The organism is Streptomyces sp. NPDC012935, assembly GCF_042900345.1.
Lineage (GTDB): Bacteria > Actinomycetota > Actinomycetes > Streptomycetales > Streptomycetaceae > Streptomyces.
In genome coordinates this window covers 342,819-400,489 of the sequence record NZ_JBIBBC010000007.1, presented here as the reverse complement: position 1 = coordinate 400,489, position 57,671 = coordinate 342,819, and the positions used below count along the sequence as shown (strand labels likewise).

Genomic DNA, 57,671 nt, shown 5'->3' with positions numbered 1-57,671 from the left:
CGCGTTCTCACGGACGTCGGCCTGCCCGCCTTCGAAGGCGCCGCTATCCGGCTCGAGGCTCTCGACGAAGTGGGTCTGTCTCGGCTCGCTCCTGATGACCTGCCAGCAGATGCCGCTCCAGGTACGTACTACAAGATCGGTACGTGGGGTGCCGGTGATCTGGCCCTGCACGGCGGAACGGGGCAGGTCGTCCTGTTCGGTGCGGACGACTGGAGCAGCTCAGAAGACGACTTCGATTCCTACTTCGACGACGAGCCGGAGGAGCCAGCCGACGGCGAAGAGCAGGAATCCGGCCCCGTGCTGATCGCCGGCAGCCTGGCCGCGTTCATCGACCTGCTCCAGCACTACCTTGTGGGCCGCTGCATGCTGGCCAGTAGCGGGAGCCGTACCGAGCGCGTCGCGATCAGAGACGATCTGGAGGACACACTGCCCGACCTCGACAACGCAGACACGGACGCCGCTTTCTGGATTGCTGCACTGCGAGGCATCGGGTGACCAATCCCCCCTGACCGACCGATGACCCTGTGACGGCTGCACACCGCATCCCAACTAGACGGCTGCTGCACTTGCAATGCTTCCCTCCTTCGCCGCCTAGCGAATGGTGTGGGCGGGAGCCCCACGCATCATCATGCTCACTGGCAGGCCGGAGGCGGCGTTTGCCGGCTGCTACCAGCCGTCGGCGATCTACGGAGAACGAAGAAAGCCCTGTGGAGACAAGACCTGAGCGTGCAAAGCCCTGACGCGTGAATGTCACCCCGAACCCGGAAGAAGTCACGGCAGAACTCGCACCGAACCGTGCGCTGCGGTGGATCGACCGACGTCGCGACACAAGCGCCTGGCTATGGATCGGCGGGCGCGCGGGCAGCGGCAGAACGGCGCTGCTGCGCGGGGTTGTTGCCCGCCACCCGGCCGCGGCCCACGTCGACTGCGCCGGCAGGTCCGCGGAGGAGGTGGCCCGGGACGTGGCAGCGGCCCTTGGCATCGCCGCCACGGACTCCTTCAAGGGCAACTTCGCCGCCGTGGCCGGCCGGATCAGCGGCGACCCGGTGGTCGTACTCACGAACACGCAGTGGGCGGGCCGGTTGCGCACCTCGCGCGAACCGGAGCGTGTGCTCGATCAGGTGGCGCGGGCGCTGATCAAATTCCATCGGCGCGGGCTGCGGATGCGTCTGCTGGTCGAAGTCGACGATGCCCCGGGCAGGGCAGACGAGTTGGGCGGGCGGCATCTGACCCTGCTGGGGGGCTTTCAGGGCATGCCCGCCTTCGCGGAGCCGGACGGGGATGCGGCCCTGTCGTCCGCCCTTGCCGCGCTGGCGTTGGCCGAGCACCGTTTCGTTCCCCTGCCCGTGTGGTCCCTGCTCTGCTCCGCCCTTGGCCAAGACATCCCCGAGTCCCGGCTGGCGTCGCTGCTCGGCGACCCGGCGGCAGGGGACTGGATCCACCGGGCGGACGATGGGACAGGCACTCCCCTCATCTCCTTCAATCAGGAGGCAGCGGCCCGGGATCTGCGAACGCGGATGCCCGCCGAGGAAGCCATGTCCTGTCACGCACGCGTAGTCACAGCACTGTCGGCCGCGGCCGCCCCAGAGGCGACACGCTGGTACGCCGAGCGCGCCCTGGCCGGTCACGCAGCAGCGGCCGACCGGTTCAATGCGTTCCTCGAAGACACCGCGGCCGTCGCCAGGGTCGGCCACGAGTCGCTCTTCGAGGCATTCGAAGCCGCGTTCCATGCACGACCCATCCCGCAGGGAAGTGCCGGGGCCCGCCTCCACTACCTGGCGCGCCGTGGCGTGCAGCCGTCATCCAAGGGTGAGTGGCTGGCGCTGCTGCACCTGACCCTGATGCAGGCCGGGCCGACGGAGGAAACAGCCGCCGATCGGCTCCTGTCGGAGGCCGGCCCCGTGGCCCTCCCCTGGCGGACGCTCTGGGCCGAAGGCGTCGGCGCCGGCGTGTTCAGCACAGACGCAGTGGTCAGGCGCCCGGTCGTCCGGAGGCTCCGGATCGTGCCCACACCGACCGGCGACCTGGTCACAGCGCGCACCCGCCGCGACCACATCGGCACCTGGGACCTGGCCTCGGGCGCCCCTCGGCCCGAGCCCGGAGAGGCCTCGGACGCGTCCGACACGACGCAGGCTGATCAGGGGCCTCATGGGTGGCGCCCTGCCGGAGCCGCCGGAGGCGAAGTGGATCTGCCCCGCATGCCCGAGTACATCCGACGAGGCGTGCGCGCGGGCCATCTCCTCGCGCTGGCGTCCACCGACGGGGTGTGCGTGGTCGAGATCAATCAGAGCGCCGAGCAGGAGACCGGTCTCCTCAAGTGCCTGGTGGGCACCGGCACGAAGCTGGCTCCGGCGGACTTGCCGGCCATGGCCCTGGCCCCCACAACCGATTGGCTTACGGATGTCTTGGGCTCTGCGGCGGTCAAACGGTTCCCGCAGGAGACCCTGCCGGCCGCCCTCTCCGACATCGAGGCACGGGCCTTCCTCTCCGAGGTGGGCTTCCCCTGTGTCACAGGCTTCCTGGAACTAGACACAACCGGCCTTGCGGACACGGGCCTGCACCCCGTCGCCGAGCCGCTCGGCAAGCCGGCCGACGCGGAGTCCACGTACTTCTACCTCGGCACCTGGCAAGGTGCACGACTCCTCCTCAACGGCAGCGACGGGAGCGTGCTGCCGGACCGTTCATCGGGGCTCGATGACGCGCTGACCGGAAGCAGCCTCGGCCAGTTCGTCGCGATGGTCCGCCTCTATTACTGGTGGTGGGCCTCCGACTGGTCGATCGAGGACACGGAGTCGGACCTACGCCACTGGCTGAACCTCATCGACCCCCAGGCCTACCGGACACAGGGCTGGCAAAGGGTCTTCGAGGACTACAACTTCGACGACCGGGCCTGACGGGCCGGGCCCGGTTACTCGGCGACGCACGCTTCCCGCGACTGGGCGAATGCCGGCCGCTACGAAGCGCCTGCGGAGTGCGAGGTCGCACACGACGTCTTCGACGACGAGCTGCCCCTCCGAGACCGAGCCTGGGCTCGGGCCAAGCTCAGGGCCGACCAGGAGTGATTTCCCTCGCGGGAGCGCTGAGAAGTCTGATGCTCACCGAAGCGTGATGGCCTGGGCGAGGAGATCTGCCCCGCAGCCGCGGCCTCGTCCAACTGGCAAGCAGCACTGAGCGGATACCGGGACGCCCCCTGAAGGCGGACTGCCCACCCGGCGATCTGGCACTGCTCCAGTCCCGACTGCTGCTCGCCCTATCCCGGCGCTCCCCTCAACGCCCTTCACTCCCCCCGCCCCAGCTCCGACGCCCCCCTCCTGATCTCACTGATAACTTGCTGTTCCTACCTCTTCACTCAGTGGGATTTCAATGAGCCAGCCACCATTCCAGCCGCCACCACAGCCTCCGCAACCCCCTCAGGGCCCCAACAACCCCTACACCCAGCCCGCCCCGCAGCAGCAGCCCCAGGGGTTCGGACCGGCGCCCGCCCCCGGCCAGCCTCCGATGTATCCCGGAGCGCCGCCTGCCCCGGGTCAGCCGCCGATGCAACCCATGTACCCCGCACCGCCGTTCCAGGCGGTGCCCCCCTTCGGGCAACGGCCGGGCACAAGCGGTCATCCGGTGGGCGCGGTCTTCCTCGGGTTCTTTGTCTCGGTCATCGTCTCGCTGCTCTACAGCGGTCTCATTCTGGCCACATACGAGGACCAGTCGGTCACGATGGCCAACACCATCTACCTGGGCCACGCGCTGCTCAACGGAGCTATCGTCGGCTCGTTGGTCGGCCTGGTGGGTCACCGGAACACTGGCGCCCACATCAGTGGGGCCGTCATAGCCGCGCTCGGCGCGTTCTTCGGCTACACCAACGCCATCGTGCTCGTCCTCGCCGAGAACGACGGGGGCGGAGCCCTCTGGGACCTGCTGAGGTACGAGCCGTTCTTCCCGGCCAAGGCATGGTGGAGCGACAACGCCTCCGGCGGAGTCGACGTCTTCTCCTTGCTCGGCCTCGTGCTCGCCGCAGCCGCCGCCTGGGGCCTCGCCTACCTGCTCGGCAGCAGGCGCCCCCAGACGTGACGTCGTCTCAGGCATGACGACGTCGTCTTCAGATGCCGGTCCGGGCGGCCACCGCCTGGTCCCCGGTCGGTAGCTGAGCCGAAGCTCCGGCTTTCAGTCAGCGACTCCCAGCCCGCCCGCCTCAGCGGAAGGCGGGGCTGTCACCGACAGCCGCCAACGCTCCCCCGATACACGTCACCATCATCGCCCACCGCGTATGACCGGTCCGGGCGAGCACAAAACCCCAGCCACCGAGGGCCACACCCACGCCGTAGGTGGCAACCCAGACGCCGAGCGCATCGCCTTGGCCGAGGCGTACGACCATCAGCCCCAGGCAGACCACGGCGACCAACCCGGCGATCGCCGCGTACGTCCCCCGAGCCTGCCGCGCGTCACGCCGCCGCTCCTCCACGAGCCCGGTTCGGCCCTGGGCATGGAACTGCGCCCGCAGTTCATCCGCGCTCGCCCCGGAGGGCAGCGGCCGCCCGCCCGTCCTGTCCGGCCCATTCGCCGCGTTGCCGCCATCCGTTGTCATGGCAACCGAGCCTAGCGGTCTACGTGCTTCCGCAGGCGGCCAGCGCGTCACGTCAAGAACCCTCGAGGTACGCCAGTCCAAGCATCAACGGCACTGAGGCAAAAGCGAGTCCGAACGCCGTAGCCGACATCCCCGTAATGATTTCCCGCTTGGCACGGATCCCAAGAAAAGCGGCAATGAGCGGAAGGACGGCGGTCACCAGAAAGGTGAATCGCCAGCCACCGTCTCCGATGAGGAAGACCATGAGGCCCCAGCAGGCTGGGACGGACGCGACGCTCAGGTAGCACGACCGTGTGAGGAAACGCTCCAGGTCGTCGACCCCGCCAAAGAAACCCATCGATTCTGACCTCGTTCTCCGCTACACAGCCCGGTGGTCGTAACCACTGGTGCCCACCTCGGGAAATCCGTCCGCCGCCGAGAACCCGTTGATGGCCGCCGACGCGGCCAGGGCGATCCCGCTGAGCGCCATCGCAAACCTGTCGAACGTCATAGCCGCCTCCGACCACATTTGCATGAGACGAAGGGCCTGCGCGGCGGCCAACGCGAACATGCCCGCCGAGGCGACCTGTCCACCTACAGGGATCGCGTTGACGGCCCACGCCGCAGCAAGGTTGACCATCCAGATGACGAGCATGTCGCAGAACGCCACCAGGAACGACTTGAGGAATTCAGCAAGCTGAAACGCCAACTGCGCAGCCTGCGCGTAGCAGGTCCGCAGGGATTCGAAGGTCTCCTTGATCTCGTCCAGTTTCTTGGTGAACTCCTCGAAGTACACGGTGGCGGCGTCCGCGGCATTTCCGTCCCAACTGAGACCGACGGTCTGATTGCCCCTGCGCACATTGCCGGCCACCGCATCGCAGAATGATGCGAGGTTGGCCCACACGTCTGCGCAGTCGTTGTACTTGTTCCAGTCCCCGAACACCCAGTTCGTGCAGACGGCGAAAGGGTCGAAGTCGAAGAGGAGCTTGGACGCTTCCACAGCCATGGCGGAAGGGCTACCGATGTCGAGCGCGCTGCCGAGGGTCTTTTGCACCGGACTCATCTTGTACTCGTCCACATGGCCTGACGCGTACTTGACGATGGGGTTGTTGCTGTCCCCGTCCGGCGGCTTCAGTGTGTCCGCTGCATCGCGGGCGTCCGAGAAGTCGTTGGGGTCTCCTCCGGACGCACCGGCAGAGGCCTTGGAACCAGGATAGGTGGCATCGAGCTTGGCTGCCTCGTCCCGGTCCGTGGACCGGTAGTACGTGGCCGAGCCCGCCAACTCCTTCATGGAGGAGTCCAGAACGCCCCGGACCTTGCCCAAAGCCTTCTTGGCCTCGCTCACATACTGGTCGTGCTCTCCGGTGACGAGGTCATAGAGATCCCCGCCTCCCTTCTCGATCTGGGCGTGAGTGCCGACGTATGCAACGGCCTTCTCACCGCCCTCGGCAGCACGCCCGACCAGCTTCGAGAAGCCGTCGATCGCGTCAGGATCCACGTTGAAGTCCACAGTTCCCCATCACCTGCTTCAGCTGACCCATCGGTCGTCCAGCCGCCGAGCACCACCCCTGCGCCATCAGTACAAGGACCAGCCGCGCCCATCGTGACGCGACTTCGTGTCGGATCGGTTCTCGGACTCCGCACGCCGCTCTTCCTCGACCTGCCGCCTCCGCTCCTCGAGCCGGTGCTCCCCTTCCGCGGCGAGCTCTTCCCGCTCACGGTCGGACATGGAGGCCCACTTCTCGGCCAGCGGCGCCGACTGCTGCACCGCCTCCTCGGCGTACGCCGACACATCGGCCGCCTCGCGCAGCCCCATTCGTCCGGAGAGAACCTCCTGGGCCATCTCCTTCAGCGCAGCCCCTCCCAGCCCCGAGGCGAGATGCTCCAGGGACTGCCGCAGGATCTTGGCCTGGGCAGCGTCCTGCTGGGTCATCTCCAGAAACTCGGAGTCATCTAGGGGCTTGTCGGAATTGTTCGCGGCGCTGTCCAAGGAGTACCTCATCGGGAGGGTCGGGGTGTCTCGACCGGCGTGAACCTACCAACGCCTCTGCGAACGCTTCAATACACGGACAGCGCAGGCGCCCCGTGAGACACGTCAACTCAACGCCGGCTGCCAATTGTTGACCGTTACAAATCGGTTCGTTTCGCGAACTTGATCGTTTACAAAGGCGGCCGGCAATCAAGTCGGCAGGAGCGGTGATAGGCACCGCGGCAGCGTCATCCGAACTCATGCCGAGCCCAGTCGTCCGCCCTCCCCGCCTGCGAGTCGGAAGAACTGGAGTTCGCCGCAGAGTCGGTGGCTACAGCTCCGTCGGCGGCGTGTCTTGTGCCGGTGCTCACGCCATGCCCGACCAACGCGTCGACACCCTGCTGTGCACGATCTCCGACCGCCCCGCTCACGGTCTCCTTCGCGTTGTCGACGTACGTGTTCGGGTCCGCGTAGTCGGCCACTGCCGACCCTTCGCCCCCGCTGACCTCGTTGTTGAGACCGTTCACATAGTCGCCGACGGCCGTTTTCGCGACATCAGCCGTCTCACCGACGTCGATACCTGAGCGCGCGTCGAAGTAAGCCTCGACACTCTGCCGGCCCAGATTCTGCGCCATTCCGACGGCAGCCTCGCGCGCCTTGTCCTTGGCGGCGTCTACCACCCGCTCCTGGACGAGCTGTTTGACCTGCTCCTTGACGATCTTCTTGGCCAATGCCTTGAGGGCGTCCATGGTGGCGTGTTCCAAGGCCTTGGTGATCGCCTCCATGACCTCCTTCTTAAGGCGGTCCAGCAGCTCCCGGACGATCAACCGCGTGGCCTGCGTCGCGCCAAGTGCACCGATTTCGGACAGCCCGAACGTGAACGGGGCCGCCGCCTGCGCCGCGATGATCTCGATGGCCAGGGCGACGAGCTGCACGATCACGGCCAGCTTCGCCGTGAGAACCGCCACCGCGGCCGCGTCGAAGGCGAAGGCGATCACTTCGCACGCGGTCCTCGCGTCCGGGATGTATCTGTCCTCGCCGTTCGCCCCCGTATAGGCGCCCCAGTCCTTGGTGAAGCCCTCGATGGCCGAGCCGAAGCTGCCGGCGAGGACGATGCGGGCGAATCCCTCACCGTCCGCCTGGATCTCTTCGAGTTCCTTACCGAAAGCCCGCCAGGTCTCGGCGACCTGGTGCAGCGCTTCTTCGTCGGCCTCGGGCCAGCTGTACCCGAGGAGGTCGAGTACCCAGACGAGCTCGCCCGGCAGTGTGAGCGACATACTGATAGCCCCGACTTCGCTTAGATTTGGCCGGAGATCTTGTCCAGCAGGCTGCTGTTCGACGCGTCCGAGGCTTCGTAGTTGCGGGCGTTGTCCTGCAGGTTGTGCCCGATCTGCTGAAGCCGCTCCGCGAGGCTGTCCATCGATGTGAAGAGGCCGTCACGAATCGGCGCGTAGACCTGACCGAAGATCTCTCCGAATTCCGCGTCCGCCCACGGTTCTCCGATCCCCTCAAGGACACCCTGTAACCGCTTGGAAGCACTCGCTAAATCACCCCCGAGGGCTGTGAATCGCTGCCCCTGCTGTCGGAGTGAAGCAGTGTCCACGTTGAAGGTGTCGAACGTCATCGTTCCCCCGAACTCCCCTTGCTGTACGTCATATTGCACGACAGGCGGATAGCTTAGACTCCTCCCGCACAATCAAGAAAGCCCATCGGTCAAGAGATCGTCAAGCGATTCAAAGGGACCCGCAAAGCGGTGACGGCGCTGCCGCGTTACATCAGTACGGGGAGTCTGCGGGCGAGAAAGGCTCCTCGGATCAGGGCTGCTTCTTGCAGCCGTGGCCGTCGCCCTGTACCCCTTCCAGAACTGCACGGAGAACTCTCCGGTGAGGGCACCATTGGAACCCTCACCGTGTCTTCATGCGAAAACACACGCGAAGACCCACTGCGGCACACATAAACGTTCGACAGAACTTCAGTTCAGTTGCTCCGGAAGCTGGACAGCGCAAAAGGATGCCGACCACTACCCAAACGCGGAAGTGGACACTTCATCGTGTTTCGAATCCGGGGCGAAAATCCCCGTGGCACAAGTGGACGACACGTTCGAACAACCACAGGACCGGGACGCTGGAGACGACGCGTCTCTCGCGCTCTGGCTAAGTACAGGGGAACGCCGCACCGAACACCGCCGTGCCAGGAGAACCTGAGGGGCTCGGCCGTCTCATCGGCGTCGGCCTCATCCTCGTAGGCGTGATATTTCTGGCGCTCGGCGGCTACCTCGGCCCCTACTCCTATGCCTCGTCCACGCCGGGCAAGCTCACCGTCGAGACCTGCACGGTGGACTACAAGTACCGCTCGAGCACGTCGAGTAGTTCGCGTAAGCGGACCAAAACCAAGTGGTGCTACGGCACCTTCACCGCCAACGACGGCACCGCCAAGGACGTCAACGCCGAACTCAAAAGCGACGCCCTGTACCAGCGCGGCGACGTCATCGAGGTCCTCAAGACCGGTGACACGTCCTATCAGCAAGACCAGGGCTGGGTCGGTGCGATCGCAGTCGGCTGCATCTGGTGGTTCGGCGCCCTGTTCCCCCTCACCATCGGCTACTTCGGCATGGTCACCGGCTTCTCCTCGAGCCGAGCGCCGAGCAGGCAGCTCCTGCGCACCTGCGTCGTACTGGTAGGGGTAAGCAGCATCGGTCTCATCGTCAGCCTGCTGGTGGTTTTCATCGCGTGACGAAGGCCCCGGCGTGCCCCCTGGAAAGGGGGCACGCCGGGGCCTTCGTGCTCGCCCACCCCGGGTCTCGCACCGATGTCTCAGACAGCGGCTCGCTGTCGCTTGCTCTTGCGGAACAGCAGGCCACCACAGAGCACAAGCAGGAGGCCCCCACCGGCAGCGCTCAGGCCGATCGTCACCAGTTCCGTCTCCATCGGCGGATGGGAGACCTTGTCCGTGCCGGTCGGCGACGCGAAGTGCTGGACGTCTCCCTTGTAAGGCTTCGGCGTGGTGTCGATCTTCGGCGGGTTGGCTGCCGCTCGCACAGCAGCGGCGGCGTTGATCTGGCCGGCGCCGACGAGCGGGTTGTGCCCGCCTTCCGGGTGGTCGGCCGTACGCATCAAGATCGCGCGCGTCTGGGCCGGGGTCAGATCCGGATTCTCGGCGAGCATCAGCGCCGTGACGCCCGCGGCGAGAGCCGTCGCCGGGGAAGTGCCGTTGACCGGCCGGTAGCCCCCGTCCTTGTCGGCGCTGATGATGCCGACGCCCGGTGCAGCGATGGTGTTGTGGGTGCGCACCGTCGAGAATTCGGCGCGCTGCCCTCCCTGCTTGGTCGCGGCGACGGAGATCACGTTCGCGTAGCCGGCGGGGAAGTTGGCTTCGTTCCCCTCGTCACCGCTGTTGCCCGCGCCGGCCAGCAAGGTGACGCCCTTTTGGACAGCGCGCGCCGCGGCGGCCAGCTCATCGTTCCTCAGCTCGTTGATGACGCCTCCGCCGAGAGACAACGAGATCACATCAGCATCGTTCTCGACCGCGAAATCGATGCCCTCGGCGACAGGACTGACGCCGTCTTCCAGTCGCTCCGCCTTCACATCATGGCCGTCTCTGATCACCCGGGCTGTGATGATCTTGGCCTTCGGCGCGACCTTCAGGACGTCCGACACCATGGCGGTGCCATGTATGCCGTATCCGTAGTCGCCAGGCTTGAGTCCGGCCAAGTCGTAGAAGTCAGGGCCGACCTTGGCCACCCGGCCCTTGAGTGCCGGATGATCAGGGTTGATACCGGTGTCCAATACCGCGACGGTCACGCCCTCACCCTGTGTGGTCGCGTGCGCCTTCGGCAGGCCAAGAGCAGCCGACTCCCAGCTGACCGGAGCATTCTCGGCAGCTGATGCGGGGGCTACCGCCCAGGAGAGAGCCGCACCCGTCAGAACCGTCAACGCAGCCCCCGTCACTGCCGCGTCGCACATGTGTCGGATGTTCATCAGGAGTCCCCCGTCTGCAGGTGTTCCATGTGGGCGCGGAAGAGCGTGACGAGGTTTCCGGCGTTGGCCTGCCAGGACCCGCGATCGACGTTGTTGCCGTCGCTGTCGCCCCACTCCCCGGGCAGATCGCCGGCGACGTGGCCGTCGACGGAGCCGACACTGGCCGCCACGACATACGGCATGTGCTCACCACCCACCGGTGCGAGTTCGGCGCCATTGCGGTACTTCCACTTGGCGGCCACAGTGCCGGGCACGGCGTAGGGAGCGACCACTCCGTCGTCTTGGAGGTGGTCCAGGTAAGCCTCGTAGATACTCGTCCTCGGCCCGCTCTCCGGGGATCCCTTGGGCAACACCACGACAGCGACCGTCGCCACCATGTTCGCGGTGGAGTCGACATACGTGGCGCGCAGCACCGCCTGGCAGCCGTTCTCCTTGGCAGCCTTCAAGGTATGGCTGGTGAGGCCCTTGTCGCAGTCGGTGTCCGGAGAGATCCCTACTCGGTTCCAGATCGCTTGCTCACGGTCGTACAGGCCACCGTTGTAGCCACCGCGACCGCCGATGGTGGTCGGGAAGAACGAGTCGACCGGTTCATCCCGCCACATCACGTTGCTGTATTCGGAGTTCGCCAGTTCCTGCTGAGCGTTGCTGTACGCGTGCGCGGTGAGCGCGCCCCCAGCGACGAGCAGCAGAGCTCCGAAGGCCACGAGCAGAGAACCCACTGCCTTTCGGCCGGAACCGCCGCCGGGGGCTCCGCTCTGCGGGCCCTGCGGCGGCCAAGGCGCCTGCACGTAGGACGAGGCGGCTGTACCGGGGGTTGGCGCCGCCGGCATCGGCGGCTGCTGCTGCGCGTACGGATTGCCATTGCCCTGCGGGCTCTGTACCGGCCAAGGTGCGTGCCCGGGAGGCGGAACCGCCCCACCCGGCGATGGCCCGCTCGTGCCCGACGGCTGCTGCGCATACGGATTCGCGCTGCCCGGGTCGCCGGGCGGCGGATACGACATCGGTACTCCCCCACAGAAGTTTGCTTCTGACCGGGGGTCACCTTCAGCTTTCAGTGCTGCAAAGGTCGTCGGATCGGCCGCCTCACCCCCGGGGGAGGATACGGTAGCCCGTAGCGACCGGGAACGTTGCACCTCCCCCCGTTGTCACTCTCCCCCCGCACAACACTCCTTGCGCCAGCAGGAGTTGTTGGGTTCCTCGGCAGCGGCTCCAGTGCATGACTCATGTGAGGTCGTGAAGGTTCTGCGAACGGGCAAACCCCCGGCCTGCTCTCACAGACGCGTTGGATAGCGTGTGGCAGCAGCAAGTTGACCTGCGCCTTTGCAAGACAGGGGGAACGCCGGCGCCATGGGAGCGGGCTTCAAGGTAGACATATCCGAGCTGGACACGTTGGTCAGGGAACTCCACCGAAGTCAGGACGAGATGCGTTCGGCGCTGAATGCTCTTCGTGACACCGGGCCGAAGACCACGGGGAGCAAGGAACTCGACAACGCCTGCGACGAGTTCCACGACAGCTGGGACGACGCGATCACGAAGATCGCCGAGGGTACGCAGGCCCTCGAGGACGGGCTGAAGAAGACACGCGACACCTACCGGGACGTCGAGACGGCCCTGCGTGACGGCTTCGCCGGGAAGGGCGGCACGCAGTGAGCAGCGACTCGTACCCCGCGCTCGGCTTCGACCCGGCACCGGGGAGCCCCGGCAACGTAGATTCCCTGGCTGCCCGGACCAAAAAGGCGGCAGCCGCACTCGACAACGCGCAGAACAGCATCAAGCGCCTGACGGGGAACGTCACTTGGGCTGGAGACGCCGCCTCCGCGTTCTCGAAGAAGGTCGGGGAGCTGCCCCGCTATCTGAAGGACAGCCAAGAGGCGATGAGTACGGCGTCGTCGGAGCTGACGAAATGGCGCGCGGCGTTGGCCGATTACCAGAACACAGCCCGTACCTACGAGTCGCAGGCCTCAGAGGCCAAGGGCCAGGTCGCCACCGCGGAAAAAGCCAAGGACGCCGCGACGAACCGCTACAACCAGGCAGCCTCCGATCCCGCGTTCCGCCTCAGCGGCCAGTACTTCACCGGCCCCGCTCTGCAGGACGCCCAGGCAAGGGTCGACGCGGCGAGCGCCCGGCTGCAGCAGGCCGACGGTGAACTGTCGACGGCGTCCGTACGACTTGACCAGGCCGAGCGCGAGCTCGAGGAGATCATCAAAAGGGCTGAGCGGCTGCTCGAGGAGCACCAGTCGCAGGCCCGGGGCGTCGCGGGTCAGCTACGCAAGGCGACCGAGAACGCGCCCGATCCGGGGTTGTGGGAGCGACTGGGTGACGGGCTCCAGAAGCTCGGGCACGCCATCCAGGAGTGGTGTGCCCGGCACAAGGACCTGCTGAAGTCAATCGGCGACTGGCTGAGCAACATCTCCGCAGTCCTCGGCATCCTGGCGTTGCTGACCCTGTGGTGCCCCCCGCTGTCCGGGGCGCTCGCACTGGCGAGTGCGGGCTTTTCTGCCGGCGCGCTGCTGGCCCATGGTGCAGCCAAGATCGGTGGAGCCGATATCGGGCTGATGGACCTGGCGGGCGACGCCCTCGGCGTCGTTCCGGGCGTGGGTTTCGCCACGACAGCCATCACCGGCACGGCGAAGGTCGTGGTGCGCGCGGAGAAGGCAGGAGAGCTGGTGACATCCGTCGACGGCGCTGCAAGGGCCGCTCGGCTGGGAAAGCTCGTGGATGACGGAGTCGCAACAGCGGAAGACTTCGGCCGAGCGGGAAACCGCATCCTCCGCGGCGCCGAGGGCCAGGTCTTCGAGGCTCAAGGCGCCGCTAACAAGGTGAAGCTCGCCTGGGAGAATTCGGTGGCCAAGAACATGGGTGCCTCGATGGGCGAGACCGGGCTGAACACCATTGTCGCCAACACCCCAGGGCTCAGGAACCTTGATTCCCTGCAAGCAGCGATACGTGCCGACGGAACCTTGGACCCGACGTCGTGGTGGTCGAAGGGCCCACAGCTTGCGATGCAGGTGCCAGGCGCTGTCAGCGGCATTTACGACAGCGTGACGGGAGAATAGCCATGGCAGCCACGCCGCACTCCGGCTCGATCGCGGACCCGGTGCTTCCGTTCCCTTCGAGACTGGGGCTTCTGCTGTGGTTCGTGCTGCAGTGGGTCCTCATCCCGGTGGAATTCCTCGCCAAGCTTGTCTGGCTGCTCATGGTCATCTTCGGAGATGGCCACCAGGACGATCTCATGCGACTCCTCAACGCGCCGGCCCGGTTCGTCTCGCCCGGCAAGCTGGTGCTCCGCCTCTCTCGCAACCCGGCCAAGCACGAGGCCTCCCTGGACCGGGAGTTCGCCCGGCTCGCCGTGGAGATCGAGCGACAGCAATTCGGCTGGCGCACGACTATCTACCACTTCGTCACACTGACCCCCATGCCGGACGGCGGACGCCTCAAAGGTGTCGCACTGCATCCTCGTGAATTTCGGGGGACCCCGGTCAGTGTGCTGACCCGCCTGGCAGAAAAGCACCACCTCGCCCTGGACGTACCTACGGATCTGCTTCGCGGTGTGAGTCTGCGGCCAACCCACAGGAAGACGCTTTGATGCCCGGCCCGAGCAGCGAGCTGCACTTGGACGTTCCCGGTGGGTTTCACTCACTGGGACTCGACTTGGACGACGAGGAGCGCCAGGAGCAACTCTGGTCCATCGCCGAGGAGGTCTGGCCGCACGGCACCGACTTTCAGCGCGAAGTCACCTTCCACTCCTACCGCGAGATGGCCGACCACGCCCTCGCCCAGAACTCCTTCTACGCCGGCTTCTGCCTGGACGAGGCACCCGACGGCCGCCTGACCACGGCCTCGTTGCTGGCCCGCCTCGACCCGCTGGACGAACCGGACGCGGAACTCTCGGCGCGCGGCCTCTTCGAGGCGCTCTCCGCGAACGAGAACAACGCGGTCGAGGAGATCCGGGTCCCGGCTGGGCCAGGTGTTCTCGTCCTGTGCGGTCTGGAGTGGCATTCGGACCCCTCCGATGCAACAGCCCCCTCCCTGCCACTGGCCAGGGCGGACGTCTACCTCCCGCTCCCCCGGATGCAACGGCTCCTCGTGCTGAGCCTCACCACGCCTTCCCTGCCCGATCTCCCCTTCTACGTCTCGTTGTTGTCAAAGACCTCACACGATCTGATGGTGTCCAGTGGAGCCGGGGTCGCCCCATCCCCGGGCAGTGGCGACGAGCAGAAAAACCGCGCCGCAGATCAGGTGAGGGCCGACTTCGGATAGCAATCCGGTTCTGGCTGACCATCGGGCGCTCCCTCACGCGCCGAAAGACAGCAACGCCCGGGACCGATCATGCCGGTCCCGGGCGGGGTCACTTGACGTCGCTGCTCACAACGGCCCGCTCATCTTTGATTCGGCAGCGGGTCGAGGTGGCTCAGCCGGAGCGGGAACGCGTCCGACATCCGGCTCCAGCCCTTGCCGCCGAAGTGGATTGTGCACCACGAACCGTCGACGAAGCCGATCTCGTGGTCGCCGCCCACCACATCGCTGCGGTCACGGATGCAGATCACGTTGTGAAGATCCGTGGCCCATCCCACTTCGGCCGGACCGGGATTGCCGGTGAAGGAACGGGCCTGGGACGCGTACACAAGCTGTAGGCGGCGGTCAGTGACCTGCAACATCACAGCCCTGTTGTTCTTTGTCCTAGGCACCACGGCTCGCGCCAGATGGCCGGCCATGCTGTTCCAACCACCGTGAAACGGTTTCCCCGGCTTCTTCGGCTGACGCTCCGTGAACGCTTCGACGACCGCCTCGATCGGGTTCCAGGTGATCTCGTAGAGTCGTGCGACCCAGAACACGGGGAGCATCGCCCAGCTCCCGAGCGTGCGGCGCTCGGATCGCAGAGCGCGCGGGCGGCGGAAATAGCCGGGCATCGGTGCTCTCTCAGCCAATGAGACCCCGTGATCAGCACGTAGCACCTCACCCGCCGGCACCAACGCCCTTGCCCGCTCGACCGTCTCCCGGCCGCGCTCGGTCCTGCTCACCCGAAATCGTCCCTTACTGTCCTTGTGGCACTCGAAGGAGTCACGTCCGTACGCTCACGGAGACTCTGCGGATCGGGGCGCTGATGGTACTCGTAGCGCTCCTCGGCCACCCCCGGTCCGTCCTCCAGGAGACTCTCCTGGACCGCTCCGGCCGGATCCGCTCCGATGGCGTCCTTGACGACGCCCTTCACGCCCTTCTTGACGACCTTGTAGCCCACATACATGGCAAGGTCGTTGGGGTTGCGCACGGTGACTTCGTTGCCCAACTCATCGCGCCTCTTCGTACCGCGAACGAAACGTCCGAGGCCGCCCTTGAAGTGCTTGGGGCCCTTACGCAGCGCATTCCGGAGCTTCATCATTTTACGCAGCAGTTGCATGCGCTTGGCGATGTCTGCCAGGGCGTCCGCCAGTTTGGCGGTGATCCTCACGGCCTTCGCGGCCCTGTGGGCGATGCCCGCAGCCGCGATGAGCGGGCCGATGGCGGCTGCGGCGCCTGCCGTCAGAAGCGAGAGGATGGCCGTGGTGGCGGCGGCCGCGAGCGCGACCTCAACGATTTCCACGATGAGGTCGAGCATCAGCTGTTCGGCGGCAGCGCACTCCTGAGCCGCCATCTCGAGGAGTTCGGCCATGGTGTCCATGTCCGCGGCCTCGCCCACGAGGGCTTCCTCGAACTCGGTCATCATGCCGTCGAACTTGCCGAACGCCTCGCCCTGCCACTGGGTGGCCAGCGTCCGGCGGTCAGCGACCAGGTCCTCGACCACACCGCGTAGGTCATTGGCGGACTTGCGCCACTGGATCGCGGTCTCGGCGAGCAGCTCGTTATCTCCGCTGACCTGCTCGAGGAGTTCGTCCAGGTTGAACTGCTCGAGAATGCCCCGGATGATCTCGTCGAGAACACCGGCGAGCGGATTGCTCCAGTCCAGGACGAAGTTGATCCGGCTCAGGGCATCCCCGGCGACCTGTCCGGCGCCCATCAGTTGCCCCCGCCCATCATGCCCCGGTTATACGCCTCCGTGCCGTCGTAGGCCGCTGCGGAGTCCTTGAGCGCGTCGGCTATCGCGTACAGCGTGTCGACCGCGTCGGTGAGGTCGTTGCCGGACTCCTTGCGCTGCGTGTCGTAGTCGGCCTTCAGCTCGTCCGACTGGGGCAGTTTCCCGAACGTCTCCTGGGTGAGTTCCAGTTGCTGAGTACGGCTCCGGATACTGTCGACCCGGCCGGCTGCGGCCTCGACAGCCTTCGCGTACTTACGCAAGGCGTCGCCCTCGACATCGAATCCCCCGCTCATAAGTCCCCTCGTTTGTCCCGTACTTGGATGGTGGTGGCTATCCACCGACCACGATTGGCTTTATTTGATCACGGCACCCCCGATCGTCGCTCTGGCGACTCGAACCTCGGATGCCGCTCAATGACTCACTGCCGTACGGAAATCCGGACCTAACCGACCACTTCATCCCGAAGCCCATTGCGCACTTTGGAACAAAGGGGAGAGGAACACCGGCTAGACGTCCCTGATGACGGCAATACCAAGTGGGAGCAGAGCGGTCGGGAGCGGGTGGTGACCTTGGCGGCCGAATGCCTCATATCTGTACCGCAGCTGCCGGTGCAGATCGGGGCGAATGTCCCCGCGGCGGGCGCGGTGCACCGCGATCCGACGTTCGTCAGCGTCATGATCGCTGCGGGAGAAGGGCGGCCGCTGCGCGCATCCTGTGGGCTCAGCGAAAGACGACCCGATACGCGCCCAGGCCCGCGCACAGCGCCCGGATGATGGCGAACAGGCAGAGACTGTTGGGCTCTTGGGAAACGAACCGAACCTCATAGTGCGCACGGAAAAACTACTCGGCTGAGTACGAGGGAGTCCTCGAGCCGTCCACGGCTGAGCTGGTGCGTCAGCCCGGGTGCAGCCCTACTGGAATCAGGATGGGCTGCTGCCTACTGACCGTGATGCGGGGGCTGTTGCGTGTAGGGGTTGGGGTACTGAGGTGCCTGCCCAGGAGGAGTGGGCTGCCCCTGCTGGGGAGCCGAGGGGTAAGGCGGCTGGGCAGGTGGGTAGACCGGCTGCTGGGGCGGGTATCCCATGTGCTGGGGGGAAGCTCCGGAACCGTAATTCACCTGGCCGGGACCCGAGTTGCGGCGGCTGCGTACCACTACGAAGACGACTACGGCGCCGACTACGGCACCAAGGCCGAGAACGCCAACTACGGCGACGATGGCACCCATCGATGGGAACCCCTTTCTTTTTTGACATCCGGGTCACTGCGGAATCGACGTGCCTGCGAGACTTTGCACCAGGGTTGGGGCATGCGTAACCGCGCCCAACCATTTCAAAGCACGGCTGCCGTCACGGTACCCCAGCAAGTTAACCCGAATGCCCACGTGGGTGCCTATGAGAATTGGCATCATGAGCCCTGGGGACCAATCCGGACACCTTCGCCCTCGTCGACGCCATCTCGTCGCAGCGAACCAAGAATTCGGATCTGGCAACGCCGAATTCACACTCTGTCCGGGCTGGAGAGACCGAGGCCAGATCGTTGGTTCCACCTCTGTGGTAAGGCGCACCCTTCGTGCAAACCGGATGCGCCTCTGGACTGTCACAGACGAGACCGGCTTGCCTCTCAGTGCCCCTGCTGCGGGGGCTGCTGTGTGTAGGGGCCGGGATGCTGCGGGGCCTGCCCCGGAGAGGCAGGGTATCCCTGGTTCGAAGCAGGACCCGGGTACGGCTGCTGGGCTGACGGGTAACCGGGATACTGCGACCCGCCGCTGCCGGCACCCGGACCACCGCTGCCTCCGTTGCGACGGTTGCGGAGTACCACGAAGGCGATGGCGCCGATGACCACGACAACTGCGACGCCACCGGCGACAAGGAGGAGGCTGCTGGAGGAGGACTTCTTCTTCTTTTTGGCCTGCGTCGACTTGTCAGTCCCGTTGGCCGCCTCGCTGGAGGTCGAGGTGGAGGACGTGAGTTGGCCGAGAGGGTTCTTCTTGGGGCCGGCGGGGATGTCCATCGTGAGCGCCGAGTAGGGGCGGACGATCCCGTAGCCGTACTCCTCGTCGGGTGCCTTCAACCCCTTGTGGTGTGCGAATGTGGCCGTCTTGATCAGGCGGTTGATTACTTGGCCGGCCGTCAGGTCGGGGTACTTGGATCGGACAAGAGCGGCTGCGGCAGATACATAGGCGGTGGCATCCGAAGTACCGTTTGACAAATTGTACTGCTGCGATCGAGTCGGATCTGCCGCGAGAACCTCAACACCGGGGGCCATGAGGGCCAGCCCCTTTCCAGTGTTCGAGCCGTCCCAGCGATTAGCGTCCTTATCGATAGCGCCAACGGCGACAACGCCAGGTAGCGCGGCTGGCTCGTCAACGGCGATGGAGCCATCATTGCCTGCGCCCGCAACAACAACAACGTCGTGAGCTTGCGCATAAGCGATTGCTGCCCGACCGTCGCTCAGTGTCTTGCCGCCATCATTGGCGAAGGAGAGGTTAATGACCTTTGCACCCTGGTCCACTGCATATCGAACCGCTGCAGCCCAGGTCTCGTCATGAAGTGAGTCCTTCTCCGTCTGGAGAGCGCGCAGTGGTAGGATCTTCGCCTTTGGCGCGAGTCCTACCATGCCGGAGGAGTTTCCCGAACCATGGCCGTGGCCAGCAATAATGCTAGCCATACCCGTCCCGTGTCCGAGCTTGTCCTCCTGAGCGTTATCGCCGCCAGTGAAGTCTTTCCCTTCGAGGACCTGGCCCGTCAGGTCAGGGTGGCTGGCGTCCACTCCGGAGTCGACAACCGCAACGGTAACGCCCTGCCCCTGGGATTCAGCCCAAACGTCTTCCACCGCGAACGCGTTCAAGACCCACTGTTGGTCTCTGACGTAGTCAGCCGACGCGGTTGGTGCGGTAGTGAGGAGCAAAGCTCCTGTCAGCGCTACGACTCCCGCCGCAGACCGGACTCGCTTGAAACTCACTGCTTTGCTCCTCACTCAACCACGACTGGTTACGCCAGTCTTCAGACAAGCGAGCCGCACGCTTTCCGTGCGGCTCGCCTCGTGTGCCTACTCGATGGTCCGCGGTACGTTGCGGTTGCGATCCTCTTCCGAGATCCAGGTTTCCTCGTCCTCGACCAGGTAGTCGGGACGGTCACCCCTGCTGTTCTCGTCCTCGGGCCGACGTCCATTGCGACCGCCCATGCCGCCCATGCCGCCGGCCATGCCGCCGCGCTGAGTTCCACCGCGGCTGCCGTGCAGGCCCGCGCCGCCGCCAGCACCCTTACCGGCAATTCCCTTGGCCGCGCCGACAACGCCGCCGCGGGCCTTCGCCAGGGCACCACGACCGCCAGCACCAGCACCGCCCCGGCCTGCCGCACCGGCTCCACCGCCACCCATACCGCCCATACCGGCTCGGCCACCGGCGCCACGACCTGCTGCCGCGCCGCCTCCAGTCATACCACCGCGACCGCCCATGGCTCCGATGCCCCCACGCCCGGCCGCGGCTCCACGGCCGAAGCCAGCGCCTCCGCCAGGTGCCATGACGCCCGGACTCTGTGCGCCGCCGGTGCCAAGACCGCCGCCGCCTCCTACGCCAGTGCTCGTGGAAGGACCAGGCCCTGTCAGGCCGGGAGTGATGCTGTCCACCTTGGTCTTGGCTGTGGGGAGCTGCGTACCGCCCGTAATGCCTTGGTCGCGGGGTACCGAGGGAGCGGGCTTCACATTAGCGGTCGGACCTGCGCTCCATGGCTTGGGAGCGGAGCCGGACGCCCCTGGCCGCGATGCCCCGCCGGTAGGGGGCGTCACAGGCGGCGGGTACTCCACATCGCGGTTAGGGTCCTTAATGTTGCCCTTGTCGTCGGTAACCACTCGATTTCGATCCAGGTTTCCCTTAACCCGGATGTACTGAGCCGCAAGGTTCTCCATGACGGCAACACCGTTGAGTTGAGCCTCCCGACTCGCTCCGATCTTGCCCTCGTTGATCTCCGCAACTTCCTTGGCGGTCAGCTTGCGGTCCTGGAGATCGCCAGCTACTGCTTCCCCGTTGTCCCACTTCCAGTCACTGAGAGCGTCACCGACCTTGGCCCAGCCACTGGGCTCTTCAATCTCGTCCAGCTGCGCCTTGAACCTCCGCAGCTGCGACCCGGCGTCAGCCATCTGACCGCTGTTTAGATCAGCGTGCCAGGCGGCATTCCTGATGCTCTGGGAGATTTCACGAGCCTTCTTCTCAAAGCTCCGAGCAGCATCCCCCTCCCAGTGCTCCAGAACGTTGTCGACTGCCTTGTCGAGCAGCGCCGCGATGCCACCGCCTTCGCCACCGGAGAGAATTTCGTTGACCTTGCCCCAGTGACGGCCAACCTCCTCGATAGCCCCGGGGTTAGTTCCCTCAAGCATCTGCTTGAGTTCTTTCAACGAGTAGTCGATGAACTGAGTCTTGGTCTGAGGTCGCTCAGGGTCCGCAACGCAGGTGTCATTCACGATCTCGGGCTTGGGCAGGTCTTTTTCACCGGCCATTTTGAACTCCTCCCTCTAACAGGTGATTCTCGATCGGACTACCTTGCAAACGAGCCGCTCGAGCTCCCCGTGTCACCACCCATTTGGTTCTTGTTCGCGTACTCCTGCTCGGTGTACTTGTCCTTGACCTTGGAGGTGCTCGTGCCGAACTTGTCGATCAGCCCATGCAGGCTCTTGATCGCAGTTTCAAGATCGGTCTTCATGGTCCCGTGGGCCGCGTGCAGATCACCGGCCTCCCTGAAGAGGCACGTGTTCCCGAAAGCGTCCATCGGGATCTCCGTGTTATACCGCGACGTCTGCCCGGCCTTATCCATATCGTCCAGCAACGTCCAGAGCTTCCGGATGACCTCATCCATCGCGCTCAGGTCAACCCGCATCCCGTTACTCATACCCCGTTGTCCTCTCCCCTGTTCCTCAAGTTGTCAGCACCCACTCGGTGCCCGGTCATCGCCCAAGTCGGCCGGTGGACGCACCGGCCCGGCCGACCCTCCGACTACGCCAGTCCCGCACAGCAACCCCGCTCCCCGCAACCACCAGCGCAAGAGCCAGACCCGTGCCCAACACGTAGATGGCCACCCGGCGTTCACGCTCCGCCTCGGTCTCGCCCATCGTCACGGCCATCGGGATGACTCCGTCGGCGCCGGCCGCGACGGGCGGGTCCGGCTCCGGGGAGCTACCCGGGGTGGACTCCTCCGACAGCGCGGCGACCGGGTCGACGACGCCCCAGCCGATGTAGGCGTTGGGTCCGCGGCTCGGGCGTTGGGCGGTTTCCTGGATTCGGGTGGCGATCTGTGCCGCATCCCACTCCGGGTACTTCTGCTTCAGGAGGGCCGCGACCCCCGCGACGTACGGCGCCGCGAAGCTCGTACCGTCGGCCGTGCACTGGCCACCTGCCGGGACCGTGGAGACCATGCCGACGCCCGGTGCCGCGATGTCGACGAAGTCGCCGGCCTGTGAGAAGAAGGCGCGTTCGTCGTTGCGGTCGGAGGCTGCCACCGCCAGGACGCCCGGGTATGCGGCCGGGTACGTGTCGGCGAACTTGCCGTCGGCTCCGTCGTTGCCGGCCGCTGCCACGATCAGCGCACCCTTACGCACCGCGTCCGCCACGGCGGCGGCGAGGGTCGGGTCGTCCTTCTTGTTCTGGGTGTCCGAGGAGATGTTGATGATCTCCGCGCCCGCGGCGACCGCGGCCTTGATCGCATCGGACATCGTCCCCGCGTCGCCCTGCTTCTCCTCCCCGCCCGTGTAGCGGTAGGAGAGGATCGTCGCCTCCCGCGCGATGCCCACGAAGCCGGTGCCCTTGAGCGGCCGGGCGGCGATGATGCCCGCCACCCGCGTGCCGTGACCCTCGATGTCCTTGGTGGCGGAGCCGTCCACGAAGGTCTTGCCGCCTGACACGGCACTGGTCAGCTGCTTGTTGGAGCTGTCGACGCCCGTATCGATCACCGCGACCTTGACGCCCTTGCCCGTCGCCTTTTCCCACAACTGGTTCAGGAGGACCCGCTGGAGGGACCAGGGGGTGGACTTGATGACGTCACCACCGAAGACGCATTCCGAGCTGGCCGACAGACCGAACTCCGGGTCGTCGGAAGCCGCAAGGCGGGTGGGTGTGGTCGTGTCCGGCGATGCCGGTGCCGCCGGCGTCGGCGGTGCCGACGCAAGGCAGACCCCGGTCACCGCGAGCACGCCAAAAACCCGCTGGAGTACGCGGGTTCCACGGGTGCGGCTACGCGAGCGGGCTGTGCGGCCCGTCACGTTCAGGCCGTTCATCTTCAGGCCCCCAGGGCTTCCTTGCTTCCTTCGAAGCTGGGTCATGTGTGTGTCGCGATTGGTACGGCGAGTGTGAATGTTTGCGGGATTTGCTGTGCACAGGTCCGCACAAGGTGCGTACGGTCCCGCAGGAGCTGTGTACGACCCCGGAGCAGAGGTCGGCCCAGCGGACGCGGTGGCGTCGGCTGGGCCGGTCCTCTTCATCTCATGCCCCTCGGGTCGCCTCTGGGCTCAGCCCCAGGTGTTGGCGTTGCTCTTCTCAGTGGCCTGGTAGCTCTCGGCGGCGCTCTGCAGGGCCGTCGAGATCTTCAGCAGGGTCGCGTGCAGGTCCTGAGCGGTCTTGTCCCACTCGCGCTGCTTGCGCTGGTAGCCCTCCTGCGCCTCACCTTCCCAGGTGCTGGCGACACGCTTGACCGCGGCCTCGAGGTCGTCGAGCTGCTGCTTGATACGGCCGGCCGTGGACTTCACGTCCGTGGACGCGTTAGTGATGGTTGCGTAATTGACGAGAATCGACATCGTCATTCCCTTTCAGGAAGAATCGAAGGAAAGCGAAGGAATTGGTGAAATCCGGCAGAACGCAGGGCTACGCCGGAGCGTCGAGCCCGTGACCGGAACGGCTTGATCAGCCGAAGTCCGACATGATCTTGCTGATCTCGGCGTTCTGCTGCTCTTCCGAGGCGGAGTAGTTGCTCCGCGTGGAGTCCACGGCTTCCTTGATGTCGTTGAGGATGTCGCTCATCCTCTTCGCGTCCGAGTTCCAACGATCCTGCAGCTGGCGGTACGACTGGGCCGCCTGGCCCTTCCAGCCGCCGGCGATCTGGTCGATCACTCCGTTGAGACGGCGGATCTCGCCCTGCAGCTGACCGTTCGCGGTGCTGATGTCACCGGAGAGCTTGGTGAGTTCGTCCTCTGTTACCCGGAACTGGCCGGCCATGATGAACCTTCCCCCATGTCGTCGTTTATCCGGGAACCAGCACGGGTACCCGGAGGAGCTTCGCACGCTTGAGCGCTGCAAACACTCTATCGTCAGCCTGTCACTCAACCACAGGCAAGACCAATCAGTTACACGGCTCACACACTTGGGCGATCATCTCGTGACCGTCACGCCGTCTTACTGTCAAGTCCTGTTGGCCGTAAGTCCGTTGGCCCTACGGCCGTCGGCCGGCCCGCTGCGGCGAGCGGGGCGGCCGGGCGTCAGCGGTCGGTCACTGGCTCTGTGGCTGCGCCGCGCTGCCGGTGTCCAGCATCGGTCCCTTCGGGATGAACGTCGCCCAGGTCTGCGGCACGATCGAGATGTCGGAGACGTCCTCGTAGCCCAGTCGCGTGCGCGCCTTGTCCGTCTCGCTCGCGTCGCCCTCCGACGCGCCCGCGGAAGACGCACCGCTTCCCTGCGCCGCACTGTCGTTGCTCTTCGGCAGGGAGTACCGCAGGCCCGTGTCCGTCAGCAGATACGTCGCGCCACCGCCCGCGGCCGTGCCGGCGACCTCCTGGAAGAGGAGGCCCGAGCCGGAGGAGACGTAGGCTCCCAGCGAGTCGGTGATGACCGTCTTCGGGTAGTTGGTTCCGGACCATGCGGCAAGCTGCGGCTTCCTGTCCGCGCCGATGCCGCCCTTGTAGACGCTGCACGACGTGGTACGGGCCTCGCCGGACTGCGGGGCCGCCGGATTGGCCTGCCGCGGAACGGTGAGGGGCCAACCCTTGTCCGCGTAGAAGCGCTCCGCCGAACCGCCGTTGGCCTCGATGATCGCCGGGGTGCTGGACTTCACGGGACTGGCTCCGTCGCGGGCCACCAACAGGTTGGCGACGAAGGGCGAGATGACGGCGACCTCGTTCTTGAGGACCACGTAGAACTGCTCGCTCTGTGCGTCCCGCGCCCGCAGCACCTGACCCACCGTGGTCACTCCGGGGAGCCCCTGGACGGAGGTCGGTTCATCGGCGTTCGGGACCGTCGGAAAGGTGATGTCCGTGCCCTTGTTGAGGGTGTTCAGCCACTCCGAGCTCACCTGCTGCGGCTGGGCCGAAGCGCTGCTCCCGATGACCGCGGTGCGCAGCTTCTCCATGGAGGTGTCGTCGAGGCCCGCCTCGCCGCCCAGCAGGAAGCGATTCCCCTGACCGTCGACCAGGTACTGCAGCTTGGTCTTGGTGTCCTGGACGTACAGAGCCTCTCGGGGGTCGACCTTCCCCGCGCCCGCCAGCGACTTGGCGTCGGCTGCGTCGAAGACGAACACGGCGCGGTCGATGGCGGCGGCGCCGTCCGAGCCGCCCGGCGCCGGGCGCTCACACACGGCCCAGGTCTTCTTCTCCTGCGCGTCGTCCTTGGCGGGCAGCCGGTCAGGAGCGTACGGAATGCCGATCGTCGCGCCGTGCCGGATGCCGCTCTTGTCGATCTCCTTGCCGGGGACCTCCAGGACGGTGCCCTTGCCCTTGTCCAGGAGCAGCTTCGCGGAGGCGTAGTTGAGGACGGGGTGGAGCACCTTTTCCACCTTGTTGTCCTTCGGGTCCGGGTCGAGCACCACGTACCGCGTCGTCGAGTCACTGTCGACGATGATGTACTCGCCAGGCGTGTCCCAGCCCTTCGGCGCCGTGGGCTTGATCACGCCCCACGCGATGAAGCCGATGACCAGCACGACGCCCACCGCGAGACTGGGCATCACGGTACGGACGGGACGCGGTGCGCCCTCCTCGGAGCCGCCCGGGGACGGCGCCAGGAACGCCGCGACGGTGCGCTTGCGAGCGAACGTGTAGGCGGCGAGCTCATCCCGACGCTGCTTTGCCATGGTCCCCGTATCTCCCGTTTGTGATGCTCGATCGTGATGTGAGATTCGATCGCGGTTGTGTGCTCGAGCGCGTGCGTGATGACTCGATCGCGCTCGAAAGGCCGGTCTCACAAGGCCGGTTGGCCGCCTCACAACGCCGGACAACGCCGGTTCGGCCGCCTCGCAAGGCCCGTTCAGCCGCGCCGGCACTCGCGCCGGCACCTACTATGCCTTGCGCCACGCACCCGCGATCCATCAGGTGTACGGCCGCCCCCGCATCTTCACAGAGCTTCACCACAGCGCTCCACCATGCGGGGCCGGTCCATGACAGGCTGACCACCTGGGGTTTGGGTGTCCCCTGTGTCGCCTGTGGTTGTGCAGCGGGTACCGTGAGCCACCCGCATGGATGTTGTGGGCCATCGGTGCCCCTGGCCCGTCGCGGGGATCCCGGACAGCGGATCCCGCCCGACCGACGGCCACTACTTCGCGAAAGGGATGTCCCGGGGGATGACCAGCGCTACGAGCACTCGGCGCGGACGCCGCGCACCGCAGCAACAGGGAGGTCCGGGCGGCAGACGTACGTCCGCTGCTCCGGCCGCGCCCGTCGCCGCGTCGCCGCGCACGCTGCCACGCCCCGGCGGCCTCGGCCCGGTACGGCTGCAGCAGCTCATCCTCGTGGAGCTCGCGGCGGCCGTCATGGTGGCCGCCTGGGCCGCCGACACGTCCTGGCTGCTGGCCCCGGCCGGTGCCCTGGCGGCGCTGCTGGTGCTCTTGGCCGTGCTGCGCCGGGGCCGCCGTCCGCTGCCCGAGTGGTACGAGACGACACGCGCGCTCAGGCAGCGCCGACGCGACGCCAAGCAGCCCGTTCCGCCCGGGACGGACGCGATGCTGGCACCGGTCGTGGAATGCGACCCCGCCCTGCGGACGTACTCCTTCGTGTCCCGTGACGACCGCTCCATCGGCATGATCGGTGACGGGACCTTCCTCACCGCCGTCCTCTTCGTGCAGCCGGCCGACGAGCCGCTGCGCCCCGCCGCCGCCGGACGGCAGCTGCCGCTGCGGCTGATCCAGGACGCCCTGGAGGTCGACGGGATCCGGCTCGCCTCCGCGCAGGTCGTGCAGCACACCCAGCCGGCGCCCGCCCCGCACCTGCCGCAGCAGTCGCTCGCGGCGCGCTCGTACGGCCCGTTGCAGGCGCAGGCCGGTTCCCCCGCGCTCCGGCTCACCTGGGTCGCCCTCAAGCTCGACCCGGAGCTGTGCCCGGAGGCCGTTCAGGCCCGCGGTGACGGCGTTCCCGGTGCGCAGCGCGCGCTGCTGCGCGTGGCGGACCAGCTGGCGAGCCGGCTGGCCGGCGCCGGTTTCAAGGCGACGATCCTGGACGAGACCGAGCTGGTGCAGGCGCTCGCGACGTCCAGCTGCCTCAATCCGCGCGCCAACGCGCAGCACGGGCAGGACGGGCGGGCCTCCCAGCGCCGTACGGTCGAGGCCGTCCGCACCTGGCGCGTCGACGACCGGTGGCACACCACGTACTGGGTGTCCCGCTGGCCGCAGTTGGGGAACGGTGGTGTGGCGCTGCCCGAGCTGGTCACGCGGCTCACCTCGCTGCCCCTGCTCGCCACGACGTTCAGCATGACCCTGAGCAAGGCCGGCAACCGGGGCGTCTCCCTCGCCGGGCACGTCCGTGTCACCGCCCGCGGAGACAGTGAACTCGGCCAGGTGGGGCGGGAGTTGGAGCGGGCCGCGAGTACCGCGAAGGTCGGTCTGGTCCGTCTCGACCGGGAGCAGGTCCCCGGAGCCCTCGCCACTTTGCCGCTCGGAGGTACGTACTGATGTCCCACCCCGCGACCATGCCCCCCGGGCAGCAGGGCCGGGCCCCCGGACGCACTCCGGCACACGTGGCCTCCCCCACCGACACCGGCATGATCCCGATCATCCGGCAGCCTGATGCACAGCAGCAGCAACGGCGCATCTTCAGCCCGGGCTTCGGGCTGCGCGGGCCGCGCCGCAACCGTCATGTCGTCAGCGCCGACGAGCTCGCCGCGATCAGCATGCCGCTCGGCGACGACGGCGTGATCATCGGCACCGACCCGGAGTCTCAGCCGGCCGTGCTCGGGCTGTCCCGTCCCACCCCCTTCGACGTCGTGCTCGTGGGCGGCCTGTGGCTCGCCCAGGTGCTGGCGCTGCGCGCCGCCGCGACGGGTGCGCGGGTGGGCGTCGAGACCGGACGTCCGCAGGCCTGGCAGCAGTTGGCCCAGGCGGCGGGCGGCGGCCAGCAGTGCGTGACGGTGTACCCGGTGGGCCGGGTGCCCGCGCAGGGTCCGTCCGTGTCCAGTCCGGTCGTGTTGTTCCGGGACTGCGGTATCCGCCCGCCGCGCGGTCGGGTGACGTCCGTGCCGTGGCAGGCCGTGGTGACGGTGCTGCCCTTCGTCAGCGAGCACGCGCCGCGCTGGCTGTCCCAGGCCCATCTGGTCGGGATCCAGCGCATCTCGCCGTACGAGACCGAGGCCGTGCGGGACACACTGGGGATCCCTGAGGACCAGCTCCAGCACCTGCCGACCCTGCACGACGGCGTCGCTCTGTGGTGCACTCGTAAGCACCAGAAGTTCGTCATGACCGACCCCACCGACGCGGAGACGGGCCTGCTCGGCGTTGCTCGCCGTATGGACTGACAGGTCGTCGTTCCCTGGGCGGGGCCCAACAAGGCCAAGCCCAGGGGGGTTTCCGTCCGCACCCATGAGGCTCTTCCGCCCACGCACCCGGAGCTATAGCGTCCGCGCCCATGGGGGCTTTTCCGTCCCGCCATGCGAGTGATTAGGCTTCTGGTGGTGCGGTGACGATCGCAGTCGAGTGGGACTCGCCACTCGGTCCGCCCGGCCGCGACGACGACCAGCTCAGCAGCAGTGGCTGACCAGGAGGCAAGCAGTGAACAGGGATCGGTCCGAGTACAACGGCGGGAGCCCTTCCTCGGACGGGGACGATCACGAGGTGGATCTCACCGGCGAGTTCGAAATCGTCTACACACCTCCCGCCTGGTACGCCCAAAGTACGCAAAGCGGTTCCTCGGCCGGTGGGCAGCAGGATTCTGGTCCGCCATCTCCACCACCGCCGACGGGTGCGCCCGTCGGATCGCCCACCGGTCCGCCCGGTGGTCCCGCTCCCTACGCCCCCGGACCGGCGCAGCCACCGGCCCAGGGCATCCCGCAGCCGCCCGCGCAGCCGGCCCCGCCCTCCCAGCAGACTCCGGCTCAGGGCACGCCCGACGCGCACCAGCAGGGCGGCCCGGCCACGGGCGGCTACGGCTTTCCGCAGCAGCAGTCCGCGCCGGGTGGCCCCGCGGCCGGCGGGTACGGCTACCCCCAGCAGACGGGCGCCGGCGCGCCCCCGCAGGGTCAAGGCCAGGACACCTCCGGCGGGTTCGGCGTACCCCAGCAGGGCCAGGGCCAGGACACCTCCGGCGGGTACGGCTACCCCCAGCAGACGGGCGCCGGCACGCCCCCGCAGGGTCAAGGCCAGGACACCTCCGGCGGATTCGGCGTACCCCAGCAGGGCCAGGGCCAGGACACCTCCGGCGGATTCGGCGTGCCCCAACAGCACTCGCCTGCCCAGGCCCCCGCCGCACCGCAGCCCCAGACGCCTGCCCAGCCTCCCACCGCGCCCCAACAGCACACGCCGGCCCCGCCCCCCGGCGCCCCCGGCTTCCCCGTGCTGCGCCCGGTCAACACCGACGCCCAGGGCGGACCGTCCTCGACGGCCACCCCGGCGGCCGGCGTCCCGGCGGCGCCCGCACCCGAGCAGCCCGCCCCCGCACAGCCGGTGGCGGAGCCCGTGGCGGAGCCGGAGGCCGAGCTCAACCATGCCGCCGCCGACGCCGAGGCCGCGCGTCTGTTCGGCGACGCCGACGACGACGTGGAGGCGGACGAGGCGCGGAGCGACGAGGCGGAGTCGGCCGGCTCCACCGGATCCGCGCCCGCCGCTGAGGGCGACGAGCCGGAGCACGTCCAGGCGGACGCCGACTCCCCCACCCAGGCCGCGCCCCAGAACGAGTCCCCGGCCGCCCCGGCGGCGCCGGAAGCGGAGCCGGAGGAAGTGGCCGAGGCCGAGGCACAGCCCGCCGCCCCCGCGCCCACGGCTCCCGCCCAGCCCCCCGCGGTTCAGGTACAGCAGCCCCAGGCGCAGCCGACCGGTCAGACCCCGATGCCGCCGCATGCCCAGCCCACCGGCCAGGCGCCGGAGCAGCCGCAGGTCCAGCCCCACCCCAACCAGGCGCTCCCGCCCCTGCCTCAGGGCTTCACGCCCGCGCAACCCGGCCAGGGAATGCCGCCGCAGGCCGGTCAGCCGGACCGGCAGGCCGCCGCCGCTGCGCAGGCCTCCGGCTACGGCTACCCCCAGGCCCCCGCCGCCCAGCCGCTCCCGGACCAGGCCGGCCAGCCCGGCCACCCCGGTCACCCCGGTCAGCCCGGCCACCCCGGTCAGCCTCCGCACCAGCCCCCCGCCCAGGGCGCGTTCGGCCCGGCCCAGCCGCAGGCCCAGCCCGGATACCCGGCGCAGGGCGGACAGCCCGCCCCCGCCGACCCGCGACAGGCGCACCAGCCCGGACAGCCGCAGCCCGGACCGCAGCCCGCCGGTTACGGCTACCCGCAGCAGGCCCCGCACGCCGGCCAGCCACAGCCGGTCCAGCCGCAGCCCGGGCAGCCGGCGCAGCCGCAGCCCCAGGCCGAGGGATACGGCTACCCGCAGCAGCCGCAGCACCCGGCGCAGCCCGGCTACGGCTACCCGCCCCAGCAGGGCGGCTACGGCTACCCGCAGGCGGCGCAGCCCCAACAGCCCGCACCACAGCAGCCCGCACCGCAGCAGCAGCCCCCGGCCCAGCCTCAGCAACAGGCCCCGCAGCAGCCGCAGCCGCAGCAGAACCCCGCCGCCTACGGACAGCAGGGCAACCAGGGCAACCAGGGCTGGACCGCCCCGCCCGGCCCCCAGGCCGGCCCCGGCGCTCCCCAGCAGCAGCAAGCCGCGCCCGGAACCCCGCTCGGCTACAACGCCGCCGTGGAGCTGTCCTCCGACCGGCTGCTGCGCAACCAGCCCAAGGCGCGCAAGAACAACCAGGGCCCGTCCCGTTTCAAGCTCGGCGCCAAGAAGGAGCAGGCGGAGCGGGAGCGGAAGCTGGGTCTGATCCGGACGCCGGTGATGTCCTGCTACCGGATCGCGGTGATCAGCCTCAAGGGCGGCGTCGGCAAGACCACGACGACCATGTCGCTGGGCGCCACCCTCGCCACCGAGCGGCAGGACAAGATCCTGGCGATCGACGCCAACCCGGACGCCGGCACCCTCGGCCGACGCGTGCGGCGCGAGACGGGCGCGACGATCCGTGACCTGGTGCAGGCGATCCCGCAGCTCAACAGCTACATGGACATCCGCCGTTTCACCTCGCAGGCACCCTCGGGCCTCGAGATCATCGCCAACGACGTGGACCCGGCGGTCTCCACCACCTTCAACGACCAGGACTACCGCAGCGCGCTCGACGTGCTGGGGCGGCAGTACCCGATCATCCTGACGGACTCGGGTACCGGTCTGCTCTACAGCGCGATGCGCGGAGTGCTGGACCTGGCGGACCAGTTGATCATCATCTCCACGCCCTCGGTGGACGGTGCGAGCAGCGCCTCGACCACGCTCGACTGGCTGTCGGCGAACGGCTTCGCCGACCTCGTCCAGCGTTCGGTCACCGTGATCTCCGGTGTCCGCGAGACGGGCAAGATGATCAAGGTGGAGGACATCGTCGCGCACTTCGAGACCCGCTGCCGCGGTGTCGTCGTGATCCCCTTCGACGAGCACCTCTCGGCGGGCGCCGAGGTGGATCTCGACATGATGCGCCCCAAGACCCGCGAGGCCTACTTCGACCTCGCCGCGCTCATCGCCGAGGACATCGCGCGCACGCAGCAGGGCTTCGGCAACCCGAACGTGCAGTACCAGCAGCACCCGCAGCAGGGCGGCTACGCGCCCCCGCAGCAGCAGCCCCAGCAGCCGTACCCCCAGCAGGGCGGCGCCCCGCAGCCGGGCCAGGGCTGGGGGCAGCCCCCGCAGCAGCCCGCGCCGGGCCAGGGCTGGCAGCAGCAGGCACCGCCGCCGCAGGATCCGCAGCAGGGTCAGCAGCCCCAGCAGGGTGCCGTACCGCCCGGCTGGACGCAGCAGTAGCCCGTGCACAACGAAGGGCGGCCGGTACCCCTGAGGTACCGGCCGCCCTTCGGCGTCGTAGGAGTGGCTACTCGGCGGCCGCCACCAGCTCGCGGCAGCGCTTGACGTCCTCGGCCATCTGCTCCAGCAGGCCCTCCAGCGACTCGAACTTCGCCTGACCGCGGACGAAGGCGAGGAAGTCGACGGCGACGTGCAGGCCGTACAGGTCCAGGCCGACGCGGTCGATCGCGTACGCCTCGACCGTGCGCTCGGTCCCGTCGAACTGCGGGTTCGTGCCGACGGAGATCGCCGCCGGCATCGCCTCGCCCTGGGCGTGCAGCCAGCCGGCGTAGACGCCGTCGGCGGGGATGGCGGTGTGCGGCAGGGTCTCCACGTTGGCGGTGGGGAAGCCCAGCTCACGGCCGCGCTGCGCCCCGCGCACGACCACGCCCTCCACGCGGTGAGGCCGGCCCAGGATCTCTGCGGCGCCCTCGACGTCGCCCTGGGCGACCAGGCGCCTGGTCAGGGTGGAGGAGAAGGGCTCGCCGCCGCCGGCCTCGCCGGTCACGTACAGGTCGACGACCTCGACCTCGTAGTCGTAGATCTTGCCCTGCTCGGCGAGGAACTCGACGTTTCCCGCGGCTCGGTGTCCGAAGCGGAAGTTCGGGCCCTCGACGACCGCCTTGGCGTGCAGCTTGTCGACCAGGACCTTGACGACGAAGTCGGCCGGCGACAGCTTCGAGAACTCGGTCGTGAAGGGGAGGATCAGCACCGCGTCCACGCCCAGCTCGGCCATGAGGTCGGCGCGGCGGTGGTGCGGGGCCAGCAGGGGCGGGTGGCTGCCTGGGCGGACGACCTCGCTGGGGTGCGGGTCGAAGGTGACGACGACCGCGGGGACGCCCAGCTCACGGGCACGGTCCACGGCGTGCCGGATGATCAGCTGGTGCCCGCGGTGGACTCCGTCGTAGGAGCCGATGGTGACGACGCTGCGCCCCCAGTCCTGGGGGATGTCCTCCAAGCCACGCCAGCGCTGCACTGTGCCTGCTCCTTGTCGCAAAGTCGTCGAACCCGTGTCCGTCTTCGCTCATACGGTCTTACGCAGGTCTAAGGGTGCCATGCCGGGCCCTGTTGGCCCGCATCGGCATGGGTGCTGTGACCGGGTGCACGTGACAACCCGGGATTCATGCGGGGACTCGGACACCGGCCAGGTTCTCGATCATCCGGCGAGTACTCGGGCCCACCACCGCCGCCCAGTCCTGCGGGGTGGCGGTCAGCCAGGCGGCGACCCGGGCGGCGAAGCCGGGTACGTGGCGGCACAGGTCGACCAGGCCACGGTCGAAGCGGGCCGCGCCGTCCTGGGTGCGGACCAGGAGCATGCCGATGTGGTGGACGAGGTCGCGCAGGCCGTGGCCCGGGCGGTCACCACCGCGCCGGACGGCGGCGTGCAGGAGGGCGTCGAGGACGGCCGGGGCGTGTTCGTGGGCGAGGAGGAAATCCAGGAGCTCGCACCGCAGGGCCCGGGAGTCGGGCGTACCGGGAGCGGCGAGTACGGCGGCCAGGGCGGCCCGCACCTGTTCCGTGCCGCCGTCCAGCAGGCCGGTGACCAGTGGGAAGAGGACAGCGCGGGCACCGGGGCCGTGGTCGAGGCGCCGGTCGACGTACGCGGCCACGTCCACGGCGGTCTCGGGGCGCCGCTGGGCCGCCTCTCGTACGAGCGCGGCGACCCGGCGGGCGAGGCCGGGGGTGGTGAGGTCGGCGAGGGTGCCCAGCGCCTCTTTGGCGTCGGGCCGGCTCAGCCGTGCCCGGAAGGCTTCGAGGACCTGTTCGGGGTGGGTCGCGAGGGCGGCGGCCAGGGCGCCTGGCGGGAACTGCGGGTCGGCTGCCACGAAGTGCGCCAGCGCCTGCGGGAGATGCAGGCCACGCGTGCGTGGGTCCCGTACGAGGACGGCGAGCGCGCCGCCGTGCAGGGTGCAGTCGTCGGGCCGGGCGAGCAGGGCGAGGGCGGCGTAGCGGAGCAGGTCGCGGTCGGCCTCGGTGCGCGCGTGAGGCGCGACGCGCAGTCCGTACGCCGCCGCCGCGACGCGTCGCGCGGGCCGCTCGTCGTGCGCCCAGCGGTCGACGGCCCGGCAGATCGCGGAGGGTTCCTCCTCGGACAGGACGGCGAGGAGTTCGTCGGCCTTGCGGTGCGCGCTGGCGACGAGGGTTTCGGTGAGGTCGTCGAGGGCTCGGTGGCGGTGCGTGTGGAGCAGGGCCTGGGCGGCGTGGGCGACGGTCGCGTGCGGGGTCGCGGGCAGTGGGCGGTCGTCGTCGAACCATCGGATGAGGTGGGGTTGTACGGCGGCAGGGTCGGCGGCGAGGAGCCGCGCCACCGCGTCCAGGTACCGGGGCCGGGCTCGCCCGGGGTTCAGGGCTTCCTCCGCGTCGCTCGGCGGGCCGTCGGCGAGGACGAGGCGGCGCAGCAGGTCGAGGCGCTCCCCGTCCGGGAGCGGCAGCGCGGTCCAGAAGCCGGGGCCGAACTCGGGCGGCGCGGCGAGGTCGTGCCCGCGCCGGGCGACGATCCGGTCGGTGAGGAGGCGCAGTACGTCCAGGTACGGCGTCGCGTCCGGGACGCGCAGCAGGGTCTCGGTGATGAGCCGGGCGGCCCACCAGCAGCGCCGGTCGGCCTCCAGCGCGTCCGCCAACTCCTCCAGCCGGAGCGCGAGTTGACGGTGCCCGTGGTGCCGTGGGAGCAGCAGAAGGGCTTGGACGACGGGGCCGATGCGGTGGTGCGGTACGGGGAGGGGGTGGGCGGCGTCGGGGTGGGTGCGGCTCCGGTGGACCAGGGCGTACAGGGCCTCGTCCAGGTCGAGGTGCATGCCCTGGATCCAGTCGGCGACTTCCTCATGGGCGAAGCGGTAGCCGTTGCCTGCCGGGACCAGGAGGCCTTCGGTGAGGACGGCGGAGGCCCAGCCGGTGGCGCCGCCGAGCCGCGCGGGGGCGGTCCCCCAGGGGAACACCGCCTCGAACGATTCCCGGTCCAGCTCCCCCTGGCCCGGTCCGAGGCTGCGGCGGGCGGCCTCGTGGACCTGGCCGGAGACCTTGGCGGCGAGGTGGCGTACGGCGGTGCCGCGCAGGCCGTTCTCGGCGGCGAGGCGGACGGCGATGCGCAGGCACATGAGGTCGAGGTGGGCGCAGAGGATGTCGTCGCGGTCGACCGGGACGGCAGGGGCGTCGGGCAGGGCGGCGCGTACCTCGGAGAAAAGGCGGAGGGTGAGGGGGTGTCGGGCATCGGGTGCGGCGAGGACGCCGTCCGGGATGCCGTAGCCGGCGCGGGCCCGGCGGGCCTCGTCGGGGGTGAGGTCGTCGAGCCGCACGCAGGGCGGGAACCGCCCGGAGCTCCCGGACTCCGGCCGCTCGCCGAAGCCGTACAACAACTCCTGCGGGAACTCGGCGCCCGCCCCCTCCCAGTACTCCGCCCTGCACGCCACCACCAGCCGTGCGCCCGTCTCCCGCAGCCACTCCGCCGTGCCCTCGGTCCACTCCGTGAGGCCGTGGGCCAGGACGGGGGGCATCTCCTCCGGACCGTCCAGGAGGAGCAGGAGGGGGCGGCCGGTGGTGCGGGCGAGGTGGGCCAGCCGTTCGGGGCTCGTGTCGCCCAGGGTGCTGGGGTCGGCGGCGTACTGCCCCGGGGCGGGCGCCGACGCTGTTGCCGACACCGATGCCGCCACGATGCGGGCCGCCCGGGTCAGTGCCCGTCGCGCGGCGTCGGCCACCGACGCGTCGTCGTCCCGCAGGTCGGCGCCGCGCAGCCACAGTGTGGGGGCCGGTTGCGGGCCGCGGCTGCGGCGGGCGGCCAGCGCCGCGAGTTCCGTGGTACGGCCGCTGCCGGGACGCCCGACCAGGCCGAGCACGGACGCCCGGCTCGCGGCGAAGGCACTGAACTCCCCCGCCGTCGCGGCCCGTTCGACCGGGGCCACCGCCCCCGCTCCCCCGGCGTCGTCCCGGGCCGCCTGGCCCGCCAGTGCCCCGGGCGGACCGTCCTGCCCGACCGATGTGGCCGTCAGCTCCAGTACGCCCGCAAGGTTGAGGTCGGCCCCGTACGCCGGCACGGTCGCCGCGTTGCGCGCGAGCAGCTCGGCCAGCGGGCTCTCGGACGGGACGCCGGTCTCCGCGGCCCGCGCGCGGCCGAGAGCCTGTGGGAGCAGCGGTACCGCGAAGACGGCGTCGCGGTGGCCGGATTGCAGTGCCGTGCCGAGGACGCCCACGACCGCGCCGGTCCCGGCGTCGAGCACCGGCCCCCCTGCCGCCCCTCCGCCCAGCCGCAGAGCGTCCCGGCCGGCCGTGCCGATCGCCAACTCCAGGGCCTCGTCGAGGAGATGGAGACGGTCCGTCGCCGTGTACGTCGCTGCCACCGCGCCCAGCACCCGGGCCTCCCGCCAGCCGCCGGCCGCGATCCGGACGTACGCGCCGGTCTCGATCCGCTCCCGCACGGTCACGGGCAACGGCTCCACCCCCAGCCCCTCGGTGCGTACGAGAGCCAGGGCCAGGTCCGGCAGCGGGGTCACCGCGGTTGCGTCCACCACACAGCGCCGGTCGCCCAGGGCGGTGTACAGGACCAGCCCGGGCAGACCGTCGACGACCTCGTGGCCGGTGACGACCGTGCCGTGGTGGTCGGCCACGAACCCGAGGCCGCGGGGCCGGCCGGCCGGGTCGTGAATGCGGACCAGGGCATCGTCGCGGGGACGGGCGCCCAACCCGTCGCCGTCCGGGCGTTCGCCGGCGCAGGAGCCGCTGCCCTGCGGGCCGTGGCTGCCGGCGTCCGTGTCGGTCAGGCCGATGCCGGGCAGATCGTCCGTGGTGCTCCACGGACCCGATGCCTCCCCCAGGCCCCGAACGCCCCGGATGGCATCTCGCGTACCCCACGCGTCCTCCGCCGTCCGCGTCCCCTCCGGCATCCGGCGGTCGCCGCCCGCCCCGGGGCCTCGTCCCGCCATCGTCGAACCTCCCCGCCGTGCGTCCACACGCCCATACGCCCACGCCCTGTTTTTTCGACGGTAGGCGCGAAGTGATCAGCGGGAAAGATCGCTCGGCGAACGCGCCCCCTTCCGCTCCCTCGGTTCACTCCGAGCGCCTGCACGGACGGGTGAACAGGCAGGGGTCGTTGGATACACCCTAGGGGTGGGGGAACCGAGGGGGGACCGTGGAGCGGCGGGCTGAGGACTACCCCGTGACCGCCGCTCCACGGGCAGACACCGGCAAGCGGCGCGCCCGTGAGACGGCTCCTCAGCCGAAGACGGCCAGGCTCTTGGCCTTGCCCTTGTGCTGCTCCACGAGCGCCAGGAAGCGGCCCTCGGGGGCGAAGACGGCCACGGGGCCGGCGCCCGCGTACTCGTCGGGCATGTCGAGGCGGACCCCGTTCGTCAGCAGTCGGGCGCGCCGCGCGTCGACGTCCCAGCGCGGGAAGGCGGCCGTGGCGGCCTCGGCGATCGGCATCACCGTCAGGTCCTGCTGCAGCTGCTCCAGCGTCTTGGCGGAGTCCAGCTTGTACGGGCCGACGCGGGTGCGGCGCAGCGCCGTGAGGTGGCCGCCGACGCCCAGGTCGGCGCCGAGGTCGCGGGCCAGGGCGCGGATGTAGGTGCCGGAGGAGCAGACCACCGACACGACCAGGTCGAGGACGGCGGTGCCGTCGTCGGCGACGGCGTCACGCACGTCGTGGACCGAGAAGGACGAGACGGTGACCGACCGCGCCGGAATCTCGAATTCCTCGCCGTCGCGCGCCCGCTTGTAGGAGCGCACCCCGTCGATCTTGATGGCGCTGACCTTCGAGGGGACCTGCATGATCTCGCCGGTCAGCTTGGCGATCCCGGCGTCGATGGCCTCGCGGGTGACCTTCGAGGCGTCGGCCGACGCCGTGATCTCGCCCTCGGCGTCGTCGGTGATCGTGGTCTGGCCGAGGCGGACGGTGCCGAGGTACTCCTTCTCGGTCAGGGCCAGATGACCGAGCAGTTTGGTCGCCTTCTCGACGCCGAGGACGAGGACGCCCGTCGCCATGGGGTCGAGGGTGCCGGCGTGCCCGACGCGGCGGGTGCGGGCGATGCCGCGCATCTTGGCGACCACGTCGTGCGAAGTGAAGCCCGACGGCTTGTCGACGATGACAAGGCCGTCGGGCGTGGTGTGCTTCTGCGTCATTCCGCGGTGTCGCCGTCCGTCTCGTCCTCGGAGCCCGGCTTGCGGTACGGGTCCGCCTCACCGGCGTAGTTCGCGCCCGCGGACACCTCGCGCACCTTCTCGTCGGACTGCCGGGCCTTGTCGAGGAGGTCCTCGATGGTCCGGGCGGTGTCCGGGAGGGCGTCGGCGACGAAGGTGAGGGTCGGCGTGAACTTCACGCCCGCGGCCGCCCCGACGGCCGAGCGGAGCACGCCCTTGGCGCTCTCCAGTCCGGCGGCCGCGGCCGTCCGCTCCTCGTCGTCCCCGTACACGGTGTAGAAGACGGTCGCCTCCCGCAGATCGCCCGTGACGCGGGTGTCCGTGATGGTGACGTGTGAGCCGAGCCGCGGGTCCTTGATCCCGCGCTGCAGCTTCTGGGCCACCACCTCTCGGATGAGGTCCGCCAGCTTCTTCGCCCGCGCGTTGTCGGCCACTGGTCCGTCTCCCGTTCTTTCTTCTTCTACGTTCTTTGGCTGGTGGTCGTCAGTCGTCGTGGTCGTCAGTCGTCGTGGTCGCCGTGGAGGCGCCGCCGTACCGACAGCAGATCCACTTCCGGACGGCCGGCGACCAGCCGTTCGCACCGGTCCAGTACGTCGGTGAGGTGGCCGGCGTCGCCGGACACCACGGCCAGACCGATCCCGGCCCGCCGATAGAGGTCCATGTGGTCCACCTCGGCCGCGCTCACCGCGTACTTGCGCTGGAGTTCGGCGACGATCGGGCGGACGACGGAGCGCTTCTCCTTCAGCGACCGTACGTCGCCGAGGAGGAGGTCGAAGGACAGCGTCCCCACATACATGTGTGTAACCGGTTCACCCGCCGGTACGGGATCGATGGCCCTGCCATCCGTGAGGCAGGGACATCAGAACCGTACAACGAAGGGGCCGGGACGATCGACGGATATTACGCTCCGTAGACCCTCGCGCCCGCCCTCAAGCAGTTCGGGCGAAGTCCGCCGCGGTTCGGCAGCGCCCTGAAGGGGCGCGGGGAACTGCGCGACCAGCCGCGATGGTGCCGCAGACGAACGACGGCACATCGCGGCACGGCCAGCGGAGCGCTTCGGTGCCGGTCGGCAAACGGCGCGCTGGCCGGCGGAACCGAAGTCCCGCCGGCCAGCACGAACCGTCGGCTGTTACGCCCGCGGCTTCTCGCGCATCTCGTACGTCGCGATGACGTCGTCGACCTTGATGTCGTTGAAGTTGCCGAGGTTGATACCGCCCTCGAACCCTTCGCGGATCTCGGTGACGTCGTCCTTGAAGCGACGCAGACCGGAGATGTTGAGGCTCTCCGCGATGACCTTGCCGTCGCGGACGAGGCGCGCCTTGGTGTTGCGCTTGACCTCGCCCGAGCGGACCAGGACACCGGCGATGTTGCCCAGCTTGGACGACTTGAAGACCTCGCGGATCTCCGCCGTGCCGAGCTCGACCTCCTCGTACTCCGGCTTGAGCATGCCCTTGAGGGCCGCCTCGATCTCCTCGATGGCCTGGTAGATCACCGAGTAGTACCGGACGTCGACACCCTCGCGCTCCGCCATCTGCGCCGCGCGGCCCGCAGCGCGGACGTTGAAGCCGATGACGATGGCGTCGGAGCCGGTCGCCAGGTCGATGTCCGACTCGGTGACCGCACCCACACCGCGGTGCAGGACGCGGATGTCGACCTCTTCGCCGACGTCGAGCTGGAGCAGCGAGGACTCGAGAGCCTCCACCGAACCGGACGCGTCGCCCTTGATGATGAGGTTGAGTTCCTGCACCAGACCGGCCTTGAGGGCCTCGTCCAGGTTCTCCAGGGAGAACCGGACACCCCGGCGGGCGAAGTTGGCGTTGCGCTCACGCGCCGCGCGCTTCTCGGCGATCTGACGCGCCGTGCGGTCCTCGTCGACGACCAGGAAGTTGTCGCCGGCGCCCGGGACGTTGGTCAGACCCAGGACCAGGACGGGGGTCGACGGACCCGCTTCCTCGACGTTGTTGCCGTTGTCGTCGAGCATCGCCCGGACACGGCCGTACGCGTCGCCGACCACCATCGTGTCGCCGATGCGCAGCGTGCCGCGCTGGACCAGGACCGTCGAGACGGCACCGCGGCCACGGTCGAGGTGGGACTCGATCGCAATACCCTGCGCGTCCTGCTCCGGGTTGGCCCGCAGGTCGAGCGAGGCGTCCGCGGTGAGGACCACGGCCTCCAGCAGGCTCTCGATGTTGAGGCCCTGCTTGGCGGAGATGTCGACGAACATCGTGTCGCCGCCGTACTCCTCGGCCACCAGGCCGTACTCGGTCAGCTGACCGCGCACCTTGGTCGGGTCCGCGCCCTCGACGTCGATCTTGTTGACCGCGACGACGATCGGGACGTCGGCCGCCTTGGCGTGGTTGAGCGCCTCGACCGTCTGCGGCATGACGCCGTCGTTGGCCGCGACGACCAGGATCGCGATGTCGGTCGACTTCGCACCGCGGGCACGCATGGCGGTGAACGCCTCGTGACCCGGGGTGTCGATGAAGGTGATCCTGCGCTCTTCGTCGTTGACCTGGGTGGCGACCTGGTACGCACCGATGTGCTGCGTGATACCGCCGGCCTCGCCCGCGACGACGTTCGTCTTGCGGATGGTGTCCAGCAGTCGGGTCTTACCGTGGTCGACGTGACCCATGACGGTCACGACCGGCGGACGCGGCATGAGGAATTCCTCGCCGCCCTCGTCCTCGCCGAACTCGATGTCGAAGGACTCGAGCAGCTCGCGGTCCTCCTCCTCCGGGCTGACGATCTCGACGACGTAGTTCATCTCGCCGGCGAGCAGCTGGAGGGTCTCGTCGGAGACGGACTGCGTGGCAGTGACCATCTCGCCGAGGTTCATCATCACGGCGACGAGCGACGCCGGGTTGGCGTTGATCTTCTCCGCGAAGTCGGTGAGGGACGCACCGCGCGACAGGCGGACGGACTGTCCGTTGCCGCGAGGCAGCATCACGCCGCCGACCGACGGGGCCTGCATGGCCTCGTACTCCTGGCGCCTCTGCCGCTTCGACTTACGGCCACGACGAGCGGGACCGCCGGGACGGCCGAAGGCACCCTGCGTGCCACCACGGCCACCGGGACCACCGGGACGACCACCGAAGCCGGGACGGCCACCGCCGCCACCGCCGGGACCACCGGGACGACCGGCGAAACCGCCACCGCCGCCACCGGGACCGCCGGGACGACCGGCGAAGCCGCCGCCACCGCCGCCACCGGGACGACCGGCGAAGCCGCCGCCGCCACCGGGACGACCGCCGCCGCCACCACCGGGACGACCGCCGCCACCGGGACCACGGCCACCGGGGCCACCGCCGCCGGGACGCGGGCCGGCAGCAGGACGCTGCGGCATCATGCCGGGGTTGGGACGCGGGCCGCCGGGACCGCCGCCACCGGGACGCGGACCGCCGGGGCCGCCACCGGGACGCGCACCGCCGCCCTGCGGACGGGGCATGCCGCCCGGCGTGGGACGTGCGCCGCCCGGAGCCTGGGGACGGGGACCGCCCTGACCCTGGCCCTGCGGACGCGGGGCACCGCCGGGGGCACCGGGGCCGCCCGGACGCGGGGCGCCGCCCGGACGGGGCGCCTGCGGGCGCGCCATGCCGGTGGAGCCACCAGAGGTGAACGGGTTGTTGCCCGGACGGGGACCTGCCGGACGACCGCCGGGACGCTGGGCACCGCCACCCGGACGCGGAGCGCCGGGACGGTCGCCGCGGTCACCGCGCTCGCCACGGCCCTGGCCACCCTGGCCCGGGCCACCCGGACGCGGAGCGCCGGGGCGCGGCGCCTGACCGGCCGGACGCGGGGCACCCGGACGCGGTCCGGAACCCTGGCCCTGGGCCTGGCCCTGGGCCTGACCCTGGCCCTGAGAGGCGGCGGGGGCGGCAGGAGCCGCCGGAGGCGCCGTGAACTCGGGCGTGGTCGGAGCCGGGGACGCCGGGGCGGGCCGCGGCGCGGGCTTCGGGCCCGGGGTGGGACGGGGGCCGGGAGCGGCCGGCGCGGCGGGAGCCGCGGGCTTCTCGGCGGCGGCCGGCTTGGGAGCCGGCGGGCGCGGGGCAGCCGGACGGGCGGCCTGCGCGGGAGAGGGGGCTGCCGGCTTCGCCGGGGCAGCCTTGCGGGCGGAAGCGGGCTTGCCGCCTCCGTTGCCCTGCTGGAGGGCGTCCGTCAGTTTGCGGACAACGGGCGCTTCGATGGTCGAAGACGCCGAACGGACGAATTCACCGAGTTCTTGGAGCTTGGCCATGACGACCTTGCTCTCAACCCCGAACTCCTTGGCGAGTTCGTATACCCGGACCTTAGCCACTTCGCTCCTTTTAGGTCCGGGTTGCGTCCGGACCGTCGCTACTTCATGGGCGTACTCATCGCGTGCTCATCGAGTGCTCATCGCAATCTCGACCTACTTCCAACTCGCGGGGTACCTGGGCCGCGCGGGGGTTCCGCACGACGCTTCTTACGGTGTTGCCTGCTCAGCAACTGTTGTCTGCTCGACGTACTGGCGCAACGCCTTTGTGTCGAGCGCTCCCGGGGCGCGCAACGCCCGCGTGAACGCCCGGCGGCGCACCGCCTGGTCGAGACAGACCAGAGCGGGGTGTACATACGCACCCCGGCCGGGCAGCGTACCGCGAGGATCAGGGACGCACTCGCCCTTGATCGCCACGATCCGCAGCAGATCAGCCTTGGCCGCTCGCTCCCGGCACCCCACACAGGTGCGTTCAGGGCATGCGCGGACGCGTGTCCGGCCAGACACTCTTAAGTCTACCTCCCCGTAGCGACCTCACCCCTTTGGGGCAGGATTCGAACAGTTGCCGGGCGATAACGTGACGTAATCTGAGCGGCCTGCGGCTTGGATCTATTCCCCGGCCTGCTCGGTGTCCGGCCGGATGTCGATGCGCCAGCCGGTCAGCCGGGCCGCAAGCCGGGCGTTCTGCCCTTCCTTGCCGATCGCCAGTGACAGCTGGTAGTCGGGCACCGTCACGCGCGCGGAGCGGGCCGCCATGTCCACGACCTCCACCTTGGAGACCCGGGCCGGCGACAGCGCGTTCGCCACCATCTCGGCCGGGTCGTCCGACCAGTCGACGATGTCGATCTTCTCGCCGTTCAGCTCGCCCATGACGTTGCGCACCCGGCCGCCCATGGGGCCGATACAGGCGCCCTTGGCGTTCAGGCCGCTGCGGGTGGAGCGGACGGCGATCTTCGTGCGGTGACCGGCCTCGCGGGCGATGGCGGCGATCTCGACGGACCCGTCGGCGATCTCCGGCACCTCCAGGGCGAAGAGCTTCTTCACCAGGTTCGGGTGCGTGCGCGAGAGGGTCACGGACGGGCCGCGGACGCCCTTCGCCACGCGCACGACGTACGACCGGATGCGCATGCCGTGCGGATACGTCTCGCCCGGGACCTGCTCCTGCACCGGCAGGATGGCCTCCAGCTTGCCGATGTCCACGAGGACGTTCTTCGGGTCGCGGCCCTGCTGGACCACGCCGGTGACGATGTCGCCCTCGCGGCCGGCGTACTCGCCGAGCGTCGCGTCGTCCTCGGCGTCGCGCAGCCGCTGCAGGATGACCTGCTTGGCGGTGGTGGCGGCGATACGGCCGAAGCCGGACGGGGTGTCGTCGAACTCGCGGGCCTCCTGGCCCTCCTCGAGGTCCTCGGGGTCCTCCTTCGCCCACACGGTCACGTGGCCGGTCTCCCGGTTCAGCTCCACGCGCGCGTGGCGGCGGCTTCCCTCGGTGCGGTGGTAGGCGATGAGGAGGGCCGACTCGATCGCCTCGACCAGCAGGTCGAAGGAGATCTCCTTCTCCCGTACCAAGCCCCGCAGGGCGCTCATGTCGATGTCCACGGCTACGCCTCCTCTTCCTTCTCGTCCTTGTTGTCCTTGCGATTGAACTCGACCTGCACGCGCGCCTTGTCGATGTCCGCGAAGCCGAGTCTGCGGGAGGTGGCCTTGCGGCCCTTCACTCCCGGCACTTCGAGGTCGAGGCCCTCGTCGTCGACGTTCAGGATCCGGGCCACCAGCTCACCGCCCTCGGCCAGTTGGAACTTCACCAGCCGGTCCACGGCGCGCACGTAGTGCCGGTGCTCCGTGAGGGGGCGCTCCGCGCCGGGGGTTCCGACCTCGAGGGTGTACTCCCCCTCGCCCATCGCGTCCGTCTCGTCGAGCTTCGCCGAGAGCGCACGGCTCACATCGGCGATCCGGTCCAGGTCGGCACCGGTGTCCGAGTCCACGACGACGCGCAGCACACGCTTGCGTCCGACGGAGTCCACTGCGATCTCTTCGAGGTCCAGGCCCTGAGAGCTGACGAGCGGTTCCAGTAGTTCTCGCAGCCTCTCGCTCTGGGTGGTGCTCATCCGGGTGACTCCTCGGCCGCGTGTGCTGTTGTGGGATGGGTCGCGTGTCTGGTCAAAGGGTATCGGGTCGCGAGGGCTGTTGCCGTCCACCTGCGCACGAGCGGTGCCGATGAGTGGTGCCGTCCGCTTGCGCGGGTACGGTGATCACGGGCCTGCGGCCCGCTGACTTCTGTAACCGCTTCCACAGCCGCCTTCCGTACGAGTTCCCCGAGGACGTCTGCCGTGCCGTACCCCTCGCCGCCGCGCTCCCTGACGGGACCGCGCAGAAGAACCCTGCTCGCTTCGGCCGCCGGAGCCGCGCTGCTGGTGGGCTGCTCCTCCGGCTCCGAGGACTCGGACGGGGGCACCAGCGGCAGCCCGTCGGTCGCCGAGCGGGCACGTGCGCGTGCGGCCGGGGACAGCGAGGGGCTGGTCGAGCGCTACGACGCGGTGCTCGCCGCTCACCCGGTGCTGGCGGAACTGCTGGGGCCGTTGCGGGCGGCGACCGTACGGCATGTGGAGGCGTTCGGGGGTGGCCGAAAAGCGTCGGACAGCGCGTCGCCCTCCGGGTCTGCGGCATCTTCCGGGTCGCCGTCGCCTTCCGGGTCGCCGTCGGCCGCCGTCCCTGTCGACGAGAGGGCGGCCGTCGCCGAGCTCGCCGCCACGGAGCGGGCACTCGCGGACCGGCGGGCCAAGGCGCTGCTGGACGTCCCTGGCGAACTGGCGCGGCTGCTGGCCTCCGTGGCAGCGGCGGGGGCGGCACATGCGTATCTGCTGAACGAGGGGGCCAAGTGAGCGAGTCCGGCAAGAAGGAGCAGCTGAAGGCTCTGCAGGCGGCGCTGGCCGCCGAGCACGCGGCGGTGTACGGGTACGGCGTCGTCGGTGGCCGGATCAGCCAGGAGCGGCGCTCGGAGGCACGTGCGGCCTACGACGCGCACCGGGCGCGGCGGGACGCGCTGGCGCGTGAGGTGCGCGACCTCGGCGCCGAGCCGGTCGCCGCGAGCCCCGCGTACGCGCTGCCGTTCCCGGTGTCGGACGCGCCCGCGGCCGTGCGGTTCGCCGCCGGACTGGAGGACCGGATGGCCGCGGTGTACTCCGACCTGGTGCGGGCGGCCGAGGGTGAGCTGCGGGGTACCGCGGCCGAGGCGCTGCGGGAGGCGGCGGTGCGGGCGGTGCGCTGGTGGGGCGAGAGCGTAGCCTTCCCTGGGCTCGCCGAGCGGGCGGCCACGACGTCCGCCTCGCCGATGCCCTCGGCATGACCCGCATCTGAAGGGAACTACTCGCGCATGGCTTTCGAACCGCCGCAGCGTCTGGTCAAGGCGCTCGGTGAGACGGCACCGGATGGTGACGACTGGTTGGTGAAGCTGCCGGAGGCGGTCCACCGGGCCGTCGCGCTACGCGAGTTGACCGTTGAGCGGGTGCAGATGCCCGGTGGGCGCAGCAGCCTGGTGGTGCTGGTACGGCGCCCGGACGGAACCCCGGCCGTGCTGAAGCTGGCCCCGCCGCGGGCCCGTCCGCAGAGCGAGCGGGCGGCGCTGGCGCACTGGGGTGGCATGGGGGCCGTACAACTGCTCGACGGGCCCTCGGTCGAGGGTGAGCTGTTGCTGGAGCGGCTGCACCCGGATGTGTCGGTGCGGTCGTTGCCCGAGGCGAAGGCGCTGCTGGAGGCGGCGGGGACGCTGCGGCGGCTGTGGGTCGAGCCGCCCGGCGACCACCCCTTCGAGACCGTCGCCGAGCGGACCGGCAGGCAGGCCGACGCGATGCGGGCGACCGCGGCGACGGATGCCGAGGTGACCCCCCTGGTCGACGCCGCGCTCGTCGCGCGCGAGGAGTTGCTGGCCGGGCCGCCCGAGCGGCGGTTGCTGCACGGGACGTTCCGGCAGAGCAAGGTGCTGGCCGGGGAGCGGATGCCCTGGCTCGCGGTGGGGCCGGATCCGGTGGTCGGTGAGTGCGCGTTCGATCTGGCGCGGTTGGTGCGGGACCGCGTGGAGGATCTGATCGCCTCGCCGTCGGGGGCGGCGACGACTCGGCGGCGGATCAAGCGGCTGGCGGAGTCGCTCGACGTGGACCAGGAACGGTTGCGGGGTTGGACGCTGTTCCGGGCCGTGGAGTCGGGGGTGCGGGCGCGAAGGGTCGGGCGGGCCCAGGACGCGGAGCTGTTGCTGGAGTTCGCCGGCTGGCTCTGAGCCGGGTTCGGGTGCTCCGGAGAGGGCGCACAAGTCCCTCCGTGCGGCGCCTTGAGCCGCACGGAGGGACTTCCGCAAAGAGCCCTTACGCGGTGAGGCGGGCGATCGCCTCGTCGACCGTCAGTTCCTCGCGCTCGCCGGTCCTGCGGTCCTTGAGCTCGACGACGCCCTCGGCGGCGCGCCGCCCGGCGACCAGGATCTGCGGTACGCCGATCAGTTCCGAGTCCGTGAACTTGACGCCCGGCGAGACACCGGCGCGGTCGTCGCACAGGACGCGCAGGCCGGCCGCGGACAGCTTCTCGGAGACGTCGAGGGCGAGTTCGGTCTGCAGGGCCTTGCCGGCGGCGACCACGTGCACGTCGGCCGGGGCGACCTCGGCGGGCCAGCACAGGCCCTTGTCGTCGGCGGTCTGCTCGGCGAGGGCGGCGACGGCGCGGGAGACACCGATGCCGTACGAGCCCATGGTCACGCGGACCGGCTTGCCGTTCTGGCCGAGGACGTCGAGCTTCAGCGCATCCGCGTACTTGCGGCCCAGCTGGAAGATGTGGCCGATCTCGATGGCGCGGTCCAGCTTGAGGCCGGTGCCGCACTTCGGGCAGGGGTCGCCCTCCTGGACGACCACGACGTCGACGTACTCGTCGACCTCGAAGTCACGGCCCGCGACCACGTTCTTCGCGTGCATGCCCTCCTTGTTGGCGCCGGTGATCCAGGAGGTGCCGGGGGCAACGCGCGGGTCGGCGAGGTACTTGACCTTCTCGCCCAGGCCCTGCGGGCCGACGTAGCCGCGGACCAGGTCCGGGCGGCCCGCGAAGTCCGCCTCGGTGACCATCTCGACGACGGCCGGGGCGAAGTGCGCCTCGACCTTGCCCATGTCTACCTCGCGGTGACCGGGCACGCCCACGGCGACGATCTCGCCGTCGACCTTGACGAGGAGGTTCTTGAGGGTGGCCGAGGCCTGGACGCCGAGGTGGGCGGCGAGGGTCTCGATGGTGGGGGTGTCGGGGGTCGGGATCTCTTCGAGGGCGGGCACGTCGCCGGCGTCCACCGACTTCAGCTCGTACGTGATCGCCTCGGTGTTCGCCGCGAAGTCGCAGTTCGGACAGTCGGCGAAGGTGTCCTCGCCGGCCTCGGCCGGGGCGAGGAACTCCTCGGACTTCGAGCCGCCCATGGCGCCCGCGGTGGCGGCGCAGATGCGGTAGTCGAGGCCGAGGCGCTCGAAGACGCGCTGGTAGGCCTGGCGGTGCAGGGCGTAGGACTGGCCGAGGCCCTCGTCGTCGGTGTCGAAGGAGTACGAGTCCTTCATCAGGAACTCACGGCCGCGCAGGATGCCGGCCCGCGGGCGGGCCTCGTCGCGGTACTTGTGCTGGATCTGGTAGAGGATGACCGGCAGGTCCTTGTAGGAGGACGCCTGGTCCTTCACCAGCAGGGTGAAGATCTCCTCGTGGGTCGGACCGAGCAGGTAGTCGCCGCCCTTGCGGTCCTTCAGGCGGAACAGCTCCTGGCCGTACTCGTCCCAGCGGCCCGTCGCGTCGTACGGCTCACGCGGCAGCAGCGCGGGAAGCAGCACTTCCTGGGCGCCGATGGCGTCCATCTCCTCGCGGACGATGCGTTCCACGTTGGCGAGGACCCGCTTGCCGAGGGGCAGCCACGACCAGATGCCGGCCGCGGTGCGGCGGACGTAGCCGGCGCGGACGAGCAGCTTGTGACTGAGGACCTCGGCGTCCGCCGGGTCGTCGCGCAGCGTCTTCGCCATCAACTGGGACATGCGCTGGACCGGTGCGTTCGCCATGGTTTCCGTACTCCTGCTGCGTAAGGGTTATGCCAGGAGGTTAGCCGGGTGGGACGCGGCGGTGGAAATCGGTTAGTGGCGGCGGAGCGGGAGCGGGGCGCCCATCACGGCGTACGGCTTCGGGGCGCTCGGGAAGAGGACCTGGCGGGCGAGGTCCTGGTAACCGAGGGAGCGGTACAGGCCGCGGGCCGGGCTTTCCACGTCGATCGCCGAGAGGATCGAGCGGGGTTCGACCGCGCCGTCCGTGATCCGGGTGATCAGGGAACGGCCGATGCCCCGGTTCTGGTAGCCCGGGTGGACGTGGAGCTCCGTGATGACGAAGGACTGGTCGAGCCAGTCGTCGTGGCCCTGCGCCCGGAGGTAGGGCTCCACGATGGTCGACCACCAGTGGGTGCGGTCGTTCGGCATGCCGTAGACGAATCCGATGAGGCGCCCGCCGCTGGTGGCGCCGAGGGCCCTTGCGCCCGGGTAGGTCATGTGACGCAGGACGATCTGGCGGCGTACGGCCACCTCGTCGGGGCCGAGACCGAACGCCACGGCTTGGACTGCGAGGGCTTCGTCGACGTGGGTGGCGAGGTCCAGGGGGCCGATCACGATGTCGTCTGGTTGGCGGCGGTGTGCGTGACCGGGAAGGCGCATGTGGGGAGCGTACAGGTCACGACAGGTTGTCGTTCGGGTGCGGGCTGTCGGTGGTTGCAAGCGCAGTTCCCCGCGCCCCCAAGGGTGTTGTCCCGCCGCTGGAGGGCGGGAAGGCACCTCAGAACAGGACGCTCATGAACGCGCCGGTCTCCTGGAAGCCCACCCTGTGGTACGTCCGTCTCGCCGCCGTGTTGAAGTCGTTCACGTAGAGGCTCACCACTGGGGCGACGTCCGCCAGGGCGTAGCGCAGCACCGCTGCCATGCCGGGGGCGGCGAGGCCCTGGCCCCGGTACTCGGGGGCCACCCAGACACCCTGGATCTGGCAGGCCCTGTTCGTCGCGGCGCCGATCTCGGCCTTGAAGACGACCTTGCCGTCCTGGTCGAGGCGGGCGAAGGAACGCCCGGAGCCGACGAGTTCGGCGACCCGGGCCTGGTAGAGGAGGCCGCCGTCGCCGGCCAGCGGGGAGACGCCGACCTCCTCGGTGAACATCGCCACGCACGCCGGCATGATCGTCTCCATCTCGTCCTTGCGGATGCGGCGGACGTACGGATCCGGGGTGATGCCGGTCGGCATGCGGTCGGTGACCATCAGGGGCTGGTGGGCGCGGACGTCACGGGCCGGGCCCCAGTTGGGTTCCAGCAGGCGCCACAGCTGGGCGGTGGATTCGGCGGGGCCGACGATGGAGGAGCAGCGGCGGCCCGCGCGCCGGGCCCTGTCGGCGAAGGCACGTACCGCTCGTGGACCCGCGCAGATCGGGACGAGGTTGGCGCCCGCGTAGCACAGGGAGGTGAGCATGCCGCCCTCGTACCAGCCCCACATCTCGCCGCCGAGGCGCCACGGGTCGAGGCCGGCGATCTGGACGCGGGACGTCACGAAGGCGTTCGCGACCGGCTCACGGTCGAGGATCGCGAGCGCGGCGTCCAGGTCGCTCGGTTCGAGCACCCGTGAGGTGGTCTGGGTCAACACGTACGGGGCCTCACGCTGGGGTTCTGCTGGTCCCCGCACTGTACCTGCGGAAGCTTTGCCGCGCCGCCGCTTGGCTGCGCCGCTGAGCCGGGCGCCTATGAGCTCGGGGCGCTGGGCATTGGTGGCGGCTGCGGGTGGTCGGGGGCTGGTCGCGCAGTTCCCCGCGCCCCTGGGGGCCTGCGCCCCCACAGCCCGTCCGGCGTTTGAGGACGAGGCCGTTCAGGCCGAAGCGGGGGTCTGGGGGCCGCAGGCCCCCAGGGACGGGGCGGCGGGGGCGAGGAACCTCTCAGCCCGCGACCGCCACCGACGGCTCGCCGCTCGCCACGCCGTCCGCCTCCATCTGCTCGGCCAGCTTCATGGCCTCCTCGATGAGGGTCTCGACGATCTTGGACTCGGGGACGGTCTTGATGACCTCGCCCTTGACGAAGATCTGGCCCTTGCCGTTGCCGGAGGCGACGCCGAGGTCGGCCTCGCGGGCCTCGCCGGGGCCGTTCACGACGCACCCCATGACGGCCACGCGGAGCGGGACCTCCATGCCCGTGAGGCCTGCCGTGACCTCCTCGGCGAGCTTGTAGACGTCGACCTGGGCGCGGCCGCAGGACGGGCAGGAGACGATCTCCAGGCCGCGCTGCTTGAGGTTCAGGGACTCCAGGATCTGGATGCCCACCTTGACCTCCTCGACCGGCGGAGCCGACAAGGAGACCCGGATGGTGTCGCCGATGCCCTGGGACAGCAGCGCCCCGAAGGCCACGGCCGACTTGATCGTGCCCTGGAACGCCGGGCCCGCCTCGGTCACGCCGAGGTGGAGCGGATAGTCGCACTGCGCGGCCAGCTGACGGTAGGCCTCGACCATGACGACCGGGTCGTTGTGCTTGACCGAGATCTTGATGTCCCGGAAGTCGTGCTCCTCGAAGAGCGACGCCTCCCACAGGGCCGACTCGGCGAGCGCCTCGGGCGTCGCCTTGCCGTACTTCTGGAGCAGACGGCGGTCCAGCGAGCCGGCGTTGACGCCGATGCGGATCGGGGTGCCGTGGTCCTTCGCGGCCCGCGCGATCTCCTTGACCTTGTCGTCGAACTGCTTGATGTTGCCGGGGTTCACGCGGACCGCCGCGCAGCCGGCCTCGATCGCCGCGAAGACGTACTTCGGCTGGAAGTGGATGTCCGCGATCACCGGGATCTGGGACTTGCGGGCGATCGTCGCGAGGGCGTCCGCGTCGTCCTGCGTCGGGCAGGCCACGCGCACGATCTGGCAGCCGGAGGCCGTGAGCTCCGCGATCTGCTGGAGAGTGGCGCCGATGTCGGATGTACGCGTCGTCGTCATCGACTGGACCGAGACCGGCGCGTCCCCGCCGACCGCCACGGTGCCGACCTGGATCTGGCGGCTCCGCCGGCGCTCGGCGAGCCTGGTCGGAACGGACGGCATGCCGAGAGAAATCGCAGTCATCTGCTGTGCAACCCCAAGTCGTGGATCAAGATCCGGTCCCGTCAGCAGCGGGCTCCAGGCTTCGAGATTACGGCACCGGTCCTCACCCCAGCACATCACGGCCCGTAAACCCACTCAATGGAAGGCGGCCCGGGACATACGATCCCGGGCCGCCTCGAACTCCATGTGACTAGGAGATTCTGACTGGGTTAACCACGTCCGCCACGAGCACGAGCAGCGTGAAGCAGACGAAGATCCCGGCCACCACGTAGGCCACCGGCATCAGCTTCGCCACATCGAACGGACCGGGGTCCGGCCGGCGCAGCACCCTCGCCGTGTTGCGGCGCAGCGATTCCCACAGGGCGCCCGCGATATGGCCGCCGTCGAGCGGCAGCAGCGGGAGCATGTTGAAGAGGAACAGGGAGAGGTTGAAGCCGGCCAGAAGGAAGACGAACGTGGCCAGCTGCTGCGACGCCGGGATGTCCAGCGTCGCGATCTCGCCGCTCACCCGCGCCGCGCCCACGATGCCCATCGGGGAGTCCGGTTCGCGCTCGCCGTCGCCGAAGGCCGCGTCCCACAGGGCGGGGACCTTGGAGGGCAGGGCGATCAGGGAGTCGACGGCCTCGCCGACCCGGTCGGACATCCAGGTCACCGAGTCGCCGAAGTCCTGTTTGACGACGCCGGTGGCGGCGCTGAAGCCGAGGAAGCCGGCCTGGACGTAGTCGTCCTTGACGTAGGCCCCGCTCGCGTCCTTCTTCACGACCCAGTTGGTGGCGATCTTCGCGTGCAGGGTCAGTTCCTCGCCCTTGCGGTCGACGACGATCGGGACATCCTTGCCGGCGCTTTCGCGGATGAGGTCGGAGAGGGTGTTCCAGTCCTCGGTGCGCACCCCGCCGAAGGAGACGATCCTGTCGCCGGCCTTCATGCCCGCGACGGCGGCCGGGGACTTCTCGTCGGACGCCTTGCAGTCGTCGCGGTTCTCCTTCTGGTCGATGACGCACTGGGAGACCGAGCTGACGGTGGTGGTCTGCTGCTGGATGCCGAAGCCCATCAGCACGGTGAGGAACAGGCCCACCGCGAGAACGAGGTTCATGAACGGGCCCGCGAACATCACGATGACCCGCTTCCACGGCTTGCGCGTGTAGAAGAGGCGGGTCTCGTCACCCGGCTTGAGCTCCTCGAACGCGGCCGAGCGGGCGTCCTCGATCATGCCGCGCCAGGGGGATGTGGAGCGGGCCTCCAGGCGGCCGTCCGGTCCCGGCGGGAACATGCCGATCATGCGGATGTAGCCACCGAACGGGATCGCCTTGATGCCGTACTCGGTCTCGCCCTTGTTCCGCGACCAGATGGTGGGGCCGAAGCCGACCATGTACTGCGGCACGCGGATGCCGAACAGCTTGGCCGTGGACAGGTGGCCCAGCTCGTGCCAGGCGATCGAGGCGAGCAGCCCGACCGCGAACAGCACTATGCCGAGGATGAACATCAGGGTCGTCATGCACGGGCCTCCGCCGTGTGTGCCGCCAGTTGCTGTGCCCGCCTGCGGGCCCAGGTCTCCGCTTCGAGGACGTCCGCGACGGTGAGCGAAGTTCCCGCACGCGGGCTGCCGTGCTCCTCCACCACCCGGGTCACGGTCTCCATGATCCCGTTGAACGGCAGTGCGCCGGCCCGGAAGGCCTCCACGCACTCCTCGTTTGCCGCATTGAACACCGCCGGTGCCGTGCCCGCGAGCTCGCCCACGTGACGCGCCAGGTTGACCGAGGGGAAGGCGTCGTTGTCGAGCGGGAAGAACTCCCACGTCGACGCCTTGCTCCAGTCGAAGGTCGGCGCGGCGTCGGAGATGCGCTCCGGCCAGCCGAGGCCGATGGCGATCGGCCCGCGCATGTCGGGGGGCGTCGCCTGGGCGATCGTGGATCCGTCGGTGAACTCAACCATCGAGTGAACATACGACTGGGGATGCACGACCACCTCAATGCGGTCGAAGGAAATGTCGTAGAGGAGGTGCGCCTCGATGACCTCCAGGCCCTTGTTGACCAGGGTCGCGGAGTTGATCGTGATGACCGGGCCCATGGCCCAGGTGGGGTGGGCGAGCGCGTCCTCGACGGTCACTTGAGCCAGGTCCGCCTTCGAGCGGCCCCGGAACGGCCCCCCGGACGCCGTGACGACCAGCTTCCGTACGTCTGCCCGCGTCCCGGACGCCAGCGCCTGGAACAGGGCCGCGTGCTCGGAGTCGACCGGGATGATCTGCCCGGGCTTGGCGAGCGCCTTGACCAGCGGCCCGCCGACGATCAGGGACTCCTTGTTGGCGAGCGCGAGCGTGCGGCCCGCTTCCAGGGCGGCGAGCGTGGGGGCGAGGCCGATGGAGCCGGTGATGCCGTTCAGGACGGTGTGGCAGTCGGAGGCGGCGACCTGGGCGGCGGCCTCCGGGCCGGCCAGGATCTCGGGGAGCGGCTCCCCCGTGCCGTACTGGGCGGCGAGTGCCTCGCGCAGGGCCGGTACGACGTCCTCGCGGGCGACCGCGACGGTCCGCGCCTTCAGCCGGTAGGCCTGCTCGGCGAGGAGGGCGACCCGGCCGCCGTTGGCGGACAGGGCGGTGACCCGGAACCGGTCGGGATTGCGCAGCACGAGGTCGATGGCCTGGGTGCCGATCGAGCCGGTGGAGCCGAGGATCACCACGTCCTTGGGGCCGTCGCCCGCTACGGGGTCGTAGACCAGATGCGGGTCGGCGAGTGGGGCTGGACTGTCGCTCATTCCCCCATTGTGGCCGGAAGGGCTGACAGGGAGGACAGGGCATCCCCATCCGGCAGGTAACAGGATGGTGAGGGGTCACTGCGGCCAGTGACCCCTCAAGGCTTCTGCGGCCCTCGAACCGTCGGTCACCTGATCGGCCGGTGCACGTTCTCCCGTTCGCTCGGGCCCGGCGTCGCGTCGGCGATCCAGGGGGCGCCGTCGTCCGACGGGTCGACGATGCCCTGCTCCAGCCACTCGTACGTGCCCGACATCACGCCCTTGACGACCTTGCGGTCGAGGTCGTCGGTGTTGGACCACAGGCGGCCGAAGAGCTCCTCGATCCGCAGGCGGGCCTGCTGGCAGAAGGCGTCGGCGAGCTGGTAGGCCTCGCGGCCGTGCTCGCCCTGGCCGCGCAGGTGCTCGGCGCGCACGCACACCGCGCTCATGGCGAACAGCTCGGCGCCGATGTCGACGACCCGGCCCAGGAAGCCCTGCTTGGTCTCCATACGGCCCTGCCAGCGGGACATGCCGTAGAAGGTGGAGCGGGCGAGTTTGCGGGACGTGCGTTCGACGTAGCGAAGGTGCGGGGAGAGGTCGACGCCGCGTTTGAACTCGCCGTACGAATACGGCAGTTGCCCCTGGCCGGCGACCAGCTTCGGCAGCCACTTGGCGTAGAAGACGCCGGCGTTCGCGCCCGCCTTCGCCTTGTCCTGGAGGGATTTGTCGGGATCGATGAGATCACCGGCGACCGACAGGTGGGCGTCGACGGCCTCGCGGGCGATCAGCAGGTGCATGATCTCCGTCGAGCCCTCGAAGATGCGGTTGATGCGCAGGTCGCGCAGCACCTGCTCGGCGGCGACCGGGCGCTCGCCGCGGGCCCTGAGCGACTCGGCCGTCTCGAAGCCGCGGCCGCCGCGGATCTGGATCAGTTCGTCGGCGATCGTCCAGGCCATCTCGGAGGCGTAGAGCTTGGCGAGGGCGCCTTCGATGCGGATGTCGTTGCGGTCCTCGTCGGCCATCTGCGAGGCCAGGTCGGTGACGGCCTCCAGGGCGAAGGTGGTGGCCGCGATGAAGGAGATCTTCGAGCCGACGGCCTCGTGGTGGGCGAGCGGCTTGCCCCACTGCTCGCGGGCGGCCGACCACTCGCGGGCGATCTTCAGGCACCATTTGCCGGCGGCGACACAGGACGCGGGCAGGGACAGCCGTCCGGTGTTCAGCGTGGTGAGCGCGATCTTCAGGCCGGCGCCCTCGGGGCCGATGCGGTTGGCGGCGGGGACGCGGACCTGGTGGAAGCGGGTGACGCCGTTCTCGATGCCGCGCAGGCCCATGAAGGCGTTGCGGTTCTCGACGGTGATGCCGGGCGAGTTGGTCTCCACGACGAAGGCGGTGATGCCGCCCTTGTGGCCCTCGGACTTCGGCACCCGGGCCATGACGACGAGGAGGTCGGCGACCACGCCGTTGGTCGTCCACAGCTTGACCCCGTCGAGGACGTAGTCGTCCCCGTCGGGTACCGCGGAGGTGGCCAGGCGGGCCGGGTCGGAGCCCACGTCGGGCTCGGTCAGCAGGAAGGCGCTGATGTCGGTGCGGGCGCAGCGCGGCAGGAACCGCTCCTTCTGCTCCGGGGTGCCGAACAACTTCAGCGGCTGCGGTACGCCGATCGACTGATGGGCGGAGAGCAGCACGCCGATCGCGGGGGACGCCGAGCCGGCCAGGGTGAGGGCCTTGTTGTAGTAGACCTGGCCGAGGCCGAGCCCGCCGTACTTGGTGTCGATCTTCATGCCGAAGGCGCCGATCTCCTTCAGCCCGTCGATCACGTCGTCGGGGATGCGGGACTCGCGCTCGATGAGGGCGCCGTCGACCTTCGTCTCGACGAAGTCGCGGAGCTTGGCGAGGAACTCCTCGCCGCGCTGGGCTGCCTCGTCGGTGGGCATCGGGTGGGGGTGGATCAGGTCGAGGCGGAAGCGGCCCAGGAACAGTTCCTTGGCGAAGCTGGGCTTGCGCCAGTCCTGCTGCCGGGCCTCCTCCGCCACCTGACGTGCCTCACGCTCAGTGACAGTGGGCTTCGTGGGTGCTGCGGACATGAGGCTCACCTCGCCGTGAATCGGGATCATGGGCCGTTTGGTTACCGACGGGTGCTACCCGATCGTATGTACCCGATTACGGGCGGGGCCACCACCCTGCGCGCATCCGTTCAGCCGATGTTGACGGAGTACGCCCCGGTGTCCAGGCGGTCGGCGCCCCTGGAAGTGCACGGTGAGAGGTGTTGCGGCGACTGGGCCGTTCGAGGGACGGTGCCCCTGGGGAGAAAAGCTGTCGAAGCGCTTCGACAACCTATGGACACCCAGCCTCGCCAGAGTTAGTGTCGCATCACCCTCACACCCCCCCCTGTACGCATCGGCGCACTGTCGAAGCGCTTCACAAGAGCTTGGAGAGCTGGATGGTCACCCTCGCCGAGGTCGCCCAGCACGCCGGAGTCTCGGCGAGCACGGTGAGCTATGTCCTCAGTGGCAAGCGGTCCATCTCCACGACCACCCGGCACCGGGTCGAGCAGAGCATCCGCGAACTCGGCTACCACCCGAACGCGGGCGCCCGTGCCCTGGCCAGCAGCAGATCGAACATCATCGCGCTGATGATCCCGCTGCGCACCGACATGTATGTGCCGGTGATGATGGAGATCGCCATCGCGGTGGCCACCACGGCCCGCACGCACGGCTACGACGTCCTGCTGCTGACCGGCGAGGAGGGCCCCGACGCGGTGCGCCGCGTCACCGGCAGCGGGCTCGCCGACGCGATGATCCTGATGGACGTCCAGCTGGACGACGAGCGGCTGCCGCTGCTGCGCGGCACCCACCAGCCGTCCGTGCTGATCGGGCTGCCCGCCGACACCTCCGGGCTGACCTGCGTCGACCTCGACTTCAAGGCGACCGGCGCGCTGTGCGTGGAGCATCTGGCGACACTGGGGCACCGCGACATCGCTGTCATCGGCGAGGCACCGGCCGTCTATGAACGGCACACCGGTTTCGCGGAGCGCACGCTCGACGGACTGCGGCTGCGCTCGCGGGAGTTGGGGCTCCGGCTGCTGCACCGGCCGTGCGAGGGCGGGTACGACGCGATGGCCGTCACCCTCGCCCGCATCCTCGACGAACGCCCCGGCACCACCGGGTTCGTCGTGCAGAACGAGTCGGCGGTCGAACCGCTGCTCGCCCTGCTGCGCCAGCAGGGCCGTGCCGTGCCCGAGGACGTGTCGGTGGTCGGCATCTGCCCCGACCAGGTGGCCACCCAGGCCTCGGTGCGGCTGACGTCCGTCTCCATTCCCGCGCAGGAGATGGGCCGGCACGCCGTGGAGCAGCTGGTCGCCAAGCTCGACGGGCGCGGCAGCGACGAAGTCCTGCTGATCGCACCCGAGTTGACGGTCCGGGCGAGCACGGGCCCGGCGCCGTCCGCCGCCCACTGACACCTCACCACCCACCCCCACTGACCGCTTCACCGCCGTGCCCTCGCCGGGCACCCCCATGTCTGCATTCGCTGCCCTCCTGAGGAGCACACCTCGTGAATCAGCCTGCCGAGAACCAGCCCCAGCCAGGCACGGTCAGCCTCGCGCAGTCGTCCCCGACCGTCGGCACGTTCCGCGAGCGGGACGGCGCGCTGGAGTGGAGCGGCCGCCAGGAGACCGTACGTGTCGAGCCGTGGGGTCCGGACGCGGTCCGGGTGCGTGCCCGGCTCGGTGGGCCGGT

The 57,671-nt window shown here is 69.4% G+C and carries 49 protein-coding genes (2 of these 49 cut by a window edge); 16 read left to right on the top strand and 33 right to left on the bottom strand.

The window, feature by feature from the left end; translation table 11 throughout:
• From ACFY5C_RS20220 to ACFY5C_RS20210, 3 genes are all read left to right on the top strand, one after another.
• On the top strand, nucleotides 1–495 hold the 3' portion of the coding sequence (locus ACFY5C_RS20220) for an SUKH-4 family immunity protein (RefSeq protein WP_389446058.1). Its footprint begins 1,614 nt before the window's first position; 495 of the gene's 2,109 nt are visible here — the last part of the coding sequence; the start codon falls outside the window, past its left edge; the stop codon is at nucleotides 493–495.
• A 467-nt stretch (nucleotides 496–962) separates the two neighbouring features.
• A complete protein-coding gene (locus ACFY5C_RS20215) occupies nucleotides 963–2,894 on the top strand; it encodes an SUKH-4 family immunity protein (RefSeq protein ID WP_389446056.1) in 1,932 nt (643 codons plus the stop codon).
• Nucleotides 2,895–3,546: 652 nt separating this feature from the next.
• Complete coding sequence (locus ACFY5C_RS20210) at nucleotides 3,547–4,065, top strand: hypothetical protein (RefSeq protein WP_389446054.1); 519 nt, start codon at nucleotides 3,547–3,549, stop codon at nucleotides 4,063–4,065.
• A 121-nt stretch (nucleotides 4,066–4,186) separates the two neighbouring features.
• Here ACFY5C_RS20210 and ACFY5C_RS20205 read toward each other — a convergent pair whose 3' ends face one another.
• The 5 genes from ACFY5C_RS20205 to ACFY5C_RS20185 form a co-directional block, all read right to left on the bottom strand.
• The gene (locus tag ACFY5C_RS20205) at nucleotides 4,187–4,579 is read right to left on the bottom strand and encodes a hypothetical protein (protein WP_389446053.1); all 393 of its coding nucleotides are present in this window, start codon (nucleotides 4,577–4,579) and stop codon (nucleotides 4,187–4,189) included.
• A gap of 358 nt (nucleotides 4,580–4,937) precedes the next feature.
• Nucleotides 4,938–6,068: a hypothetical protein gene (locus ACFY5C_RS20200; RefSeq protein WP_389446051.1), complete on the bottom strand. Its 1,131-nt coding sequence runs from the start codon at nucleotides 6,066–6,068 to the stop codon at nucleotides 4,938–4,940.
• A 66-nt stretch (nucleotides 6,069–6,134) separates the two neighbouring features.
• Nucleotides 6,135–6,548, bottom strand: coding sequence for a hypothetical protein (locus ACFY5C_RS20195; RefSeq protein ID WP_389446049.1), 414 nt, complete (start codon nucleotides 6,546–6,548; stop codon nucleotides 6,135–6,137).
• 227 nt (nucleotides 6,549–6,775) lie between these two features.
• Nucleotides 6,776–7,804 carry a PE-PGRS family protein gene (locus tag ACFY5C_RS20190; RefSeq protein ID WP_389446047.1) on the bottom strand — a complete coding sequence of 343 codons (1,029 nt, stop codon included), beginning with the start codon at nucleotides 7,802–7,804 and terminating at the stop codon, nucleotides 6,776–6,778.
• Nucleotides 7,805–7,824: 20 nt separating this feature from the next.
• Nucleotides 7,825–8,151 carry a WXG100 family type VII secretion target gene (locus tag ACFY5C_RS20185; RefSeq protein WP_389446045.1) on the bottom strand — a complete coding sequence of 109 codons (327 nt, stop codon included), beginning with the start codon at nucleotides 8,149–8,151 and terminating at the stop codon, nucleotides 7,825–7,827.
• Between the two features lie 563 nt (nucleotides 8,152–8,714).
• Between ACFY5C_RS20185 and ACFY5C_RS20180 the strand changes: the two genes are divergently transcribed.
• A complete protein-coding gene (locus ACFY5C_RS20180; RefSeq protein ID WP_389446043.1) occupies nucleotides 8,715–9,260 on the top strand; it encodes a hypothetical protein in 546 nt (181 codons plus the stop codon).
• A gap of 80 nt (nucleotides 9,261–9,340) precedes the next feature.
• Here ACFY5C_RS20180 and ACFY5C_RS20175 read toward each other — a convergent pair whose 3' ends face one another.
• Entirely contained in the window at nucleotides 9,341–10,327 is a 987-nt protein-coding gene (locus tag ACFY5C_RS20175) for a S8 family serine peptidase (protein ID WP_389446041.1), read from the bottom strand.
• A gap of 176 nt (nucleotides 10,328–10,503) precedes the next feature.
• Nucleotides 10,504–11,208 carry a hypothetical protein gene (locus ACFY5C_RS20170; protein WP_389446039.1) on the bottom strand — a complete coding sequence of 235 codons (705 nt, stop codon included), beginning with the start codon at nucleotides 11,206–11,208 and terminating at the stop codon, nucleotides 10,504–10,506.
• A 643-nt stretch (nucleotides 11,209–11,851) separates the two neighbouring features.
• Here ACFY5C_RS20170 and ACFY5C_RS20165 point away from each other — a divergent pair.
• Genes ACFY5C_RS20165 through ACFY5C_RS20150 form a run of 4 tightly spaced genes read left to right on the top strand, consistent with a single transcriptional unit; the run spans nucleotide 11,852 to nucleotide 14,764 of the window.
• On the top strand, nucleotides 11,852–12,154 hold the full coding sequence (locus tag ACFY5C_RS20165; protein WP_389446038.1) for a WXG100 family type VII secretion target: 303 nt from the start codon (nucleotides 11,852–11,854) through the stop codon (nucleotides 12,152–12,154).
• Nucleotides 12,151–13,560, top strand: a complete 1,410-nt coding sequence (locus tag ACFY5C_RS20160) for a putative T7SS-secreted protein (protein ID WP_389446036.1) — start codon at nucleotides 12,151–12,153, stop codon at nucleotides 13,558–13,560. The genes ACFY5C_RS20165 and ACFY5C_RS20160 overlap by 4 nt, the downstream gene beginning before the upstream one ends.
• A gap of 2 nt (nucleotides 13,561–13,562) precedes the next feature.
• Entirely contained in the window at nucleotides 13,563–14,090 is a 528-nt protein-coding gene (locus ACFY5C_RS20155) for a hypothetical protein (RefSeq protein WP_389446034.1), read from the top strand.
• Nucleotides 14,090–14,764 (top strand): hypothetical protein, encoded by a 675-nt coding sequence (locus tag ACFY5C_RS20150; protein ID WP_389446032.1) that lies wholly within the window; start codon nucleotides 14,090–14,092, stop codon nucleotides 14,762–14,764. The genes ACFY5C_RS20155 and ACFY5C_RS20150 overlap by 1 nt, the downstream gene beginning before the upstream one ends.
• 119 nt (nucleotides 14,765–14,883) lie before the next feature.
• On the opposite strand, the gene ACFY5C_RS20145 is transcribed toward ACFY5C_RS20150, so the two are convergent.
• The 10 genes from ACFY5C_RS20145 to eccB form a co-directional block, all read right to left on the bottom strand.
• Nucleotides 14,884–15,414, bottom strand: a complete 531-nt coding sequence (locus tag ACFY5C_RS20145; protein WP_389446030.1) for a hypothetical protein — start codon at nucleotides 15,412–15,414, stop codon at nucleotides 14,884–14,886.
• Nucleotides 15,415–15,521: 107 nt separating this feature from the next.
• Entirely contained in the window at nucleotides 15,522–16,499 is a 978-nt protein-coding gene (locus tag ACFY5C_RS20140; RefSeq protein ID WP_389446028.1) for a WXG100 family type VII secretion target, read from the bottom strand.
• Nucleotides 16,499–16,810, bottom strand: coding sequence for a type VII secretion target (locus tag ACFY5C_RS20135; RefSeq protein ID WP_389446027.1), 312 nt, complete (start codon nucleotides 16,808–16,810; stop codon nucleotides 16,499–16,501). Before ACFY5C_RS20135 ends, ACFY5C_RS20140 begins: the two co-directional genes overlap by 1 nt.
• A gap of 1,327 nt (nucleotides 16,811–18,137) precedes the next feature.
• Entirely contained in the window at nucleotides 18,138–19,364 is a 1,227-nt protein-coding gene (mycP, locus tag ACFY5C_RS20130) for a type VII secretion-associated serine protease mycosin (RefSeq protein WP_389446025.1), read from the bottom strand.
• A 201-nt stretch (nucleotides 19,365–19,565) separates the two neighbouring features.
• Complete coding sequence (locus ACFY5C_RS20125; protein ID WP_389446023.1) at nucleotides 19,566–21,011, bottom strand: hypothetical protein; 1,446 nt, start codon at nucleotides 21,009–21,011, stop codon at nucleotides 19,566–19,568.
• A 38-nt stretch (nucleotides 21,012–21,049) separates the two neighbouring features.
• The gene (locus ACFY5C_RS20120; protein WP_389446022.1) at nucleotides 21,050–21,367 is read right to left on the bottom strand and encodes a hypothetical protein; all 318 of its coding nucleotides are present in this window, start codon (nucleotides 21,365–21,367) and stop codon (nucleotides 21,050–21,052) included.
• Nucleotides 21,368–21,455: 88 nt separating this feature from the next.
• Nucleotides 21,456–22,697 (bottom strand): type VII secretion-associated serine protease mycosin, encoded by a 1,242-nt coding sequence (gene mycP / locus ACFY5C_RS20115; RefSeq protein ID WP_389446020.1) that lies wholly within the window; start codon nucleotides 22,695–22,697, stop codon nucleotides 21,456–21,458.
• A gap of 315 nt (nucleotides 22,698–23,012) precedes the next feature.
• The gene (locus tag ACFY5C_RS20110) at nucleotides 23,013–23,303 is read right to left on the bottom strand and encodes a WXG100 family type VII secretion target (RefSeq protein WP_328422751.1); all 291 of its coding nucleotides are present in this window, start codon (nucleotides 23,301–23,303) and stop codon (nucleotides 23,013–23,015) included.
• 100 nt (nucleotides 23,304–23,403) lie between these two features.
• Entirely contained in the window at nucleotides 23,404–23,715 is a 312-nt protein-coding gene (locus tag ACFY5C_RS20105) for a WXG100 family type VII secretion target (protein ID WP_389446017.1), read from the bottom strand.
• Nucleotides 23,716–23,986: 271 nt separating this feature from the next.
• Entirely contained in the window at nucleotides 23,987–25,558 is a 1,572-nt protein-coding gene (eccB, locus tag ACFY5C_RS20100) for a type VII secretion protein EccB (RefSeq protein WP_389446015.1), read from the bottom strand.
• 486 nt (nucleotides 25,559–26,044) lie between these two features.
• Here eccB and eccE point away from each other — a divergent pair, with 486 nt between their 5' ends.
• From eccE to ACFY5C_RS20085, 3 genes are all read left to right on the top strand, one after another.
• Nucleotides 26,045–27,367, top strand: a complete 1,323-nt coding sequence (gene eccE, locus ACFY5C_RS20095; RefSeq protein ID WP_389446012.1) for a type VII secretion protein EccE — start codon at nucleotides 26,045–26,047, stop codon at nucleotides 27,365–27,367.
• Nucleotides 27,367–28,206, top strand: a complete 840-nt coding sequence (locus tag ACFY5C_RS20090; protein ID WP_389446010.1) for a hypothetical protein — start codon at nucleotides 27,367–27,369, stop codon at nucleotides 28,204–28,206. Before eccE ends, ACFY5C_RS20090 begins: the two co-directional genes overlap by 1 nt.
• Before the next feature lie 253 nt (nucleotides 28,207–28,459).
• A complete protein-coding gene (locus ACFY5C_RS20085) occupies nucleotides 28,460–31,726 on the top strand; it encodes an SCO5717 family growth-regulating ATPase (RefSeq protein ID WP_389446007.1) in 3,267 nt (1,088 codons plus the stop codon).
• A gap of 67 nt (nucleotides 31,727–31,793) precedes the next feature.
• Here the strand turns inward: ACFY5C_RS20085 and ACFY5C_RS20080 are convergent, their stop codons facing one another.
• The 9 genes from ACFY5C_RS20080 to rimP all read right to left on the bottom strand — a co-directional run bounded on the left by ACFY5C_RS20080 (nucleotide 31,794) and on the right by rimP (nucleotide 44,227).
• The gene (locus tag ACFY5C_RS20080) at nucleotides 31,794–32,741 is read right to left on the bottom strand and encodes a bifunctional riboflavin kinase/FAD synthetase (protein ID WP_389446004.1); all 948 of its coding nucleotides are present in this window, start codon (nucleotides 32,739–32,741) and stop codon (nucleotides 31,794–31,796) included.
• Nucleotides 32,742–32,886: 145 nt separating this feature from the next.
• Nucleotides 32,887–36,678 (bottom strand): trypsin-like peptidase domain-containing protein, encoded by a 3,792-nt coding sequence (locus tag ACFY5C_RS20075; protein WP_389446002.1) that lies wholly within the window; start codon nucleotides 36,676–36,678, stop codon nucleotides 32,887–32,889.
• Nucleotides 36,679–36,967: 289 nt separating this feature from the next.
• Nucleotides 36,968–37,873, bottom strand: coding sequence for a tRNA pseudouridine(55) synthase TruB (truB, locus tag ACFY5C_RS20070; RefSeq protein WP_389445999.1), 906 nt, complete (start codon nucleotides 37,871–37,873; stop codon nucleotides 36,968–36,970).
• A complete protein-coding gene (rbfA, locus tag ACFY5C_RS20065; protein WP_389445996.1) occupies nucleotides 37,870–38,325 on the bottom strand; it encodes a 30S ribosome-binding factor RbfA in 456 nt (151 codons plus the stop codon). The genes truB and rbfA overlap by 4 nt, the downstream gene beginning before the upstream one ends.
• Before the next feature lie 65 nt (nucleotides 38,326–38,390).
• Nucleotides 38,391–38,687, bottom strand: coding sequence for a DUF503 domain-containing protein (locus tag ACFY5C_RS20060; protein ID WP_389445994.1), 297 nt, complete (start codon nucleotides 38,685–38,687; stop codon nucleotides 38,391–38,393).
• A 333-nt stretch (nucleotides 38,688–39,020) separates the two neighbouring features.
• Nucleotides 39,021–42,185: a translation initiation factor IF-2 gene (infB, locus tag ACFY5C_RS20055; RefSeq protein WP_389445991.1), complete on the bottom strand. Its 3,165-nt coding sequence runs from the start codon at nucleotides 42,183–42,185 to the stop codon at nucleotides 39,021–39,023.
• Nucleotides 42,186–42,332: 147 nt separating this feature from the next.
• Nucleotides 42,333–42,629, bottom strand: a complete 297-nt coding sequence (locus ACFY5C_RS20050) for a YlxR family protein (protein ID WP_369273751.1) — start codon at nucleotides 42,627–42,629, stop codon at nucleotides 42,333–42,335.
• Nucleotides 42,630–42,731: 102 nt separating this feature from the next.
• Complete coding sequence (nusA, locus tag ACFY5C_RS20045) at nucleotides 42,732–43,718, bottom strand: transcription termination factor NusA (RefSeq protein ID WP_328422777.1); 987 nt, start codon at nucleotides 43,716–43,718, stop codon at nucleotides 42,732–42,734.
• Nucleotides 43,719–43,720: 2 nt separating this feature from the next.
• Entirely contained in the window at nucleotides 43,721–44,227 is a 507-nt protein-coding gene (gene rimP / locus ACFY5C_RS20040; protein ID WP_389445989.1) for a ribosome maturation factor RimP, read from the bottom strand.
• 222 nt (nucleotides 44,228–44,449) lie between these two features.
• Here rimP and ACFY5C_RS20035 point away from each other — a divergent pair, with 222 nt between their 5' ends.
• Genes ACFY5C_RS20035 through ACFY5C_RS20025 form a run of 3 tightly spaced genes read left to right on the top strand, consistent with a single transcriptional unit; the run spans nucleotide 44,450 to nucleotide 46,392 of the window.
• Nucleotides 44,450–45,001 (top strand): hypothetical protein, encoded by a 552-nt coding sequence (locus tag ACFY5C_RS20035; RefSeq protein ID WP_389445986.1) that lies wholly within the window; start codon nucleotides 44,450–44,452, stop codon nucleotides 44,999–45,001.
• A complete protein-coding gene (locus ACFY5C_RS20030) occupies nucleotides 44,998–45,465 on the top strand; it encodes a ferritin-like domain-containing protein (RefSeq protein WP_389445983.1) in 468 nt (155 codons plus the stop codon). Before ACFY5C_RS20035 ends, ACFY5C_RS20030 begins: the two co-directional genes overlap by 4 nt.
• 27 nt (nucleotides 45,466–45,492) lie before the next feature.
• Entirely contained in the window at nucleotides 45,493–46,392 is a 900-nt protein-coding gene (locus tag ACFY5C_RS20025) for an aminoglycoside phosphotransferase family protein (RefSeq protein WP_389445981.1), read from the top strand.
• A gap of 85 nt (nucleotides 46,393–46,477) precedes the next feature.
• Here ACFY5C_RS20025 and ACFY5C_RS20020 read toward each other — a convergent pair whose 3' ends face one another.
• From ACFY5C_RS20020 to ACFY5C_RS19990, 7 genes are all read right to left on the bottom strand, one after another.
• Nucleotides 46,478–48,181, bottom strand: coding sequence for a proline--tRNA ligase (locus tag ACFY5C_RS20020; protein WP_389445979.1), 1,704 nt, complete (start codon nucleotides 48,179–48,181; stop codon nucleotides 46,478–46,480).
• 72 nt (nucleotides 48,182–48,253) lie between these two features.
• Nucleotides 48,254–48,820 carry a GNAT family N-acetyltransferase gene (locus ACFY5C_RS20015; RefSeq protein ID WP_389445977.1) on the bottom strand — a complete coding sequence of 189 codons (567 nt, stop codon included), beginning with the start codon at nucleotides 48,818–48,820 and terminating at the stop codon, nucleotides 48,254–48,256.
• Nucleotides 48,821–48,938: 118 nt separating this feature from the next.
• Complete coding sequence (locus ACFY5C_RS20010) at nucleotides 48,939–49,787, bottom strand: GNAT family N-acetyltransferase (RefSeq protein ID WP_389445974.1); 849 nt, start codon at nucleotides 49,785–49,787, stop codon at nucleotides 48,939–48,941.
• A gap of 286 nt (nucleotides 49,788–50,073) precedes the next feature.
• Nucleotides 50,074–51,231: a flavodoxin-dependent (E)-4-hydroxy-3-methylbut-2-enyl-diphosphate synthase gene (gene ispG / locus ACFY5C_RS20005; RefSeq protein WP_383607342.1), complete on the bottom strand. Its 1,158-nt coding sequence runs from the start codon at nucleotides 51,229–51,231 to the stop codon at nucleotides 50,074–50,076.
• 169 nt (nucleotides 51,232–51,400) lie between these two features.
• Nucleotides 51,401–52,693: a M50 family metallopeptidase gene (locus tag ACFY5C_RS20000; protein WP_389446121.1), complete on the bottom strand. Its 1,293-nt coding sequence runs from the start codon at nucleotides 52,691–52,693 to the stop codon at nucleotides 51,401–51,403.
• An 8-nt stretch (nucleotides 52,694–52,701) separates the two neighbouring features.
• Complete coding sequence (gene dxr / locus ACFY5C_RS19995; RefSeq protein ID WP_389445971.1) at nucleotides 52,702–53,958, bottom strand: 1-deoxy-D-xylulose-5-phosphate reductoisomerase; 1,257 nt, start codon at nucleotides 53,956–53,958, stop codon at nucleotides 52,702–52,704.
• A 125-nt stretch (nucleotides 53,959–54,083) separates the two neighbouring features.
• Nucleotides 54,084–56,018 carry an acyl-CoA dehydrogenase family protein gene (locus ACFY5C_RS19990; RefSeq protein WP_362384056.1) on the bottom strand — a complete coding sequence of 645 codons (1,935 nt, stop codon included), beginning with the start codon at nucleotides 56,016–56,018 and terminating at the stop codon, nucleotides 54,084–54,086.
• 356 nt (nucleotides 56,019–56,374) lie between these two features.
• Between ACFY5C_RS19990 and ACFY5C_RS19985 the strand changes: the two genes are divergently transcribed.
• Nucleotides 56,375–57,391, top strand: a complete 1,017-nt coding sequence (locus tag ACFY5C_RS19985) for a LacI family DNA-binding transcriptional regulator (RefSeq protein ID WP_389445969.1) — start codon at nucleotides 56,375–56,377, stop codon at nucleotides 57,389–57,391.
• A gap of 95 nt (nucleotides 57,392–57,486) precedes the next feature.
• A protein-coding gene (locus ACFY5C_RS19980) for a TIM-barrel domain-containing protein (RefSeq protein WP_389445966.1) crosses the window boundary here: on the top strand, nucleotides 57,487–57,671 show its beginning. 1,864 nt of this gene lie beyond the right edge of the window; the window shows 185 of its 2,049 coding nt (coding positions 1–185); it begins with the start codon at nucleotides 57,487–57,489; its stop codon lies beyond the right edge, outside the window.

Coding starts and splice junctions, on each gene's coding strand:
- ACFY5C_RS19990 (WP_362384056.1), bottom strand. CDS start 56,018: ATGTCCGCAGCACCCACGAAGCCCACTGTCACTGAGCGTGAGGCACGT.
- ACFY5C_RS20165 (WP_389446038.1), top strand. CDS start 11,852: ATGGGAGCGGGCTTCAAGGTAGACATATCCGAGCTGGACACGTTGGTC.
- rimP (WP_389445989.1), bottom strand. CDS start 44,227: ATGAGCACCACCCAGAGCGAGAGGCTGCGAGAACTACTGGAACCGCTC.
- eccB (WP_389446015.1), bottom strand. CDS start 25,558: ATGGCAAAGCAGCGTCGGGATGAGCTCGCCGCCTACACGTTCGCTCGC.
- ACFY5C_RS20110 (WP_328422751.1), bottom strand. CDS start 23,303: ATGACGATGTCGATTCTCGTCAATTACGCAACCATCACTAACGCGTCC.
- truB (WP_389445999.1), bottom strand. CDS start 37,873: ATGACGCAGAAGCACACCACGCCCGACGGCCTTGTCATCGTCGACAAG.
- ACFY5C_RS20060 (WP_389445994.1), bottom strand. CDS start 38,687: ATGTATGTGGGGACGCTGTCCTTCGACCTCCTCCTCGGCGACGTACGG.
- ACFY5C_RS20025 (WP_389445981.1), top strand. CDS start 45,493: ATGGCTTTCGAACCGCCGCAGCGTCTGGTCAAGGCGCTCGGTGAGACG.
- ACFY5C_RS20015 (WP_389445977.1), bottom strand. CDS start 48,820: ATGCGCCTTCCCGGTCACGCACACCGCCGCCAACCAGACGACATCGTG.
- ACFY5C_RS20090 (WP_389446010.1), top strand. CDS start 27,367: ATGTCCCACCCCGCGACCATGCCCCCCGGGCAGCAGGGCCGGGCCCCC.
- ACFY5C_RS20020 (WP_389445979.1), bottom strand. CDS start 48,181: ATGGCGAACGCACCGGTCCAGCGCATGTCCCAGTTGATGGCGAAGACG.
- ACFY5C_RS20075 (WP_389446002.1), bottom strand. CDS start 36,678: ATGGCGGGACGAGGCCCCGGGGCGGGCGGCGACCGCCGGATGCCGGAG.
- eccE (WP_389446012.1), top strand. CDS start 26,045: ATGACCAGCGCTACGAGCACTCGGCGCGGACGCCGCGCACCGCAGCAA.
- ACFY5C_RS20125 (WP_389446023.1), bottom strand. CDS start 21,011: ATGGCCGGTGAAAAAGACCTGCCCAAGCCCGAGATCGTGAATGACACC.
- ACFY5C_RS20000 (WP_389446121.1), bottom strand. CDS start 52,693: ATGTTCATCCTCGGCATAGTGCTGTTCGCGGTCGGGCTGCTCGCCTCG.
- ACFY5C_RS20185 (WP_389446045.1), bottom strand. CDS start 8,151: ATGACGTTCGACACCTTCAACGTGGACACTGCTTCACTCCGACAGCAG.
- ACFY5C_RS20190 (WP_389446047.1), bottom strand. CDS start 7,804: ATGTCGCTCACACTGCCGGGCGAGCTCGTCTGGGTACTCGACCTCCTC.
- ACFY5C_RS20135 (WP_389446027.1), bottom strand. CDS start 16,810: ATGAGCGGGGGATTCGATGTCGAGGGCGACGCCTTGCGTAAGTACGCG.
- ACFY5C_RS20210 (WP_389446054.1), top strand. CDS start 3,547: ATGTACCCCGCACCGCCGTTCCAGGCGGTGCCCCCCTTCGGGCAACGG.
- ACFY5C_RS20150 (WP_389446032.1), top strand. CDS start 14,090: ATGCCCGGCCCGAGCAGCGAGCTGCACTTGGACGTTCCCGGTGGGTTT.
- ispG (WP_383607342.1), bottom strand. CDS start 51,231: ATGACTGCGATTTCTCTCGGCATGCCGTCCGTTCCGACCAGGCTCGCC.
- ACFY5C_RS20120 (WP_389446022.1), bottom strand. CDS start 21,367: ATGGATGAGGTCATCCGGAAGCTCTGGACGTTGCTGGACGATATGGAT.
- ACFY5C_RS19985 (WP_389445969.1), top strand. CDS start 56,375: ATGGTCACCCTCGCCGAGGTCGCCCAGCACGCCGGAGTCTCGGCGAGC.
- ACFY5C_RS20155 (WP_389446034.1), top strand. CDS start 13,563: ATGGCAGCCACGCCGCACTCCGGCTCGATCGCGGACCCGGTGCTTCCG.
- ACFY5C_RS20105 (WP_389446017.1), bottom strand. CDS start 23,715: ATGGCCGGCCAGTTCCGGGTAACAGAGGACGAACTCACCAAGCTCTCC.
- ACFY5C_RS20145 (WP_389446030.1), bottom strand. CDS start 15,414: ATGCCCGGCTATTTCCGCCGCCCGCGCGCTCTGCGATCCGAGCGCCGC.
- ACFY5C_RS20205 (WP_389446053.1), bottom strand. CDS start 4,579: ATGACAACGGATGGCGGCAACGCGGCGAATGGGCCGGACAGGACGGGC.
- dxr (WP_389445971.1), bottom strand. CDS start 53,958: ATGAGCGACAGTCCAGCCCCACTCGCCGACCCGCATCTGGTCTACGAC.
- ACFY5C_RS20140 (WP_389446028.1), bottom strand. CDS start 16,499: ATGGGCGCCGGACAGGTCGCCGGGGATGCCCTGAGCCGGATCAACTTC.